The sequence below is a fragment of the Dyella amyloliquefaciens genome (assembly GCF_004296575.1).
GTDB classification, from domain to species: Bacteria; Pseudomonadota; Gammaproteobacteria; order Xanthomonadales; family Rhodanobacteraceae; genus Dyella; species Dyella amyloliquefaciens.
Map to the genome: position 1 here is coordinate 171,209 of NZ_SAYT01000003.1, position 56,909 is coordinate 228,117.

52 protein-coding genes and 1 tRNA gene (2 of these 53 running past the window's edge) are annotated in these 56,909 nt (G+C 65.2%); 30 read left to right on the forward strand and 23 right to left on the reverse strand.

The genetic code is table 11. The features are described from left to right. The 6 genes from lysS to EPB08_RS09300 form a co-directional block, all read left to right on the forward strand. Positions 1-564, forward strand: the 3' end of a protein-coding gene (gene lysS / locus EPB08_RS09275) for a lysine--tRNA ligase (RefSeq protein WP_130618805.1). It extends 957 nt beyond the left edge of the window; only the last 564 of its 1,521 coding nucleotides appear in the window; the start codon falls outside the window, past its left edge; the stop codon is at positions 562-564. 1 nt (position 565) lies between these two features. After that, positions 566-865 carry a YciI family protein gene (locus tag EPB08_RS09280; RefSeq protein ID WP_130618806.1) on the forward strand — a complete coding sequence of 100 codons (300 nt, stop codon included), beginning with the start codon at positions 566-568 and terminating at the stop codon, positions 863-865. A 2-nt stretch (positions 866-867) separates the two neighbouring features. After that, positions 868-1,131: a BolA family protein gene (locus tag EPB08_RS09285; protein ID WP_130618807.1), complete on the forward strand. Its 264-nt coding sequence runs from the start codon at positions 868-870 to the stop codon at positions 1,129-1,131. A gap of 267 nt (positions 1,132-1,398) precedes the next feature. Further along, positions 1,399-4,908: a chromosome segregation protein SMC gene (gene smc, locus EPB08_RS09290; RefSeq protein WP_130618808.1), complete on the forward strand. Its 3,510-nt coding sequence runs from the start codon at positions 1,399-1,401 to the stop codon at positions 4,906-4,908. Positions 4,909-4,919: 11 nt separating this feature from the next. Then, positions 4,920-5,954, forward strand: coding sequence for a cell division protein ZipA (zipA, locus tag EPB08_RS09295; RefSeq protein ID WP_130618809.1), 1,035 nt, complete (start codon positions 4,920-4,922; stop codon positions 5,952-5,954). Positions 5,955-6,180: 226 nt separating this feature from the next. After that, positions 6,181-7,752 (forward strand): phospholipase D family protein, encoded by a 1,572-nt coding sequence (locus EPB08_RS09300; RefSeq protein WP_130618810.1) that lies wholly within the window; start codon positions 6,181-6,183, stop codon positions 7,750-7,752. A 25-nt stretch (positions 7,753-7,777) separates the two neighbouring features. On the opposite strand, the gene EPB08_RS09305 is transcribed toward EPB08_RS09300, so the two are convergent. From EPB08_RS09305 to EPB08_RS09325, 5 genes are all read right to left on the reverse strand, one after another. After that, positions 7,778-9,847, reverse strand: a complete 2,070-nt coding sequence (locus EPB08_RS09305; protein WP_130618811.1) for an oxidoreductase — start codon at positions 9,845-9,847, stop codon at positions 7,778-7,780. 5 nt (positions 9,848-9,852) lie between these two features. Beyond that, positions 9,853-11,166, reverse strand: a complete 1,314-nt coding sequence (locus EPB08_RS09310) for an amino acid permease (protein ID WP_130618812.1) — start codon at positions 11,164-11,166, stop codon at positions 9,853-9,855. A 16-nt stretch (positions 11,167-11,182) separates the two neighbouring features. Continuing rightward, the gene (locus EPB08_RS09315; protein ID WP_130618813.1) at positions 11,183-12,265 is read right to left on the reverse strand and encodes an aromatic ring-hydroxylating oxygenase subunit alpha; all 1,083 of its coding nucleotides are present in this window, start codon (positions 12,263-12,265) and stop codon (positions 11,183-11,185) included. A 236-nt stretch (positions 12,266-12,501) separates the two neighbouring features. Then, positions 12,502-12,969 (reverse strand): cupin domain-containing protein, encoded by a 468-nt coding sequence (locus tag EPB08_RS09320; RefSeq protein ID WP_130618814.1) that lies wholly within the window; start codon positions 12,967-12,969, stop codon positions 12,502-12,504. 10 nt (positions 12,970-12,979) lie between these two features. Continuing rightward, on the reverse strand, positions 12,980-13,417 hold the full coding sequence (locus tag EPB08_RS09325) for a carboxymuconolactone decarboxylase family protein (protein WP_130618815.1): 438 nt from the start codon (positions 13,415-13,417) through the stop codon (positions 12,980-12,982). Positions 13,418-13,516: 99 nt separating this feature from the next. On the opposite strand from EPB08_RS09325, the gene pdxR reads away from it, so the two are divergent. The 3 genes from pdxR to EPB08_RS09340 all read left to right on the forward strand — a co-directional run bounded on the left by pdxR (position 13,517) and on the right by EPB08_RS09340 (position 16,348). Continuing rightward, entirely contained in the window at positions 13,517-14,944 is a 1,428-nt protein-coding gene (gene pdxR / locus EPB08_RS09330) for a MocR-like pyridoxine biosynthesis transcription factor PdxR (RefSeq protein ID WP_130618816.1), read from the forward strand. Between the two features lie 262 nt (positions 14,945-15,206). Continuing rightward, entirely contained in the window at positions 15,207-15,524 is a 318-nt protein-coding gene (locus tag EPB08_RS09335; RefSeq protein WP_229238279.1) for an antitoxin Xre/MbcA/ParS toxin-binding domain-containing protein, read from the forward strand. 161 nt (positions 15,525-15,685) lie between these two features. Next, positions 15,686-16,348 carry a hypothetical protein gene (locus EPB08_RS09340; protein WP_130618817.1) on the forward strand — a complete coding sequence of 221 codons (663 nt, stop codon included), beginning with the start codon at positions 15,686-15,688 and terminating at the stop codon, positions 16,346-16,348. A gap of 52 nt (positions 16,349-16,400) precedes the next feature. Here EPB08_RS09340 and EPB08_RS09345 read toward each other — a convergent pair whose 3' ends face one another. From EPB08_RS09345 to EPB08_RS09360, 4 genes are all read right to left on the reverse strand, one after another. After that, on the reverse strand, positions 16,401-17,972 hold the full coding sequence (locus EPB08_RS09345) for a PepSY-associated TM helix domain-containing protein (RefSeq protein ID WP_130618818.1): 1,572 nt from the start codon (positions 17,970-17,972) through the stop codon (positions 16,401-16,403). Between the two features lie 14 nt (positions 17,973-17,986). Continuing rightward, positions 17,987-18,241 (reverse strand): hypothetical protein, encoded by a 255-nt coding sequence (locus tag EPB08_RS09350; RefSeq protein WP_130618819.1) that lies wholly within the window; start codon positions 18,239-18,241, stop codon positions 17,987-17,989. Further along, the gene (locus EPB08_RS09355; RefSeq protein WP_130618820.1) at positions 18,241-18,513 is read right to left on the reverse strand and encodes a hypothetical protein; all 273 of its coding nucleotides are present in this window, start codon (positions 18,511-18,513) and stop codon (positions 18,241-18,243) included. Before EPB08_RS09355 ends, EPB08_RS09350 begins: the two co-directional genes overlap by 1 nt. Positions 18,514-18,621: 108 nt before the next feature. Next, positions 18,622-19,935, reverse strand: a complete 1,314-nt coding sequence (locus tag EPB08_RS09360; protein WP_130618821.1) for an OprO/OprP family phosphate-selective porin — start codon at positions 19,933-19,935, stop codon at positions 18,622-18,624. Positions 19,936-20,159: 224 nt separating this feature from the next. Between EPB08_RS09360 and fabV the strand changes: the two genes are divergently transcribed. Further along, entirely contained in the window at positions 20,160-21,365 is a 1,206-nt protein-coding gene (gene fabV / locus EPB08_RS09365; protein ID WP_130618822.1) for an enoyl-ACP reductase FabV, read from the forward strand. Between the two features lie 86 nt (positions 21,366-21,451). Next, positions 21,452-22,867: a cryptochrome/photolyase family protein gene (locus tag EPB08_RS09370; RefSeq protein ID WP_130618823.1), complete on the forward strand. Its 1,416-nt coding sequence runs from the start codon at positions 21,452-21,454 to the stop codon at positions 22,865-22,867. Positions 22,868-22,994: 127 nt separating this feature from the next. Here the strand turns inward: EPB08_RS09370 and EPB08_RS09375 are convergent, their stop codons facing one another. Both EPB08_RS09375 and EPB08_RS09380 read right to left on the reverse strand, forming a co-directional pair. Continuing rightward, positions 22,995-24,200 carry a cation:proton antiporter gene (locus EPB08_RS09375; protein WP_130618824.1) on the reverse strand — a complete coding sequence of 402 codons (1,206 nt, stop codon included), beginning with the start codon at positions 24,198-24,200 and terminating at the stop codon, positions 22,995-22,997. 63 nt (positions 24,201-24,263) lie between these two features. Next, entirely contained in the window at positions 24,264-25,739 is a 1,476-nt protein-coding gene (locus EPB08_RS09380) for an MFS transporter (RefSeq protein ID WP_130618825.1), read from the reverse strand. A gap of 521 nt (positions 25,740-26,260) precedes the next feature. Here EPB08_RS09380 and rnk point away from each other — a divergent pair. Then, the gene (rnk, locus tag EPB08_RS09385; RefSeq protein WP_130618826.1) at positions 26,261-26,671 is read left to right on the forward strand and encodes a nucleoside diphosphate kinase regulator; all 411 of its coding nucleotides are present in this window, start codon (positions 26,261-26,263) and stop codon (positions 26,669-26,671) included. A gap of 45 nt (positions 26,672-26,716) precedes the next feature. On the opposite strand, the gene EPB08_RS09390 is transcribed toward rnk, so the two are convergent. Then, complete coding sequence (locus tag EPB08_RS09390; RefSeq protein ID WP_229238280.1) at positions 26,717-27,337, reverse strand: phosphatase PAP2 family protein; 621 nt, start codon at positions 27,335-27,337, stop codon at positions 26,717-26,719. Between the two features lie 159 nt (positions 27,338-27,496). After that, complete coding sequence (locus EPB08_RS09395; protein WP_130618827.1) at positions 27,497-28,117, reverse strand: phosphatase PAP2 family protein; 621 nt, start codon at positions 28,115-28,117, stop codon at positions 27,497-27,499. A 131-nt stretch (positions 28,118-28,248) separates the two neighbouring features. Here EPB08_RS09395 and ligA point away from each other — a divergent pair, with 131 nt between their 5' ends. The 3 genes from ligA to gloA2 are packed head-to-tail and all read left to right on the forward strand — an operon-like array spanning position 28,249 to position 31,986. Continuing rightward, positions 28,249-30,639: an NAD-dependent DNA ligase LigA gene (ligA, locus tag EPB08_RS09400; protein WP_130618828.1), complete on the forward strand. Its 2,391-nt coding sequence runs from the start codon at positions 28,249-28,251 to the stop codon at positions 30,637-30,639. After that, positions 30,636-31,592, forward strand: coding sequence for an EF-P lysine aminoacylase EpmA (epmA, locus tag EPB08_RS09405; protein ID WP_130618829.1), 957 nt, complete (start codon positions 30,636-30,638; stop codon positions 31,590-31,592). Before ligA ends, epmA begins: the two co-directional genes overlap by 4 nt. A 4-nt stretch (positions 31,593-31,596) precedes the next feature. Beyond that, positions 31,597-31,986, forward strand: coding sequence for an SMU1112c/YaeR family gloxylase I-like metalloprotein (gene gloA2 / locus EPB08_RS09410; protein WP_205746322.1), 390 nt, complete (start codon positions 31,597-31,599; stop codon positions 31,984-31,986). Positions 31,987-32,102: 116 nt separating this feature from the next. Here gloA2 and aqpZ read toward each other — a convergent pair whose 3' ends face one another. Next, complete coding sequence (gene aqpZ, locus EPB08_RS09415) at positions 32,103-32,804, reverse strand: aquaporin Z (protein WP_205746323.1); 702 nt, start codon at positions 32,802-32,804, stop codon at positions 32,103-32,105. 217 nt (positions 32,805-33,021) lie between these two features. On the opposite strand from aqpZ, the gene EPB08_RS09420 reads away from it, so the two are divergent. Continuing rightward, positions 33,022-34,341: an MFS transporter gene (locus EPB08_RS09420; protein WP_130618830.1), complete on the forward strand. Its 1,320-nt coding sequence runs from the start codon at positions 33,022-33,024 to the stop codon at positions 34,339-34,341. Between the two features lie 52 nt (positions 34,342-34,393). On the opposite strand, the gene hflD is transcribed toward EPB08_RS09420, so the two are convergent. The 3 genes from hflD to EPB08_RS09435 all read right to left on the reverse strand — a co-directional run bounded on the left by hflD (position 34,394) and on the right by EPB08_RS09435 (position 36,927). Continuing rightward, positions 34,394-35,017, reverse strand: coding sequence for a high frequency lysogenization protein HflD (hflD, locus tag EPB08_RS09425; RefSeq protein WP_130618831.1), 624 nt, complete (start codon positions 35,015-35,017; stop codon positions 34,394-34,396). 10 nt (positions 35,018-35,027) lie between these two features. Next, complete coding sequence (mnmA, locus tag EPB08_RS09430) at positions 35,028-36,179, reverse strand: tRNA 2-thiouridine(34) synthase MnmA (RefSeq protein WP_130618832.1); 1,152 nt, start codon at positions 36,177-36,179, stop codon at positions 35,028-35,030. A 253-nt stretch (positions 36,180-36,432) separates the two neighbouring features. After that, positions 36,433-36,927 (reverse strand): NUDIX hydrolase, encoded by a 495-nt coding sequence (locus EPB08_RS09435; protein WP_130618833.1) that lies wholly within the window; start codon positions 36,925-36,927, stop codon positions 36,433-36,435. Positions 36,928-37,082: 155 nt separating this feature from the next. On the opposite strand from EPB08_RS09435, the gene clpS reads away from it, so the two are divergent. Both clpS and clpA read left to right on the forward strand, forming a co-directional pair. Continuing rightward, the gene (gene clpS / locus EPB08_RS09440) at positions 37,083-37,409 is read left to right on the forward strand and encodes an ATP-dependent Clp protease adapter ClpS (protein WP_019466735.1); all 327 of its coding nucleotides are present in this window, start codon (positions 37,083-37,085) and stop codon (positions 37,407-37,409) included. Positions 37,410-37,516: 107 nt separating this feature from the next. Beyond that, positions 37,517-39,784, forward strand: a complete 2,268-nt coding sequence (clpA, locus tag EPB08_RS09445) for an ATP-dependent Clp protease ATP-binding subunit ClpA (RefSeq protein WP_130618834.1) — start codon at positions 37,517-37,519, stop codon at positions 39,782-39,784. Positions 39,785-39,939: 155 nt separating this feature from the next. On the opposite strand, the gene infA is transcribed toward clpA, so the two are convergent. Beyond that, on the reverse strand, positions 39,940-40,158 hold the full coding sequence (gene infA / locus EPB08_RS09450) for a translation initiation factor IF-1 (protein ID WP_019466733.1): 219 nt from the start codon (positions 40,156-40,158) through the stop codon (positions 39,940-39,942). An 81-nt stretch (positions 40,159-40,239) separates the two neighbouring features. Further along, positions 40,240-40,515, reverse strand: coding sequence for a polyhydroxyalkanoic acid system family protein (locus EPB08_RS09455; RefSeq protein WP_130618835.1), 276 nt, complete (start codon positions 40,513-40,515; stop codon positions 40,240-40,242). Between the two features lie 102 nt (positions 40,516-40,617). Between EPB08_RS09455 and EPB08_RS09460 the strand changes: the two genes are divergently transcribed. The 5 genes from EPB08_RS09460 to kdsB all read left to right on the forward strand — a co-directional run bounded on the left by EPB08_RS09460 (position 40,618) and on the right by kdsB (position 45,990). Then, positions 40,618-41,385, forward strand: coding sequence for an FHA domain-containing protein (locus tag EPB08_RS09460; RefSeq protein ID WP_130618836.1), 768 nt, complete (start codon positions 40,618-40,620; stop codon positions 41,383-41,385). Between the two features lie 99 nt (positions 41,386-41,484). Continuing rightward, the gene (gene serC, locus EPB08_RS09465) at positions 41,485-42,570 is read left to right on the forward strand and encodes a 3-phosphoserine/phosphohydroxythreonine transaminase (RefSeq protein WP_130618837.1); all 1,086 of its coding nucleotides are present in this window, start codon (positions 41,485-41,487) and stop codon (positions 42,568-42,570) included. A gap of 77 nt (positions 42,571-42,647) precedes the next feature. After that, positions 42,648-43,736, forward strand: a complete 1,089-nt coding sequence (pheA, locus tag EPB08_RS09470; RefSeq protein ID WP_130618838.1) for a prephenate dehydratase — start codon at positions 42,648-42,650, stop codon at positions 43,734-43,736. Between the two features lie 37 nt (positions 43,737-43,773). Then, complete coding sequence (gene aroA / locus EPB08_RS09475) at positions 43,774-45,075, forward strand: 3-phosphoshikimate 1-carboxyvinyltransferase (protein WP_130618839.1); 1,302 nt, start codon at positions 43,774-43,776, stop codon at positions 45,073-45,075. A gap of 141 nt (positions 45,076-45,216) precedes the next feature. Further along, a complete protein-coding gene (gene kdsB / locus EPB08_RS09480; RefSeq protein WP_130618840.1) occupies positions 45,217-45,990 on the forward strand; it encodes a 3-deoxy-manno-octulosonate cytidylyltransferase in 774 nt (257 codons plus the stop codon). A gap of 5 nt (positions 45,991-45,995) precedes the next feature. Here the strand turns inward: kdsB and EPB08_RS21055 are convergent, their stop codons facing one another. Beyond that, positions 45,996-46,154 (reverse strand): hypothetical protein, encoded by a 159-nt coding sequence (locus EPB08_RS21055; RefSeq protein ID WP_165418461.1) that lies wholly within the window; start codon positions 46,152-46,154, stop codon positions 45,996-45,998. Positions 46,155-46,206: 52 nt separating this feature from the next. Further along, entirely contained in the window at positions 46,207-46,719 is a 513-nt protein-coding gene (locus EPB08_RS09485; RefSeq protein ID WP_130618841.1) for a pilin, read from the reverse strand. A 347-nt stretch (positions 46,720-47,066) separates the two neighbouring features. On the opposite strand from EPB08_RS09485, the gene EPB08_RS09490 reads away from it, so the two are divergent. The 4 genes from EPB08_RS09490 to EPB08_RS09505 all read left to right on the forward strand — a co-directional run bounded on the left by EPB08_RS09490 (position 47,067) and on the right by EPB08_RS09505 (position 50,213). Beyond that, on the forward strand, positions 47,067-47,540 hold the full coding sequence (locus EPB08_RS09490) for a low molecular weight protein-tyrosine-phosphatase (protein WP_130618842.1): 474 nt from the start codon (positions 47,067-47,069) through the stop codon (positions 47,538-47,540). A gap of 18 nt (positions 47,541-47,558) precedes the next feature. Further along, positions 47,559-49,385 carry an excinuclease ABC subunit UvrC gene (gene uvrC, locus EPB08_RS09495; RefSeq protein ID WP_130618843.1) on the forward strand — a complete coding sequence of 609 codons (1,827 nt, stop codon included), beginning with the start codon at positions 47,559-47,561 and terminating at the stop codon, positions 49,383-49,385. Between the two features lie 83 nt (positions 49,386-49,468). Beyond that, complete coding sequence (pgsA, locus tag EPB08_RS09500; RefSeq protein ID WP_130618844.1) at positions 49,469-50,077, forward strand: CDP-diacylglycerol--glycerol-3-phosphate 3-phosphatidyltransferase; 609 nt, start codon at positions 49,469-49,471, stop codon at positions 50,075-50,077. A gap of 60 nt (positions 50,078-50,137) precedes the next feature. Further along, positions 50,138-50,213: transfer RNA gene (locus EPB08_RS09505), tRNA-Gly, on the forward strand. 121 nt (positions 50,214-50,334) lie between these two features. Here the strand turns inward: EPB08_RS09505 and cycA are convergent. Beyond that, entirely contained in the window at positions 50,335-51,747 is a 1,413-nt protein-coding gene (gene cycA, locus EPB08_RS09510) for a D-serine/D-alanine/glycine transporter (protein WP_130618845.1), read from the reverse strand. 126 nt (positions 51,748-51,873) lie between these two features. Beyond that, positions 51,874-52,737, reverse strand: a complete 864-nt coding sequence (locus EPB08_RS09515) for a TIGR04325 family methyltransferase (protein ID WP_165418462.1) — start codon at positions 52,735-52,737, stop codon at positions 51,874-51,876. Between the two features lie 346 nt (positions 52,738-53,083). On the opposite strand from EPB08_RS09515, the gene EPB08_RS09520 reads away from it, so the two are divergent. The 3 genes from EPB08_RS09520 to EPB08_RS09530 form a co-directional block, all read left to right on the forward strand. After that, entirely contained in the window at positions 53,084-53,599 is a 516-nt protein-coding gene (locus EPB08_RS09520; protein ID WP_130618847.1) for an HXXEE domain-containing protein, read from the forward strand. 205 nt (positions 53,600-53,804) lie between these two features. Next, positions 53,805-56,099: a nitric-oxide reductase large subunit gene (locus EPB08_RS09525; RefSeq protein WP_130618848.1), complete on the forward strand. Its 2,295-nt coding sequence runs from the start codon at positions 53,805-53,807 to the stop codon at positions 56,097-56,099. Between the two features lie 550 nt (positions 56,100-56,649). Continuing rightward, positions 56,650-56,909 carry the beginning of a ShlB/FhaC/HecB family hemolysin secretion/activation protein gene (locus EPB08_RS09530; RefSeq protein ID WP_130618849.1) on the forward strand. 1,429 nt of this gene lie beyond the right edge of the window, so 260 of the gene's 1,689 nt are visible here — the first part of the coding sequence; its start codon is at positions 56,650-56,652; its stop codon lies off the right edge, out of view.

Sequence of the window (56,909 nt, forward strand, 5' to 3'; positions counted from 1 at the left end):
GACGTCGGCCCGGCGTTCCGCCGCTGGAGCATGGAAGACGCCGTGCTTGAGCTGAACCCGGACATCCGCCGCGAAGAGCTGCGCGATCGCGAGGCGATGGCCGCGCACGCCAAGCGCCTCGGTTGCCAGGTGAAGGAAGGTTTCGGCTGGGGCCGCCTGCTGCTGGAAATCTTCGAGAAGACGGTGGAGCACACCCTGATCCAGCCGACCTTCATCACCGATCATCCGGTCGAGGTGTCGCCGCTCGCACGCGAGAGCGATACCAACCCGGGCATCACCGACCGCTTCGAGTTGTTCATCAACGCCAAGGAACTGGCGAACGGTTTCTCCGAGTTGAACGACCCGGAAGACCAGGCCGCGCGCTTCATGGCGCAGGTGGAAGCCAAGGCGTCCGGTGACGACGAGGCCATGCACTTCGACGCGGACTACATCCGCGCACTGGAAGTGGGCCTGCCGCCGACGGGCGGCCTGGGCATCGGCATCGACCGCCTGGTGATGCTGCTGACCGGTTCGGTGTCGATTCGTGACGTGCTGTTGTTCCCCTATATGCGCCCGGAGGCCTGATATGTGGTTCGCCATCATTGGTACGGACGTGTCCGATTCGCTCGAAGCCCGTAAGGGTGCCCGCCCTGCGCATATCGCGCGCCTGCAGAAGCTGCTGGACGAGGGACGTCTGATGCTGGCCGGCCCGTTTCCGGCGATCGAGGCGGAAGATCCGGGCCCGGCCGGGTTCACCGGCAGCCTGATCGTGGCCGAGTTCCCGACGCAGGCCGATGCGGAAGCCTGGGCCCAGGCCGACCCGTACGTGGCTGCCGGCGTCTACGCCAGCGTCGCCATCCAGCCGTTCCGCAAGGCGCTGCCGTAAGCATGGGCACGCCCATGGTCGAGCAGATCCGCGAGCGCCTGCAGCAGGCGCTCGATCCCGTGGCCCTCGAAGTGCTGGACGAGGGCTACAAGCACGTGGGCCACGCCAACGACGGCAAGGGGCATTTCCACGTGCGCGTGGTCAGCGCGGCGTTCGCCGGCCAGCTGTCGATCAAGCGCCACCGTCAGGTGTACGCGGCCCTGCAGGGCCTCATGGACAACGGCATCCACGCGCTTTCCATCGACGCCAAGGCGCCGGGCGAATAAGCCCGGCAGTCCCTACGGCGGTGTCTCGGCGAGGGCTGGGATTTGCAGGCATGGCTTCCTTCAAAGAGCACTGAAGGCGCTGGATTCCCGCTTTCGCGGGAATGACGGATAAGGCCTCGCCGATAAATTCTTTTATAACATTGACTTGTGAGTCAGTGTTAAAGTGAAACATCGAGCCAGAACGCATTGCGGCTGGGGCCTGCGTTTGGCACAGTGACCCATCGCCCGACCGCGTCGGGCTTCACCTATTTGGCTGCTGACGCCCGCATGCGCCTGACCACGATCAAACTCGCCGGTTTCAAGTCCTTCGTGGACCCGACCACCCTGCACCTGCCGACCAATATGACCGGCGTGGTGGGGCCCAACGGCTGCGGCAAGTCCAACATCATCGATGCCATCCGCTGGGTGATGGGCGAGAGCGCGGCCAGCCGCCTGCGCGGTGATTCGCTCACCGACGTGATCTTCTCCGGCTCCAACGCGCGCAAGCCGGTAGGCCAGGCGACGGTCGAGCTGATCTTCGACAACTCTGACGGCACCATCCAGGGCGAGTACGGCCAGTACGCCGAGATCTCGGTGAAGCGCCAGGTGACCCGTGACGGGCAGTCGGCGTATTACCTCAATGGCGCGCGCTGTCGTCGCCGTGACATCACCGACCTGTTCCTGGGCACGGGCCTTGGTCCGCGCAGTTACTCGATCATCGAGCAGGGCATGATCAGCCAGATCGTCGAGGCTGCCCCCGACGAGCTGCGCACGCACCTGGAAGAAGCGGCCGGCATCTCCAAGTACAAGGAGCGGCGCAAGGAAACCGAGAGCCGCATCAAGTCCACCCGCGAGAACCTCGACCGCGTGCGCGACGTGCGCGACGAGGTAGACAAGCAGCTCGAGCACCTCAACCGCCAGGCCCGCGCCGCCGAGCGCTGGAAGGCGCTGAAAGAAGAGCAGGTGCGCAAGGAAGCCGAACTGCGCGCACTCGAATACCGCGGCCTCAAGGGCCAGCACGACAAGGAAGGCTCGGGCCTGAATGCGGCCGAGGTCGAGATCGAAAAGTTCGTCGCCATGCAGCGCCACCAGGAAGCGCAGATGGAGACGGTGCGCGAGCGCCACACCGAGGCCAGTGAGCATCTGAACACGGTGCAGGCCGAGGTGTACAAGGTCGGCGCCGAGATCGCGCGCGTCGAGCAGCAGGTGCGCTTCAACCGCGAAACCGCCGACCGGCTGCAGCGCTCGCAGGGCGAGGCCGAACGCGAACACGCCGAGCTGGCCGAACACATCACCAACGACCGCACGCAGGTGGAAACGCTGCGCATGGCGCTGGCGGAAGGCGAGCCGAAGCTGGAGTCCCTGCAGCAGATGCAGGATGACACCGGTGAATCGCTGCGCGACACCGAAACCAAGCTGGCCGACTGGCAGCAGCGCTGGGATTCGCACACGCGCACCGCGGGCGAGTCCAGTCGCGCCGCCGAAGTGGAGCGCACCAAGCTCAACTACCTCGATCGCCAAGGCATCGATCTTTCGCGTCGCAAGGAGACGCTGGAAGCGGAGCAGAAGGCGACCGACGTGGCTGCGCTGGACGCTGCCGCGGAACAGTTGGATATCGAACACGACACGCAGCGTGAGCGCGTGGAATCGTTGGGCCAGTTGCTCGACCAGCACAAGTCGGCTCACGAGAAGGTGCTCGACGAAGAGCGCCAGGTGCAGTCCTCGCTCAACGAGGCGCGCCAGCAATTGCAGACCGCACGCGGTCGCCAGGCTTCACTGGAAGCCCTGCAGCACGCCGCGCTGGGTCAGGAAGAAAGCGCCGCCAGCGGCTGGCTGAGCCGCCTGGGCCTGGACAAGTCGCGTCGCCTGGGCGAATCGCTGCAGGTGGAAGCTGGCTGGGAAACGGCCGTGGAAACCGTGCTGGCCGGCTATCTCGATGCCGTGCTGGTGGACGATGCGCACGGACTGGCCGCCGAGTTCGCTTCGCTTGAGAACGCCGACGTGGCCCTGGTCGATGGCGCCGAAGGTGGCGCTCATACGGCGGGTACGCTGGCTGCGCACGTGCGTGGACCGGCCGCGGCGATCTCCATCCTCAGCCATGTGCTCACGGCTGATTCGATCGAACACGCGCATCAGGTCGTGGGTGGCCTGTCGGCGCTGGCGCCTTACCAGTCGGTGATGACGCGCGGCGGCGAATGGATCGGTCCGGGCTGGGCCCGCGTGCGTCGCGCGCAGGGCAACCAGGTCGGCGTGCTGGCACGCGAGCGCGAGATGCGCACGCTGGCAGAACAGATCCTGGCGCTGGAAGAGCGCATCGAGGAGGCCACCAATACGCTGGACGACCTGCGCACGAGCAAGTTCGAAGCCGAGCGCGCGCGCGATGACGCGCAGCGCGAGCTGTACAACGCGCATCGCCGCCAGTCCGAACTGGCCGGCCAGCTGCAGAGTCACCGCGGCAAGATGGAAACTGCCCGCGCCCGCGCCGAAAAGGTGGCCGGCGAGCTCGGCGACCTGATCAGCCAGCTGGACGAACTGCAGACGCAGACGCGCGATGCGCGCGCGCGCCTGGATGAATCGGTCGGCCACATGGGCGACCTGGAAGACCAGCGCCGCGAACTGGAAAACGAACGCCGCGCCCTGCTGGAAGCACGCGAAGAAGCGCGCATGAATGCACGCGAGGCGGCGGACCAGGCGCATGCCCTGGCGCTGTCGATGGAATCCAAGCGTTCCTCGCTCAGCTCGCTGGAGCAGGCGCTGGCGCGCATGGAAACGCAGCTGCGCCAGATCGAAGCGCGCCGCAGCGAAATTGCCGAGCAGCTTGCCGCCGGTTCCGATCCCATTGCGGAGCTGGAAGCCGAGCGCCAGACCTATCTCGACCAGCGCCTGCTGGTGGACAAGCAGCTGGTGGAAGCACGCCGCGCCCTGGAAGACTGCGACGGCGAGTTCCGCCGCCTGGAGCAGGAGCGCCAGCGCATCGAGCAGGTGCTCAACGGCCTGCGCGAAAACCTCTCGCAGAAGCGCCTCGCCGCGCAGGCACTGCAGTTGCGCGCCGAGCAGCTGGCCGAAGCCATCACTGCATCCGGCCTCGAGCTCGAACCGCTGCTGGCGGAGCTGGCGGAAGACGCCGACGCCAGCCAGTGGCGTTCGGCGCTCACCGACATCGGCCAGAAAATCGTGCGCCTGGAGCCGGTGAATCTTGCGGCGATCCAGGAACACGCCGAGCAGAGCGAGCGCAAGACCTATCTCGACAACCAGCTCGCCGACCTTGCCAGCGCCATGGAGACGCTGGAAGCGGCGATCAAGAAGATCGACCGCGAGACGCGCCAGCGTTTCAAGGAAACCTTCGACCGCGTGAACTCCGGCGTGCAGGAGCTGTTCCCGCGCCTGTTCGGCGGTGGCCATGCGTATCTCGAACTCACCGGCGACGACCTGCTCGACACCGGTGTGGCGATCATGGCGCGGCCGCCGGGCAAGCGCGTGTCCAATATCACCCTGCTTTCCGGCGGTGAAAAGGCGCTCACCGCCGTGTCGCTGGTGTTCGCCATCTTCGGCCTCAATCCCGCGCCGTTCTGCCTGCTGGACGAGGTGGACGCGCCGCTCGACGAGGCCAACGTGGGCCGCTTCTCCAACATGGTGAAGGAGATGAGCGAGAAGGTGCAGTTCATCTTCGTCAGCCACAACAAGGCAACGATGGAAGCCGCGACGCAGCTGTGCGGCGTGACCATGCGCGAAGCCGGCGTATCGCGATTGGTGCAGGTGGATCTGGCAGAAGCCGCTAAACTTGCGGGCGCAGCCTGAGGATTTTCGACATGACCCCACAACCCGTGCTCGCCTTCGCCTGGAATCCCGCCGTCGGGGTTCCGATGTTGATCGTCGGCCTGATCGTGCTCGCCCTGATCTGGTTGTTCGGCCAGCCGAAGAAAGAGCAGGGCAGGCGTCGCTTCGTGCCCAACGTGTCCGGCGAACGCCGCGAGCCGACCTTTGGCGGCGGTGATGGCGAGGTGGGCGACGAACCCTCGTTCAATGCACGCGATGACTTCCAGTTGGATGCCGGCGACCACCTGCCGATGCAGGGCGAGCTGGACATGGGCCTGCGGGAAGAGCTGGAGCGCCTCGGCGCCACGCTCGCCGGCGGCAAGGACAAATTGGAGCCGGCACCGCTCGGCAGGCCGCAGGGCATTGCTGCTTCGATCGTCGATGCGCTGCGCGCACCGCCGGAACAGTTCGAACAGAGCCTTGCGCACGGCCACGCCGAGCCTGCGCCGCTGCCGCGCGCTGCTGCACCGGAGCCGGTGATCGCACAGGCACCCGTTGCTCCCGTGGCGGCTCCCGCCCCGGCCCCGGCTGGGCCGTACATACCGCCGCGTTCCGACCTGGGTCGTCGTCCGGAACGCATGCCCGTCGAACGCATCGTCACCCTGTTCGTGGTGGCGCGCGAAGGTAGCGTGTTCCATGGCGCCGACCTGATCGTCGCGGCCGAGAAGGCCGGACTGGAATTCGGCGACATGGGCATCTACCACCGCCTGGTCGACGGCAAGCGCGAGCAGGGCCCGATCTTCAGCGTGGCCAACATGCTCAAGCCGGGCAATTTCGACCTGACCCGCCTGGACGCGCTGCGCACTCCGGGCCTCAGCTTCTTCATGACGTTGCCTGCGCCCATCCCGGCGCTGGATGCCTGGGACACCATGCTGCCTACCGCGCAGCGACTGGCCGAACTGCTGGATGGCCAGGTGCTGGACGAGGAGCGCAATGCGCTCGGTCGCCAGCGCATCGCGCATATCCGCGACGAGCTGCGCGGCTGGGATCGCGACCACGAAGGCAAGGAAATCACCTTCGGCCGGTAAGCCGGCAAGCGGACCTCTGTGGGAGCGCACCCTGTGCGCGACAACCCCACGGCGAAGCTAGGCCCTGATCGCGCACTGGGTGCGCTCCTACAGGGAGGCGCCTCGCTCTTGTAGGAGCGCACCCAGTGCGCGATCCCGGGCCGCCATACCTGCCCGGCCCGTCCCGCGAAAGGGATGCCCCCAAGACCGGCCCCCTCAGGTTAGAGTGCTACCCAAGGAGGGGAGCATGGCCTGGACATCGCTGCGTCACCTTGCCTGGCTGGGACTGGTGGCGCTGGCCGCCTGTACCCACTCGGACCTTCGTCCCGACTACCCGCGCGTCGCCAGCACCGTCTTGCCGGTGCAGGCCGACGCTCCGCTGGTGGCCTATGCCGCCCGCATGACGGCGCAACATGGCACCGACTCGGGTGTCCGGCTGATCAGCGATTCCGGCGATGCGCTGCTTGCCCGCATTGCGCTGGCCGACCGCGCCAAGCACTCGCTGGATATCCAGTACTACATGTTCCACAGCGACGCGACCGGCGAACTGCTGGCGCAGCGCCTACTGGCCGCCGCCGACCGCGGTGTGCGCGTGCGCCTGCTGCTGGACGACCTGCACGTGGCGGGCAACGACAAGGTGCTGCGGGTGCTCGATGGGCATCCCAACATCGAGATCCGCCTGTTCAATCCTTTTCTCGAGCGCAACTCCTCGCTATGGGGCATGGGCAAGCAGTTCGCGGGGGACTTCTCGCGGCTCAACCGTCGCATGCACAACAAGGCGTTCGACGCCGACGGCGCGATGGCGATCGTGGGCGGGCGCAATATCGGTGACGAGTATTTCGATGCCGACAACAGCGTGAACTTCCGCGACCTGGACGTGCTCGCGGTGGGACCCGTAGTGGCCGAGGTCGGTCAGGCTTTCGACCGCTACTGGAACAGTCCACAGTCGTATCCCATCGGTGCCTTCCACAAGCACGAACCGCGCCCCGAAGAACTGGAGGATCTGCGCAAGTCCATGGCTTCCCATGCGCGCACGTTCAGCCAGAGCAGTTATGCGCAGAGCCTGGTGGCTCGCGTCGGCGATCTCTCGCGCGAAACGCCGTCCGAGCAATGGGCCTGGGGGCAGGCCGAATACCTCGCGGACGACCCGGAGAAGGGCGACCCCGATGCCAACAACCGCGACCTGCACATGGCGCCCGCGATCCGCGCATGGCTCGACGAAGCGAAGACACAGGTGACCCTGATTTCGCCGTACTTCGTGCCCGGCAAAAAAGGCGTGGCCTACCTGCAGGGGATGCGCGAGCGTGGCGTGGACGTCGACGTGCTCACCAACTCCCTGGCCTCCACCGACGCGGGCAACGTGTATGTAGCCTATGCGTCCTATCGGCCGCCCTTGTTGAAGGCGGGGGTGAAGATCTACGAACTGAAGCCCGACGCACGCAGGAGCGGTGGCGGCAGCCATTTCTTCGGTTCGTCCAGCGGCGCCAACAGCCTGCACGCGAAGGCGTTCGTGGTGGATGCGCAACATGCCTTCGTGGGGTCGATGAACCTCGATCCGCGTTCCATCGACATCAACACCGAAGACGGCGTGATCATCCATTCGCCGGCGCTGGCCAAGGCCTTGCTCGCGATCTTTGCCGATGCCACCAAGCCCGAGCACGCCTACCAGGTGCTGCTCGATGCGAACGGCAAGGAGTACTGGGAGGGCAGGCAGGCGGATGGCGAGATGATCCGCTACGACCACTCGCCGGAAACCAGCTGGTGGCGGCGTTTCAAGGTCAACGTGGGCGGACTGCTTCCGATCGAAGGGCTGCTCTGACGAGGCAGGCAGCCCGGGCCTTCGCTCAGACGTCCTGCGGATGTGCCGCGTGGAAGTGGCGCTTGAATGCCACCTCGTCAGTGGAAGGTTCTTCCAGCTCGCGCGCATAGCGATGGCCGGCATAGATCGCGTGGGCGATCAGGCCGGGTGCCTCGGCGTCGCCGATACAGCGCAGTGAGCGGATACCTGTGTCGGTCCACTCGGCTTCGCGCTCAAGCAGCGACTGATACAACGCGTCGTCGGGCAGGCGGGCCGTCACCGTGACGATGGCATCGCAGGCTTGCTCGATGCGCGAGCCGTCCCAGGTGTTTTCCAGCATCAACACTCCGCCGTCGAATCCTGCGACGGAGTGGGATACCTGCACATCGATGCCCTGCTTGGCCATCCGTTTGCGGATGTGGCGATAGTCCAGCGTATTCACGCTCCACGGCGCCACGCTGTCTTCGGGCGTTACATAGGTGACCTTACAGCCGTGCTGGTGCAAAAGATCCGCGGCGATGCTTGCGTAATAGAAGCCGTCATCGTCGAAGACGGCCACGTTGCCCGAGGGAAGGCGACCATCCATCAGGTCATCGAGCGTGAAAACAGAAGGGTGAGCGGCGAGACAGTCGATGCCCATTCCATTGCTGCGTCCGAAACCGTCGCGGCGCCAGTGGCAACCCGTGGCAAGCACAACGTGTTCCGCACCGAAGTCGAGCACGTCCTGGGCGGATAGCACCGAGTCGAGATAGACCGAGACGTTCGTGAGTTTGCCGATCTGGCCAACTCGCCAGTCGCGCACGCGCGCCCATTCGGCCAGGCCAGGCAGGCGCACTTCACGGGTGACGCGTCCGCCCAGTTCGCGGCGTGCTTCGGCCAGGCTCACGTCATAGCCACGTTGTCCGAGCGCACGGGCGGCTTCCAACCCCGCGGGGCCGCCGCCAACCACGAGTACGCGGCTGGCGTGGCGCCTGGGTGGCAGGCGTTCGGGATGCCAGCCCTTGCGCCATTCCTCGCCCATGGTCGGGTTCTGCGTGCAGCGGATGGGAGAGATGGTCATGTCACCCGAGACGCAGATATTGCAGCCGATGCATTCGCGGATATCGTCGACGCGACCTTCCTCGATCTTGCGGGGGAGGAACGGATCGGCGATGGAGGGACGGGCGGCGCCGATCAGGTCGATCACGCCGCGACGGATCTGCGACACCATCGTGTCGGGCGAGGTGAAGCGGCCCACGCCGACCACCGGCTTGGTGGTGAGTTTCTTGACGAAGGAAACGAACGACTCCTGCGCGCCCTCGGGAGCGAAGCGCGAGGGCACCGAGTCGTTGTACCAGGCGGCGAGGTTGACGTCCCACAGGTCGGGCAGCTCAGCGAGCAGGCCGACGATGTCGTGCGCCTCGGACAGTTCGACGCCTTCGGGACCAAGCAGTTCGTCCGTCGCGAAGCGCAACGCCACCGCGCACTTGTCGCCCACGGCTTCGCGGGTGTCCTGCAGTACTTCGCGCAAGAGGCGCACGCGGTTTTCCAGCGTGCCGCCGTATTCGTCGCTGCGGTGATTGCGCCGACGCTGCAGGAAGTGCATCGGCAGCGAGAGATCGTGTGCCGCGTAGACATAGATGATGTCCATGCCCGCACGCTTCGCACGTAGCGCCGCCTCCTTGTGCCAGCGGCGGTACTCGCGGATGTCCTTCAGCGTCATCGCGCGCGCCTGCGACGGGTAGCCGTATTTGGACGGCTGGTGCGACGGACCGATCAGCACTTCGCGCGAGTAGAGGTTCGACGCCGTCGGACCGTTGTGGGTCAGCTCCACGGCAGCGAGCGCGCCGTGCGCGTGCACCTTGTCGCACATCAGCGCGAGGGCAGGGATGTCACGGTCGTCCCACAGCCGCGCCTCCACGTAGGGCGTGAGGTCGCCGGTCGGATGGATCTCGCATTCTTCGGTGGACACCACGGCCCAGCCGCCTTCGGCTTTCACTTCACGCATGGCCGCGTGCGCCAGTGGCATGGCGTGGCCCATGCCGTTGCAATGCGGCACCTGGAAGAAGCGGTTCTTGGTCCTGACGGGGCCGATCTGCACCGGGGTAAAGAGGATGTCGTAGCGTGGATCGCGCATGGCTGTCACACCTTCAGCGGCGACGTCGCGGGATGGCGCAGGCGCATGAAGCCATATAGCGGCAGGCCCGCTGCCATGAGACCCAGCGCGAGCAGGAACGGTTCGCGCCCGCTGCCGATGAAGGCAAAGACCACGTAGCACGCACCGGCCAATCCGAAGACCACGGCCTGCCGGCCGGCATTCGGTGCGTCGCCCCTGCGCCACAGCACCAGCAGCGCCAGCGAGCAGCACAGGTAGAGCGGAAGGTTGGCGGCAGTCACCACGCGGGTGATGAAGGTGAAGGCTGCCACCAGCGATTTGCTGTAACTCATCCACACCATCGCCGATGCCAGTACGCCGGTGACCAACAACGCGACGGCAGGCGCACCGCGTCGATTGTCGCGACCCAGTACGGCCGGCAGTACGCCGTTGTTGGCCATGGTGCGGGTGAGTTCGCCCATCAGCAGGGTCCAGCCATTGAGGCAGCCGAGCCCGCTCACCACCACGAACAGGGCCAGCCAGCGGCCGACGCCGGCGCCCATGTAGCGTTCCATCAGCAAGGCGAAGGGAGCATTCGCGTTGGCAAGTTCCCCTTGCGGGATGAGCAGCATGGGCACGCTGGAGACGATGACGTAGACGACTGCGGCGAGCAGCGTTCCCGTCATGGTTGCGCGTGGAATCGTGCGTCCGGGATTGACCACGCGAGAGGCGGGGATGCTGGCCGATTCGATGCCGAGCATCGCGAAAAGCGCGATGGTGGATGCTGCCGTCACGTTGCCCAGCGTCAGCGGCGTGACCGGCGGATGTGCGGTGTAGGAGGCCGGCGTCGTGAACAACACCCAGGCCCCTAGCAGTGCAATGCCTGCCATCGGAACCAGCTTGAGCGCGCTGGTCACCACCTGCACGCCGCCGCCCATGCGCACGCCCAGCAGATTGACGGCCACGAACGACCACAACAGCACCAGCGCGAACAGCGTCGGCTGGATGCGGCCCAGTTCCGGCATCACCACCGTGAGGTAGCCGACGACACCGGTCGCCAGGGCGGCATTGGTGAGCCATACCGATACCCAGTAGGCCCACAGCGCCATGTAGGCCGGCAGTTCGCCCAGCGTGCTGCGCACATAGCCGTAAGGTCCATCGGCGTCGGGCAGGGCGTGCGAGAGGTGGGCGAACACACGGGCCAGCGCCAGACACCCGGCGAGCGTCACCAGCCAGCCGATCATGGCGTTGAAACCATAAGGCGCCAGCGAGGCTGGCAGGATGAAGATCCCCAGGCCGATGACGTTGCCTACGACCAGCGCGGTACAGGTCCAGAAACCGATCTTGTTGCCTTGGCTCATGCGCGGCTTGATCCGTTCAGTCGTGGGATGTCGTTGGGCGGGCCTGGTCGGCCGCGTAGGCATGGCGCAGCACGTTGTGGAAATGCCAGACGCCGCTCTCGCGCCGTGGGCAAAGGCGGCCCGGTTCGTAGTGGCCCGAGGCGAGTCCCTTCTGGACGGCCACGCAGATGGTGATGTCCTCGTGCTGCACTTCGTCGCTGAAGGACTGGTCCGCCTCGATGCGGGCCTGCGCCGCGTCGTCCTGCGCGTAGTAGTAGTCGAACTCCACGCGGCAGCGGCCCGGCCCCAGCGGGAGGATGCGGTTGGTCTGCATACGGCCCGGCATGATGTTGAGCATCACGTTGGGATAGACGAAGTAATAGAAGGCCTGGCCGTCCCCGTAGATGTCCGAGCTGTTGCGCAAGGGCGAAGACTGCAGGGAATACCAGGGAAACAGCTCCGTGTCGTACGCACGATAGTCCAGCACCTTGGACAGCCCCGGGTGCACGTGGGGCAGGTGATAGCCTTCCAGGAAGTTGTCGATGTAGACCTTCCAGTTGCAGTCGATGTCGTAACTGTCGCGGCGCAGGTAGCGCATGGCGGACAGGTCGATGGGCGCGATGCGTTCCACGATGCCGCCGTACACCTCTTCGAACGGAGGCGTCTCTTCGTCCAGCGCGACGAAAACCAGGCCCTGCCACTCATGCACTCGCAACGGTGGCAGCCGGATATCTTCCACGCGGAAGTCCGCGGCGTCCTGCATTTCCGGCGCGCTGCGCAGCTGGCCTTCCAGCGTGTAGGTCCAGCCGTGGTATTTGCAGTGCAGGGAACGGATGCCCTTGCCGTTGCACAGGGCCAGCGGACCTGCGCGATGCCGGCAGACGTTGGGAAAAGCGCGAAGTACGCCGTCGTGCCCGCGTACCAGCAGCACCGGCACGTCACCGATGTGTTCGACCACGTGGTCGCCCGGCTCGGCCAACTGTCCCTGGTGCGCGACCAGCTGCCAGCTGCGCGCGAACACCGCGCGCAACTCCATGGCAAGTATGTCGTCCCCGAAGTAGTAGCGCGGCGACAAGGCCCGCGCGTGTTCGAGTGCCAGGACGGTGGTATCAGCCTGCATGCGTGACTCCGGTTCCGGGATGGTCCGGCACGATGAGGCGTGATGGCGAGGCCTGCCCGGCTTCCGTCTCACACCGGCGTCATGCCCGTGACGCAGTATGGCCTTGCCGACGGAGTCGAGCGCAAGGGGGGCGATTTTTCCCAGTCCGAGATACCCGACGCGATCAGCGAGAAGACTGATGCGACCGTGAGCCGGTGGAGCGAGTCCTCTGGCTCACGAGTGCGGTCGCGGACTATTCAATGTGCAGGCAGATCGTGTGGTGCCGCATAGGATGCGGACTGTTGGGGCAGAGGCAGTTTGATCGGTTCCTTGTCACCGACGATCGCCCAGACCAGCAAGCGGGCAGGTTGCGTGGTGCTTGCGTTGCGGGTCACCAGATGATGCACGCGTGGTGCTTCGTACCAGGTGTCACCTTGCCTGTAGGTTCGGGGCGACTCACCTTCCAGTTGCGATACCACGCTGCCTTCCAGCACGTAGGCGAAGATGGAGCCAGGATGCAGGTGAGGCGCTGCACTTTGACCGGGTGCGAGGGTGACGGTAGCGATCATGACGTTCTTGCCAGGAGCCTCGCTCATCGCCTGTTTCATCAACGGCTGCACCTTTTCCTCGCCCGTGTCGTGAGCGAAGGCGGCATGGGCAAAGCCCAGGCCCGAAGCGCCAGCCAGCAAGATCGCGGCAAGACGTGAAGTGGTCGGAGTCCTCATGGCGGTGATCTCACGCGGGCAGCTTGCGGAAAGCGATCGCGAACCGGTTCCAGCCGTTGATCGCGACGATCAGCAGGGTGAGATCGGTCAGGTCCTCCTGGGAAAAGTGCGGCTGCACGGACTCCCACACGCTGTCCGGCACATGGTTGTCGGCGATCAGGGTGAGCGACTCGGTCCACTCCAGCGCGGCGCGCTCGCGATCCGTGAAGAACGGTGTTTCGCGCCACACGCTGAGCGTGGCGAGGCGACGCTCGTTCTCGCCACCCTTGCGCGCATCGGATGCATGCGTGTCCACGCAGTAGGCACAGCCATTGATCTGGGAAGCGCGCAGTCGCACCAGTTCGACCAGGGACTTTTCCAGGCCGCTTTTGCCGATGCGCTGCTCCAGGCCGACCATGGCCTTGATGGCTTCGGGGCTGGATTTGTAGAAGTCGAGACGCTGGCTCATGAGGTGATCTCCGGAGGGGTGTTGGGAAAGTGGGATCAGGTTAGACTTCCTATTGGCCTGCTTGAATGTCCATTTTCGCGAGATTTGAGGTAGCCATTGATGGACATCCAGCTGACCCTCGCCGGACGTCGTGACCTTTCTGGTCAGGTCTACCAGCAATTGAGGATGGCCATCGTGGAGGGGCGTCTGGCCCCCGGATCGCGCCTGCCATCCACGCGCGATCTGGCGCAGCAACTTGGCGTATCGCGCAAGACCACGCTCGAGGTTTACGAGCGCCTGGTGGCGGAAGGCTTCCTGGAAGGCCGCACCGGGGATGGCACGTTCGTGGCGGAAGGGCTGGCCAGTGCGCCACCACGAAAGCGTGCCCGGGGACAGGCGGAACCACGCCCGGCCCGGATCTGGAAGCGTGTGCCCGAGGTGCTGTCCATGCCGAAGCCGGGCGAACGGCCGCCGTACGACTATCTGGGTGGCGTCACCGACAAGGCCTTGTTCCTGCCGGCGCCCTGGCGTCGATGCGTGGCGCATGCATTGCGCACGCAGTTGCGGGGCAGGGGCATCTATCGCGATCCGGCCGGCGAGCAGGAACTTCGCCTGGGCATCGCCCGCTACGTTGGCTTCAGCCGTGGCGTCGCGTGCAACTGGCAGGAGGTGATCGCCACGCAGGGTGCGCAGCAGGCGATTGACCTGGCAGCGCGGGTGATGGTCAATCCCGGCGACACGGTGGCGGTCGAGGAGCCTGGCTATCCGCCGGTGCGCGCGAGCTTGTTGGCGCTGGGCGCGCGTGTCGTGCCGGTTCGCGTGGATGCGGAAGGGTTGCGGGTAGACCTGCTGCCGGAGCAGGCCCGCCTGGTCTATGTGACGCCGTCGCATCAGTTCCCGCTGGGTATGCCGATGAGCCTGGAGCGGCGATTGGCCTTGCTCGAGTGGGCACGACGGCGGGGCGCGCTGATCGTCGAGGACGATTATGACGGCGAGTTCCGCTTCGAGGGTCGGCCGGTCGAGTCGCTCAAGAGCCTGGACCGCGAAGGCGTGGTGGCCTACGTGGGCACGTTTTCCAAGACGCTCTTTCCGGAATTGCGCGTCGGCTACGTGGTACCGCCGGCCTCCCTGGCCGAGGCCTTCCTCAAGGCCAAGCAGATCAACGACTGGCATGGCTGCAGTCTCACCCAGGCTGCGCTGGGGCGTTACCTGCTGGATGGCGAGTTCGGGCGGCACGTCCGGCGCGTGCAGAAGCACTACGCGCTGCGTCGCGAGGCCTTGCTGAAGCATCTGCAGGGCCCACTCGCACCGTGGCTTGAGCCGATTGCCCCGGTGGCGGGAATCCACCTGGCGGCCTTCCTCCGCAGCGGCTTCATGGAGGCCGATGTGATCGAGTGTGCGCGCGGCGCTTCCATCGGCCTGTACGGCATTGCCGGGTTTTATGCGGGCCGGCAGGCGAAACAGGGGCTGTTGTTCGGCTACGGCGATATGCCGGAGAAAGCCATCGACACATCCCTTGCGATGCTGCGCGCGTTGCTTGAGAAGTAGCGCGCCACCGCTGTTTTGCACGCGGGCGGGCGTCTTCCGAATGGCCTAGCCAAAGACCTTCCGGAATTCACGCGGCATCAGCATTTGCTTTCGCATGATCGGGCTGCGCGGATTCGCTGTTGCTGCGTGGCGTTTCCGCCTTGACAAGTGATCCACGGGCCCACGGATGGGTACTCGCAGCCCTCGCTCGTCTCCGGTTCGAAGGAGAGCGCAGCGGGGAGACGACGTGAGCTGACGGCGTGGGGGAAAAGGGAGCGAACGTATGCGCAAGATGACCATCAAGTTTCAGGACGTCGGCACCGAGCTTGCCCAGATCAATGCCCTGCGGGATGACGTCATGGAGCGGGCCTTCATCTCACTGGAGCAGCGTCACGGCACGTTGGCCGCGATGCTGGTGCAGAGCCTGGGCGATCGCCAGCGCGCCGTGCGCTGGATGTGCCGGCACCAGAATGCCTTCGGCGGACGCACAGCCTACGAGCTGATCTCGGACGGCGAGGAGGACACCGTGTGGGACGAGATCGCGCTGGTGGGGGATGCCCCCGTCGCGGCGCGGCTCAATTCGGTGCGGATGGCCTATTGAGTCGTTTTCCGGGACTTTGCTGATCCCGTCCGGGCGACCGTGGCGCGTTGCCCGGTCGCATGGCACGATGCGGAAATGACGCCGGCCACGGCGCGCCACCCTGGCGCTCCGCGTATGCGCATGGATGGCATGGGCTATTGGCCCGACGCACGGAGACAGGGATGTCCGGTCGCTTATGGTTTGCCTGCTTACGCCTGCTGGTTCCGGTGGTGGCGATCGCCATCGGCGGCATCCTTGCCGCTGACTATTTCACCGAACGCTTCGGTATCGAAGAGCCGGCCTACTTCCAGCTGATGGCGTGTGCGGTCGTACTCTGGGTCACGTGCTTCGCCCCCTCCGCGGTTTTCGAGCTGGCAGCGAGCCAGGGAGGGCGCTTGCCCGTGCACAGCCGGCCGTTCCCGCCGACACTGCGCCCTGTCGTCTTCCAGGTCAGGACGGCCTATGTGGCACTCGGCGGCTTGTTGGGCATGGCCATTCTGGCCGCGCCGGTGATCGCGCAGGCGATGGGGCAAACGTTGCGTCCCGTGGATCGCATCACCTGTCTCGTGATGGCCGCGGTCTTACTGCTGGAGGCGGTTCGCGCGTTCCGCATCTCCGTGACGGTGAAGCGCGACCGTATCGCGGTGACCGGGCGGGAACGGCGCGAGGTGATGTTCCGTGAGATCTGCAATGTCGAGATCACCCGAAGCGGCCCCCGAGCGCCCAATACCGGCGTGGTTACCCTCCGTGACGGCAGGCGCGTTGAAATCAACGGACGCCTCAAGAACTTCGATCTCGCGATGGGGATGATTTACGGCGCGGTGTTTCCGGAAGAGACGCCTTAAGCCTTGCGGGCAACGGTTTCCGGCCGGTACAGCGATCCGGCCGGACGAGTCTTCAGGGCGACGGCCGCGCCGCCGTCTCCATGGCCCACACGCTGTTGGTGTCACCACGGCGAGCGCGTCGCGCGGCTGCTCGTGCGAAGCTGACGAAGACCAGGCCAAGCGCGATGCCGGCAAGGTCCACGCCAAGCACGCTCCAGCCCAGCGGCGCCCATGCCCTGGCGATGTCGCCAACGTTGAACGCGAGGTCCACCAGCGGCACAACGATGGTGAGTGCCGCGGTAGCCCATAGCAGCTCCACCGTGGCGCGCGCGATCGGGCGCACGCAGGCGTACCCGCAGGCGACGAGGAACAGGCCGTAGCAGGCGATACGCTGCGGCAATCCGGCTTCCACGCCCAGCCGCACCGCGATCCACGTTGCCGCGAAGGCGCCGGAAATCGCCAGGCAGCTGCCGATGCATACGCCGATGGTGGCGCGTGCCATCACCTGCGTGCGTCGTGGCTGATCGAGGTGCCGGCGCTTGCGGCGCGACTCGATCCACAGCAGGTTGCCCGAATAGAACAGGAAGGCGCCGGCCAGCCCCAGGATGAAATACAGCCACTGCACGGTGCGCCCGCCGAAGCTGCCGAAGTGCAGGCCGAACAGCGCGGCATAGCTGATGCCGTTGAGGCTGTAGCGCTTGCCCACGTGCGTCTCCAGCACGCTGCCGTCGTGCGCCGCCATGGCCACGGTGCCGAAGGTGCCGAGTGTGTGCTGCGAAAGGCCGCGTACCTCGGCTACTGCGTTGCGGTCGCCGTATTGAGCGAAGTGCAGGTAGTCAGGTTCGAAGCTGGTGACGCCGCTGGTCAGTGCCTGGGCGCGGGCGCGTTCCATCAACACATTGGCGGAAAGCATGCTGGCCGGCGTGCCGCTGGCGACCACCGCGGGCGTGGTCTGGGTGGCCTTGGCGAAGGCATCGAACAGCTTGCCGTCGAAGGCGACGGTATTGAGCGCGGCAAGCGTGATGGTGAACAGGCAGAACAGCGCGCCGGTCACCGCGAAGATCACGTGGAACGGTAGGCTCAGCACGCCGATCGCGTTGTGCGCGTCCTGCCAGAGGCGCTTGAGGTTGCGGCCCACGCGCATGGCGAAGAAATCGCTGACCAGCTGTGGCAGGTGAATGAGAATGCCCGACACCAGCGCGAGCCCGTACAGCACGCTGACGATGCCCATCAGGTACAGGCCGACCACCGGAAGGCCGAGCGAGTCGTGCAGGGCGTAGACGAAATCGGCCAGCTCGTTCCCGGCCGCTTCCGTGGTCGGCGCGTCCATCTGGCTGGCGGTGGCGAAGCGGGTCTCGCCTTTCTCCACCCAGTACGCGTAGGCCGCATGCGAGCTGTCGGTGGGCAGCACGATGCCGAAATCCTCGCGCGCGGCAGGGTGCTTTTCGAGCAGTTTGTCGACCAGCACATCCACCGGCACGCCCGCATCGGTGGCGCTGCGCCAGGGCGGGTTCTGCCAGGCGGCGATATCGTCGCGGAAGACCGTCAGCGCACCGGCGTAGAACGCGATGAACAGTGCGAATCCGGCGAGCAGTCCCGTCCAGGTATGGACGGTCTGGTAAGTGCGGAGGGTGGAGGATTTCATCGGGCTTCCCTGCTTCACGATCCCACGTGGCGCCCGGCCCACAAGGCCAGGAATGCCAGTGTATTGGCGGCGCCGAGCACCAGCCATGCGCGCGGTCCGCTACGGAACATGTAGGCACCCGCCATCACGCCGGTCCACAACGGGAAGAGCAGGATCAGCGCGGGAATGAGAAACGCGGCGCCACGGTCCGGCAGCAGCTGCAGCGCGAGTGCCAGCAGCGCGGCGGCCAGCGGAAAGCCGAGCAGGGTGCCGGCAAGGCAGCGTGCCATCATGGTTTGCCGGCCGATGCGTTGGCGACGCGCCACCAGGCGAGATACGGCAGCGACACCCAGGCCAGCATCAGCGTGGTGAGCGCGCCGGCGACGCCGGCACCCAGGCCAGCGGCGAACAACCAGACGGTCGTGCCGGCCAGCACCAGCAGCCAGCCCGCCATGCGGGCCGACAAGGGCAGGCTTGCGCTGCGCAGGCGCTGTCGGGCGCTTGCGAGGTAAATCAGCACCGCGCCTGCCAGGGTCAGCAGCAGCGCACACGGGACGGTCACGGAGAGTCTTCCTTGCCGGGCTCGGGGGATCCGAATTGATGAGAACAATTCTTATTTCCAGAATCGTGCCTGTCAACCCGGCTGCGGCAAGCCGGCCGCTCTCACGCGTCAGAACTGGTACTGCAGGCGACCCACCAGGGCGGAAGGATGCTTCCCGTCGTAGGTGCCGCCGGGCTTGTCGAGCTCCAGGGCGTGGACGAGGTTGGCGGACAGGCGCACGGACTTGTCCAGGTACCAGTTGACGCCCAGGGTGAGGTTGGTCTCCGTGCCGCCCATGACGTCCCGATCATTGAGGTCGGTCCGGCTCAGACGCACGGCCACTTCCAGCGCGCCGCCGCCGCGGCCGTTCCAGGACACACGCGGCACCACCTGGCCGAAGGTCGCGTTGCTTTCGCGGTACTCGCGGCTTTCGCCCGTGAGCATCCAGCTGGCGTAGGCATACCAGCCGCGGAAATCCAGCGACGGCAAGCCACTGTCGCGCTGCAGGTGCGCGGTCATGAATTCCGCCTGCCACGAGAACGGTCCGTTGACGTGGGCGGCTTCCAGTCCATAGCGGCGTACGCCGTCGGAGTGGGAAATGCTCTGGGTGTCGAGGAAATAGGCACCTGAAGACAGCGCGACTTCGGGAGCGGAGTTGAAGCGCTGGTTGTTGTCGGCACCGAGTCGGCGCGTGGAGTAGTCGACCGCGAGGTGATAGGGCCCATGGTCGGTCGGCAGCATGTAGGCAAGCCGACCGGTCAGCGCGAGGCCGCGCTGCTGGCGACCTTCGTCCTTGGTGCCTGCGGTGAAGAAGCCGTAGCTCCAGATCCACGGGCCGCGGACATCGCTGGACGTCACGCCCACGCTGCGGCTGGGGGCGAGTGCGCTGCTGGTGGCGCGCTCGAGGAAGGTGGTGTTGCGGAAGCTGCCGTATTGCTCCAGTCCGAACGGCTCCTGCTGGTTGCCGATGGTGACGACGCCAAAGTGCTGCGTCTGCTTGCGTACGTAGATGTCCTTGAATTCCAGGTGCCAGTTGACCAGTTCGCTGTCTGCGTAGAACAGCCAGTCGTGCCACAGCATGTGTTGGAAATTGAGGTCCGCGCGGCGCACGCTGAACTGGGTGTCGCCCAGGCCTTTGTCGGAATAAGCGGCCGCATCGACCATCAGGTAGCCGTGGATCTGGTAATGCACCAGCGGCGTGTCGATACCGCCCTCCAGCGGACGCATGAGCGACAGGCGGCGCAGGGCATCGAGGCCGGGTTTGTCGGTCGGCTCCGCGGCGGCCGTGGTGGGCGTGGCTGGCGTCGATTCGTCGGTGGATGCGGCCGGCCTGGCCGGCTGGCTGACGCAGCCGGACGCGGCGGCACAGGCCGCCATGACCGCGATCAGCAAGGGCGTGCGCCTCGATGTTGTGCGTTCGACCTCGCCCATCTTCGCGATCATCCTCGATCGTTGCGCGCAAGCGGCCATGCCGTCCGGCCATGGGCGCCGCGATGTGCGAGGCGCCATCCGCCCCATAGTGCTAGTGGGCCGGTCGTGAAGCTTCCGTCACAGGCGGTCGGGGGACGCGCTACGGGCGCGGCGATCAGGCACGCACCCTACGGAAGCGCATGGCCGGGCACGCGGGTTAATATGGTGGTTTGCACTGTCTTGCCAGGAGCGCTCGCGTGATCATCAACCCCAAGGTGCGTGGTTTTATCTGTGTGACGGCCCATCCGGTCGGTTGCGAGCGCAACGTGCTCGAGCAGATCGAGATCACCAAGGCGCAGGGCGACCTGGGTGAAGGTCCCAAGCGCGTGCTGGTGATCGGCGCTTCCACCGGCTACGGCCTGGCGTCGCGCATCACCGCCGCCTTCGGTTATGGCGCGGCCACGCTGGGCGTGTTCTTCGAGAAGCCCAGCAGCGATACCAAGACCGGCACGGCCGGCTGGTACAACTCCGCCGCGTTCGACAAGTTCGCCAAGCAGGCGGGCCTCTATAGCCGTTCGATCAATGGCGACGCGTTCGCCAATGAAACGCGTGAGCGCGCCATCGAAATCATCAAGAACGAGATGGGCGGCAAGATCGACCTGGTCGTCTATTCGCTGGCCTCGCCGGTGCGCAAGCTGCCAGACACCGGCGAAGTGGTGCGTTCCTCGCTCAAGACCATTGGCGAGACCTTCACCGCCAACTCGATCGACACCAACAAGGACACCGTGGTGCAGGCCTCGGTTGAGCCGGCGACCGAGCAGGAGATCAAGGACACCGTCACCGTCATGGGTGGCGAGGACTGGAAGCTCTGGATCGACGCGCTGAGCAAGGCCGGCGTGCTGGCCGACCACGCCAAGACCATCGCCTACAGCTACATCGGCACGGAAATCACCTGGCCGATGTACTGGCACGGCACGCTGGGCCAGGCCAAGCAGCACCTGGACAACGCGGCCAGGCAGCTGGTGGCCGAGCACAAGGCCGAACATCTGGACGCCTACGTGGGCGTGATGAAGTCGGTGGTGACGCAGGCGAGCGCGGCGATCCCCGTGCTGCCGCTCTACATCGCCATCTCCTTCCGCGTGATGAAGGAAAAGGGCATCCACGAAGGCACCATCGAGCAGATCAACCGCCTGTACCGCGATCGCCTGTATCGCAAGGACCACCAGCCGATCGAGCTCGACGCCGAAGGCCTCGTGCGCCTGGACGACTGGGAGCTGCGCGAGGACGTGCAGACCGAGTGCAAGGCACTGTGGTCCACCATCACCACGGAAAACCTCAACAAGCTCACCGACTACGCAGGTTACAAGCACGACTTCCTGCGCCTGTTCGGCTTCGGCCGTGAGGACGTGAACTACGAAGCGGACGTGGACTCCGACCGTCGCTTCGACGTGGTCGAACTCTGATCGATCGCATGGCACTCCGCGGCGATGCCGCGGAGTGCACGCCGCAGGGGCGGACACGGCCGCCCCTCGTTGGCTAAGCTGGCGCGATGAGCACCGCCATCGTCTGGTTCCGCCGTGACCTCCGTCTTGCTGATCATCCCGCGCTGAGCGCTGCCTGCGCGGCGCACGAGCGCGTGTTGCCGGTCTATATCGATGCGCCGCATGAAGAAGGCGACTGGGCGCCCGGCGGCGCGAGCCGCTGGTGGTTGCATCACTCGCTGAGTGCTCTGCAGTCGCAGCTGGGCGAGCAGGGCGCATCGCTACATGTGCGGCATGGCGACAGCCTGGCGGTGTTGCGCGAGCTCATCGAGGCGACCGGCGCATCGGCCGTCTACTGGAACCGTGTCTACGAACCCGCCGGGATCGCACGCGACAGCGCCGTCAAGGCCGCGTTGCGCGAACAAGGCGTGGACGCCCATAGCTTCAACGGCTCGCTCTGGTTCGAACCATGGCAGCTGGAAACCAAGCAGCAGACGCCGTACCGGGTATTCACGCCGTTCTGGCGCAACCTTCGACCGCAGCTTTCCGTGACTTCGCCGCTGCCCGTGCCGGCGATACGGGGCATCGAGGCTGAAGGCCGGCTCGCCATCGAGTCACTCGAGTTGCGCCCGACCATCCGCTGGGGCGCCGGCCTTCATGACACCTGGCGGCCTGGCGAGCATGGCGCGTGGGAATGGCTGGAGGTCTTTGCGGACGACGCCGTGGCCGATTACGCGATTGCCCGGGATTTGCCGGCCCGACACGGCACGTCGTATCTCTCGCCGCATCTTCACTTCGGCGAGATATCGCCGCGCCAGATCCATCACGCGTTGGCGGCGCGTGTTGCTGCAGTCGATGCGCGGCGGCGCCCCGATATCGAACCGTTCCTGCGCGAACTGGGCTGGCGCGAGTTCTCGCATCACCTGCTCTATCACTTTCCCACCACGCCGACCGCCAATTTCGACGCGCGTTTCGACCGCTTTCCGTGGGCGGCCGATAGCCAGGCATGGCTGGAACGCTGGCAGCGCGGCCGCACGGGTATCCCGCTGGTCGATGCGGGTATGCGCGAGCTGTGGCACACGGGGTGGATGCATAACCGCGTGCGCATGGTGGTGGCGAGTTTTCTCTGCAAGAACCTCAGGCAGCACTGGCACCACGGCGCGCGCTGGTTCTGGGACACGTTGGTCGATGCCGACCTCGCCAACAACTCGCTGGGCTGGCAATGGGTGGCCGGCAGCGGTGCGGATGCCGCGCCTTATTTCCGTGTGTTCAATCCGGTATCGCAGGCGCAGAAGTTCGACAAGCAAGGCGAGTACCTGCGGCGCTGGCTGCCCGAGCTTGCCGATGCACCGCTACCGTTGCTGCATGAGCCCTGGAAGGATCCTGTGCTGCTGAAGCGTTCGGGTTATCCCGCGCCCATGGTTGATCTGGGCGAAAGCCGCGCGGCGGCGCTCGGTGCGTATCAGGCCATGCGCGGCGCATAACCCCCGCTTGTTGTAGGAGCGCACCCAGTGCGCGATCGCAGCGCCGCGTATCACCTCATTCGACGGTTTGCGCAGTCCGATCGCGCACTGGGTGCGCTCCTACAAACAAGGCGGAGTGGGCGGAACCTCAACGCAACTCCGGTGCCTGCACCTTCCCGCCAGACGCACCGGCACGCCGCAGCATCCACGCCAGCACGGGCGGCGTCACCATCGCCGTGAGCAGCGACATCGCCACGATGACGGCATAGATCTGTGCCGTGAACACCCCGGCGGACAGGCCGAGGCTGGCGATCACCACACCCACCTCGCCACGCGGCACCATGCCGAAGCCAACCATCGTGGCGCTACGCGGACCCAGCGAAAGTGCGCCGAGGAATCCGCCGATCAGCTTGGACGCAATGGCGATAAGCGTGACCACCAGCAACATGAGGCAGGCTTCCTTGCTGGCCAGCTGCGTCAGGTCGATCTTGCTGCCGGTCACCACGAAGAAGAACGGCGTGAGCAGGGCCAGCAGCGGCTGCGTCTGTTTCTCGAGCGCGTGCTGCTGCCGCGTCTCGGAGGCAATCATGCCGGCGAGGAACGCGCCGATGATGGCGGCGAGTCCGAACAGGGTGGATACGTAGGCCAGTCCGAGGCACAGCGCGAGCACGATGGCCAGGGCCGAGTGCGGGCTGCGTGGCGTATCCAGCCAGCTGGAGTTCCAGCGCATCATGCGCGCACCGCCCACGCCGATCACCGCAATGAAGCCGACGGCGCCGGCCAGCACGGCCAGCAAGTGGAACAGGTCGACGCCTCCACCGCCCTGGATCGATACCACGACACCCAGCAGCAACATGGCGAGGATGTCGTCGATCACGGCGGCCCCGAGGATGACCTTGCTCTCGGTGCGCTGCAGTGCACCCAGCTCCTGCAGTACGCGCGCTGTGATGCCTGCCGACGTGGCGACGAAGGCCGCCGCGATGAACAGCGAACGGCTCCAGTCGAAGCCATTGCCATGGGCCCACACGCCACCCATGCCGAACGGCAGCAGCACGCCGAGCACGCCGACGAGGAAGGCCACCTTGCCGACCTTCTTCAGATCTTCGAGGCGGGTCTCCAGGCCAACGGAAAACAGCAGGAGCACCACGCCGATTTCCGCCAGCACGTCCAGCGGCGTGCCCGAGGCGATCTGCTCGGGTGTGATCCAGCCAAGCACCGACGGACCGACCACGCAGCCTGCGGCGATTTCGCCGACCACGCCCGGCAGCTTCAGGCGTTGCGCGATCTCCCCGCCGATCTGCGCGGCGACGAAGACAATGAAAAGCGTGAGCAGGATGTCACTGGCGTGATGCATGCGGCGCTGGCTCGCAATGGAACAATGTCCTGCATGCTACCCGTTCACGCCAGGCAGCGCGCCTCAATCGGATGAGCGTGAAGGGCGCTTGCCGGCGTCGGGCTGCAGGCGGCTGAACACCCAGCTGGCCGTCGCCGTCACCACGCCAAGCAACAGCACGGTCCAGCGGAACGCGGGGATGTAGTCCTCGTGCGCGTGTCCCTGCAGCAAGGCCTCCATCAGCAGGGAGGCCAGCGCAATGCCGAAACTCATCGACAGGTACTGGGCCGTGGATGCCATGGAAGAGGCCTGCGACGCGTACTTCACGTCGAGGTCGTTGTAGATCAACGTGTTCATGGCGGTGTACTGCATGCCCATGAAGCCGCCGTAGATGAACACCATCAGGGCGATCAGCCACATCGGCGAACCCTTGCCGAGCAGCGCGAACGACGCGAGCAGCGCCGCGACAATCAATGTATTGGTGAACAGCAGTCGCCGATAACCGAACAGGTTGAGCAGGCGGTTGATGCCCCATTTGGCGGTAATCGAGCCGAGAGCCTGCGGTACCATCATCAGGCCGGCCATCAAGGGCGACCAGCCGCAGCCAACCTGCAGGAACAACACCAGCAACAGGAACATGCCCGACACGCCAAGGCGCGTGAACAGGTTGCCCGCCAGTGACACCCACACGCTGCGCACGCGCAGCAGGCTGAGGTCGGCCACCGGGTGATCGGTACGGCGGCTGTGCCACACGTAGATGCAACCGAACACGATGGCCAGCACACCGTATGCGCCGATGCGCGGCCACTGCACACCGCCACCGCTCGCCACTTCGGACGCGGTCAGCAGCATCGCCGAGGCCGCGGCGAACAACAGGAAACCCAGGATGTCGAAGCGGTGCGGATCGTCGAGCCGGTAGTCGGGCATGTCGCGGCGGTTCATCCACATGCCGACGATGCCGACCGGTACGTTGATGAGAAAGATCAGTCGCCACGACGTGTACTGCGCCAACGCACCACCGAGCAGCGGGCCGAGCACGGAGCCAAGCAGGCCTACCGTTGCCACGGTGCTCATCGATCTCACGAAATCGCGCTTCTCGATGCTGCGCACGAGCACGTAGCGACCCACCGGCATCAACGCAGCGCCACCAAGGCCCTGCAACACGCGCGCCGCGACGAGCTGGGGCAGGGTCTGCGCGATGCCGCACAGCAGGGAGCCCACGGTGAAGGTGCCGATGGCGGCGGCAAAGATCGGTCGCGTGCCGAAGCGGTCGCACAACCACGGGCTGGCGGGGATGAAGATCGCGAGTGTCAGCACGTAGCTGGTCAACGCCGTGCGCATGCCCAGCGGGGTGACGTTGAGCGCCTCCGCCATGGCTGGCACCGCCGTGTTGACGATGGTGGAATCCAGCGCCTGCATGAAGAACGCCGCGGCGACCAGCCAGATCAGGCCGCGATAGCGCTCATGCGACGACTCCGGAGGGTCGGCGGGTAGCGACGCCTCTTCGCCAGGGGGCGGAACGGGGAGGTTGGCCTCCGTGGCGGGGATGTGCTCGGGCATGTCCCTCAGAGCCTGTTCAGTGTCTCCACGTGGCTCGCGCAGGGAGCTGTTTGCGCGCCAGCCAAGGAAGAACGATGGAGTGTATGTCGATACACGACGGAGTGATGACGCGGGATGGCGGGCAAACAGACCCTGCCCAAAGGGTTGATTACCGATGGCTGCCAGCGAGCGGCCCGCGGCTTGACCTGACGGCCAGTCAGGCGCGGCGCCACGGTCCGCTCGCTGGCAGCCATCGGTAGTCAACGCGAGCTACGTGGAGACATTGAACAGGCTCTATGATACCTGCTATGACAGCTTGCTTTCGTCGGCTGTCGCGTCCAAAGTCAGTGCCGTTTCATCTTAGGGTTTGCATGTGCGCGCGACGTCAAACACGTCGACGTGAATGCTGCGGGCCCTGGCAGGTTTCGACCATGACAGGTAGAGCAACGCCCACACGCGCCGGGACGGTTTCGTCCCGGCGCGTCGCTTTTTCAAGGTCATCAGCAGGTGGATGCCATGGGCATCCGCGGACAGGAGTCATCATGAGCATCAAGCCACCCATCGTCATTTCCCGCCTGGATCTGGAGCGTATCGACGCACTCCTCGAACGCATGCCGCACTCGCAGCTGGCGCAGTACGACGCGCTGCGCGCAGAGCTGGATCGCGCCGAGGTGGTGGAGCCCGCGCAGGTGCCGGCCGATGTGGTGACGATGAACTCCGTCGTCACCTTCGAGGACGAGAACAGCAGCGACGAGCTGACCGTGAGCCTGGTGTATCCCTCGGGCGCCGGTGTGCCGGGCGCAGTGTCGATCTTCGCGCCCGTCGGCAGTGCGCTGCTTGGGCTGGCGGTCGGCCAATACATCGAATGGCCCATGCCGGACGGACGTTCGCGTCGCTTGCGCGTGCTCGAGATCGAATACCAGCCGGAGTCTGCCGGCGACCTGCATCGCTGAGCGATGCGAGCCCCGGGCCGGTATGTCTGCCCGGGGCCATTCACATCAGTCGAAATGGTGCGAATAGCCGATACGGAAGCCGTCCGGCAGCACGCTCAACGTCCAGGGCGATTCGCGATGCATGGCCCAAAGGCCCATGCCGGTACCGATGGCGGCACCTACCAGCACGTCGCTTTGCCAATGGCCGAGGGTCTTCACGCGCGCGACGGCCGCATAGGCGGGTAGCAGCGTGAGCAGGTAGGTGGAGGGATGCTCGCTGCCGTAGGTGGCAATGAAGGGCGTCACGGCCGCCGAGATGGCGCCCACCTCGTTGCTGGGGAAGCTGTGTGCTCCCCAACCCTGGAAGAACTTGTTGGGATCGTTGGTCTGCGAGGGGCGCTCGCGCTGGAAGATCCACTTCATGGTCTGCGTGGTGATGGCGGTGGTCACCATGGCATCGGCCGATCGCCAGAAGGTGTCGCCGAGGCGGTCCTGGTCGCCCAGCCAGAGTGCGCCACCACCGACGGTGAGCACGGTGCCGTAGAACAGGATGTTCTGGTTGCTGCGCTTCCAGATGCCGCTGTTGTCGTAGTGGACGGTGTGGTCGATGCCGAAAGGACCACCTCCGGCCTGGGCCGCGCCACTCGCGACCGCCATGGCCAGAATGGCCAGTTTGAAGATACGCACTTGCTGATTTTCCCCTGTCCGCGGGCCAGACGCCGCGGTCGCAAGAAATTGTAGGGGAGGCAGCTTTCCCGCGCCTTATGGCGAGGTCAGGGCAGGCCGACGGCGTCAGTCGGCCTCATGGTCGTCTTGTGGCCGTGCCAAGCAAAGCAGTGCGTCTGGTCAGTCGAACTTGTGCGAATAGCCGATCTGAAAGCCCCCGGGCAGCAGCGAGATGATCCAGGGCGACTCGCGATGGGTGGCCCAGAAGCCGACACCGACACCGATCCCGGCGCCGACCAGCACGTCGCTTTGCCAGTGACCATGGGTCTTCACGCGCGCTACGGCATCGTAGGCGGGCAGCAAGGCCAGGAGGTAGACCGAAGGATGATCGTTGCCGTACGTGATCATGAAAGGCGTGACCGCCGCAGTGATGCTCGCCACTTCGCCGCTGGGGAAGCTCTGCGCGTGCCAACCCTGGAACCACTGGTTGGGAGAGTCCGTCTGCGAAGGACGTTCGCGCTGGAACGTCCACTTCAGCACCTGGGTACTGGCGGCCGTGACGACCATGGAGTCGACCGAGCGCCAGAAGGTATCGCCGAGTTTGTCCTGATCGCCCAGCCAGATTGCGCCGCCGGCGATGGTGAGGATGCTGCCGTAGACCAGGATCTCCTGGTTGCTGCGCTTCCAGATGCCGCTGTCGTCGTAGGCCACCGTGTGGTCCAGCCCGAGGAGACCGCTGCCGGCCCAGGCAGGGCTCGTGGCGAGCGCAATCACGTATATCACCCATCGAAAGCTGCGCATGGTCTGCCTCCCAGCCGGAGTGCCAGCGTCAACAACGCGTTCCGGACGCTACTCCGCCGGACTGACATTCGGCTTAGCAAACGCGAAAAAGGCGCCCGTGCCGGTAAACTTCGGCTCATGAGGACACCTGAATGAGCAAGAGCCCCGCCCATGAATGGCGCGAGCGTGCGGCGGAGCTGCGCGAAAAGATCGAGCGTGCCAATTATCAGTATCACGTGCTCGACGATCCCGAGATCACCGACGCCGAATACGACCAGGCCATGCGCGAGCTGGAGGCGCTGGAGCAGGCGCATGCCGAGCTGGCCACGCCCGATTCGCCCACGCGCCGCGTTGGCGCCAGGGCACAGGGAGGCTTTGCCGAGGTTCGCCACGCGATCCCGATGCTTTCGCTCAGCAACGCGTTCGAGCAGGAGGGCAACACCGAGCGCGAGCGTTTCCGCGATGTCGCCGAGTTCGAGCGGCGCATCGAGCACGCGCTGGATCGGCGCACCCCGGTGTTCTCGGTGGAACCCAAGCTCGATGGCCTCGCCATCAGCCTGCGTTACGAAGACGGCGTGTTCGTACAGGGCGCCACGCGCGGCGATGGCGAAACCGGCGAGGATGTGACGGCCAACCTGCGCACCGTGCGTGCCATCCCGCTGCGCCTGCGCGGCAAGGACTGGCCGCGCGTGCTGGAAGTGCGCGGCGAAGTAATCATGCTGCGCAAGGATTTCGAGGCGTTCAACGAATACGCCCGCACCCACGGCGAAAAGCCGCTGGCGAACCCGCGCAACGGCGCGGCGGGCTCGCTGCGGCAGCTCGATCCCGCCATCACGGCCAGGCGCAAGCTCAGCTTTTTCGCCTACGCGGTCGGCGACGTGCAGGACGGCGAACTGCCGCCGACGCATTCCAGGACGCTGGCGAAGCTGCGCGACTGGGGTTTTCCGGTGTCGCCGGAAGTGGATACCGCGAAAGGCTTCGACGGTTTGCTGGCGTATTTCCATCGCATCGGTGAGAAACGCGACCGGTTGCCGTATGACATCGACGGCGTGGTCTACAAGCTGGACGATTACGAAGGCCAGCGCGCGATGGGCTTCGTTTCGCGCGCACCGCGTTGGGCCATCGCCCACAAATTCCCTGCACAGGAACAGACCACCACCGTCGAGGCGATCGAGATCCAGATCGGCCGCACCGGCGCCGCTACGCCGGTGGCGCGCCTGAAGCCGGTGCAGGTGGCGGGCGTCACGGTCACCAATGCCACGCTGCACAACGCCGACCAGGTTGCACGGTTGGACGTGCGCGTGGGCGATACCGTGATCGTGCGGCGCGCCGGCGACGTGATTCCCGAAGTGGTGCGCGTGATACCCGAGTCACGGCCGCCGCATACCCACGTGTGGCACATGCCTTCGCATTGCCCGGTGTGCGGCTCGGCGCTGCTGCGCGAAGAGGGCGAGGCGGCGTGGCGTTGCTCGGGCGGTCTCGTATGCGCTGCGCAACGCAAGGAGGCGCTGATCCATTTCGCGGCGCGCCGTGCCATGGACATTGAAGGCATTGGCGAGCGCTTCGTCGATGCGCTGGTGGATTTCGGTTACGTGCACACGCCGGCCGATCTCTACAAGCTCACGCTCGAGGACTTCCTCGAGATGAAGCGTCGTGCGGATGAGCGCGAAGGCACCACGCCCGAAACGGTGAAGCAGGGCAAGGTGGCAACGAAATGGGCGGAGAACCTTATCGAGGCGATCGAAGCCAGCAAGCACACGACCCTGCCGCGTTTCCTGTTCGGGCTCGGCATCATGCATATCGGCGAGAGCACGGCCAAGACGCTGGCGGCGTGGCTGGGCAGCCTCGCCATGATCCGCCGCATGCCTGCCGCCTTGTTGCGCGTGCTGCCCGACGTGGGCCATGAAGTGGCGGCGTCCATCGCCGGCTTCTTCGCGCAGAAGGGCAACCAGAAGGTGGTCGACGAGTTGCTGGCCGCCGGCATCGTGTTTGCCGACGAGACGCATCCCTCGCCCAAGATGCGCCAGCGCCTGAACCTGGCTGTATTGCTCGACAACGCGGGCATCAACAAGCTGGGTCCCAAGAGCACGCATTTGCTGGCGGAACGCTTCCCCACGCTGGAGAAGTTGATGGCCGCCGGATCGGCGCACTGGGTCACTGCAGGCCTGCCATCGGCGGCCTCCACCAACCTCGCGGCCTTCCTGGCTCACGAAAAGCAGGCGCAGCCGTTGCGCGAAGCAGATGCCGCGATGCACGAGCTGCTGGCGGCGATCCCTGCCGCGACCAAGGCCTCGTCGGCGCCGCTGGAAGGGCAGACGGCGGTGCTGACCGGCACGCTTACCTCGCTCAGTCGCGACGAAGCGAAGGAGCGGCTGGAGGCGCTGGGTGCGAAGGTGGCCGGCTCCGTGTCCAAGAAGACCAGTTTCGTGGTGGCCGGTGAAGCGGCAGGCTCCAAGCTCGACAAGGCGCAGGAGCTGGGTGTCGAGGTGTGGGACGAGGCGCAGCTGCTGGCCCTGTTGGCCAGGTACGAGGGCGGGGCATGACACTGCATCTGGCCGGCCGTTTGCATCTGCGGGCGCGACTGTATGCGCTTATCCGCGCGTTTTTCGCCGAGCGCGATGTGCTCGAAGTGGAGACGCCGATCCTTTCCGCGGCGGGCAACACCGACCCGAACATCGAAAGCTTCAGCACCGCATTTCATGGTCACGTCGATGCCGGCTCGCGCGAGCGGTGGATGCGTACGTCGCCCGAATATCCGCTCAAGCGCCTGCTGGCCAGTGGCGTGGGCGATTGCTATGAGTTGGGTCGCGTGTTCCGCAATGGCGAGGCGGGCGGGCGCCACAATCCCGAGTTCAGCATGCTCGAGTGGTACCGCATCGGCTGGGATCACCACCGCCTGATGGAAGAATCCATCGCGCTGGTGGAGGCGGCCCTGGCGCTGGTGGGACGTCGCGTCGAAGTGTGCGTGGAGGGCTATCGCCAGCTTTTCATCGACGAACTGGGCATCGATCCGATCCACGCATCCATTGAAACGCTGCGCGAGCCGCTCGCCGAATACGGCATCGACCCGGCCGGGCTTACCCGCGACGACTGGCTGGACCTGCTCATCACGCACCGGTTGCAGCCGGCATTTCCGAACAATCGCATCACCGTGATCCATGACTACCCGGCGTCGCAGTGCGCGCTGGCCAAGGTGCGGCCCGGCGATCCACCGCTGGCGGAGCGTTTCGAGCTGTACCTGGGGCGTTACGAACTGGCCAACGGCTATCACGAACTCAATGACGCCACGGAGCAGCGCCTGCGCTTCGATCGCGACAACGCGGTGCGGCGCGAACGCGGGCAGCGGGAGATTCCCGTGGATGAGCGGTTGCTCGGCGTACTCGACGCGATGCCCGATTGTGCCGGCGTGGCGATGGGCATCGAGCGCCTGCTGATGTGCCTGGTGGGCACCGACGCCATCGCCGATGTGCTGACCTTTCCCTTCCCGGAGGCCTGACACGGTGTCCTTGTTGCCGGCCATCCATCATGTGGCGTTGATCTGTTCGGACTACGCGCGTTCCAAGGCGTTCTACAGCGAGACGCTGGGCTTTCGCATCATTCGCGAGGTGTACCGGAAGGAACGCGACTCGTGGAAGCTTGATCTGGAAGTGAGCCCGGGCGTGAGCCTGGAGCTGTTTTCCTTTCCTTCGCCACCGTCGCGTCCGTCGCGGCCCGAAGCGCAGGGTTTGCGGCACCTGGCGTTCGCCGTGCCGGATATCGATGCGGTGATCGCCACGCTGCAGGAGCGTGGCGTCACATGCGAACCCGTGCGCATCGATGAATACACGGGGCGACGTTTCACCTTCTTCGCCGATCCGGACGATTTGCCGATCGAATTGTACGAACAGTAAGCATCAGCCGTGTCGGCGCCGTAAACGTGTTTAGACTCTTACCGTCATCCCGGCTTTCGCCGGAATGACGGCAGAGAAGGGTGACGATCTGGAAGAAGCGATCATCCGCGTGGCGATCAGTCCCTCGCATCCAGCAGATGTTTGTAGATCAACCCGCCCACGACGCCGCCGATCAACGGAACCAGCCAGAACATCCACAGCTGTCCCATGGCCCAGCTTCCCTGGAACACGGCAACCGCCGTGCTGCGTGCCGGATTGACCGAGGTGTTGGTGATCGGAATGGAGATCAGGTGGATCAGGGTAAGCGCGAGGCCGATCGCCAGTGGCGCAAAGCCGGTCGGTGCCAGCTTGTGCGTGCTGCCGTTGATCACGATCAGGAAGAAAGCGGTCAGCACGAACTCGGCGATCATGCAGGCGTGCAGCGAATACTTCCCTGGCGAGTGCTCGCCGTAACCGTTGGAAGCGAAACCGCCCGCAACAGGATCAAACACGGGCCGGCCGCTGGCGATCAGGTAAATGGTGCCACCGGCAATGATGCCGCCCACCACCTGGGCGATCCAGTAGGGAACCACGTCCTTGGCCGGGAAACGGCCGCTTGCCCACATGCCGGCGGTCACGGCTGGGTTGAAATGGGCACCGGATATATGGCCCACCGCATAGGCCATGGTGACCACGGTAAGACCGAAGGCGAGCGCGACACCGGCGAAACCGATGCCCAGCTCGGGAAAGGTCGCAGCGAAAACCGCGCTGCCGCAACCGCCAAAGACCAGCCAGAACGTACCGAAGAACTCAGCTCCCAAACGCTTGCCCATACTCATGGGGACTCTCCTTGCAGGTTTCAGGGGAAAGCTCTCGCGCATCCGTGCGTCACTTCCACAAAGCTCCTGATCCGGTGCTGCCTCCTGGGGCGGGCCCGGGAAGCGGGCATAGGCTAGCAAAACCCTAGATCGCGATTGGATGAAGACCGACAGGGTTTCTCGCCTTCACCTTTGTGTATGCTGCCGCGTCGCTTACACCAAGAGTGCGAGATCGCTGATGGCGCAAGTCGCTTCGTCCACTTCACCGATGGCGCCGGCCAGCCGCGCGCTGTCCGGCCGGGATATCCAGACCCTGCTGCTCGCCTCGCTGGGCGGTGCAATGGAGTTCTACGATTTCGTGGTCTTCGTGTTCTTCGCGCTGCCGCTGAGCCACCTGTTCTTCCCGCCGAATACCGCGCCCTGGCTGGCCCAGCTGCAGGTCTACGGCATCTTCGCGGCGGGCTACCTCGCGCGGCCCCTGGGCGGCATCGTGATGGCTCACTTCGGCGACCGGCAGGGTCGCAAGCGCATGTTCACGCTCAGCGTGTTCCTGATGGCGCTGCCCACGCTGGCGATCGGCCTGCTGCCGGTCTATGCCCAGGTGGGCGTGCTGGCGCCCCTGCTGTTGCTGGTGATGCGCGTGGTGCAGGGCGTGGCCATCGGCGGCGAGGTGCCCGGCGCCTGGGTGTTCGTGGCCGAACATGCGCCCCCGGGCCGGGTCGGTTTCGCCTGCGCCTGCCTGACCTCCGGTCTCACGGCCGGCATTCTGATCGGCTCGCTGACGGCGGCATGGATCAACCATCATCTCGCGCCGGAGCAGGTGCTGGGCTGGGGCTGGCGCCTGCCATTCCTGCTGGGCGGTGTATTTGGCTTCATCGCGGTATGGCTGCGCCGCTGGCTCAGCGAGACGCCGGTGTTTGCGCAGCTGCGCGAACGCAAAGCCTTGAGCAGCGAGCTGCCCCTGCGTACGGTTCTGGCCGGCCATGGCGGCAGCGTGCTGCTGTCGATGGCGGTGACCTGGACGCTCACGGCAGCGATCCTGGTGCTGATCCTGATGCTGCCGAACCTGGCGCAGAAGCCGTTCGGCATCGCACCGGACGTAGCCTTTCTCGGCAACAGCGTGGCGGCCTTCTGCCTGGGGCTGGGTTGCCTGGCCTATGGCTGGCTGACCGATCGCATCGGTGCGGCCCGGGCCCTGCTGGTCGGCTCGCTGGCACTGATCGCCGCCACCTACGCCCTGTTTGCCGACCTGGGCGCGGGCGGCGCGCATTTCCTGCCCTTGTATGCACTTACCGGTTTCATGGTGGGCAGCGTGGGCGTGGTCCCGACGGTGATGGTGATGGCGTTTCCCGCACCCATCCGCTATTCGGGCATTTCGTTTGCGTACAACGTGGCCTATGCCGCGTTTGGCGCGACCACCGCGACGCTGATCGGCTACCTCGGCGAACGCGTCGGACACATGGCGCCGGCGCATTACGTCGCCATGACTGCCGTGGTCAGCATCGTGGCGGCGCTGTGGCTGATGGTGTCCAGGCGCGGGGAAGCGCTGGAGGGATAAAGCGGCGACCGGGCGGAGGCACTGCTCCGCCGGTACGATCGATGCCGCCGGATCAGGTGTTGCTGATGGTCGAGCCGGTGAGCAGTCCACGGGCCAGCATGCCGCACTGCTTGCGATACAGCAGCATCTGCCATTGGCGGCCGCCCAGCTGGCGCCACAGCACGGCTGAGCGCACGGCCGCCAACAGGCTGGCGCGTACTTTTTCCACCACCGCCGGTTGCTGCAGCTGCTGCGGATTGCCGGTCACCATTACGCGCGGCTTGAGCGTGGACAGCGTGGTGGCGTAGAGCTCGGCGAGACGCTTCACCACCTGCGGGGAATCCTGGCCGAAGTGCTCGACCTGGCGCTGCGCCGACACGATGCCTTGTTGCAGCTGATCGAGCAGATCGCTGCGACGTGCCAGGCTGCGCTCCAGGCGCATCACGGTGAACGCCATGCGGGTGATCGCCACGTCGCGGTTGCTTTCGTCCAGCAGGGTGATCAGCTGGCGCAGGCCAAGGCGCACCGCCGAGACGTCGCCGTACACGCCCACCACGGAAGGCGCATCGATGCGAAACACGCTGGCCACGCTGCCGGCCATGGCGACTTCGTCACAGCGGCCGTCGTTGGCGAGCTGCTGGGCGAGCGTGACGGCCTGGAACAGACCGGCCAGGGCGAGCACGCGCTCTTCATTCATGGCAAAGGTTTCAAGCACCGGACACCGTCGCGACAGGGGAAGGGGAGGGTTGGACATCTTTCCAGCCACCGAACGGCGCGTCGGTGCGGTCGATCACGGCGCCGCCCAGGCAGGCTTCACCGTCATAGAACACCACCGACTGCCCCGGGGTCACCGCACGCTGCGGTTCGTCGAACACTACCTCCAGGCCGTCATCGTGCACGAATACCTCGCAGGCCTGGTCGGCCTGGCGATAGCGCGTCTTGGCGGTGCAGCGGAAGCGAAGTGCCGGCGGTTCGCCGGCGACCCAGGTGGGTGGCTCGGCATGCAGTCGGCGTGAATACAGCCAATGGTTTTCGCCACCCTGGGCGACGTAAAGCACGTTGCCAGGCACGTCCTTGCCGACCACGTACCAGGCCTCGCCACTGGCGCCGTGGCGGCCGCCTATCCCTAAGCCGTTGCGCTGGCCCAGCGTGTAATACATGACGCCCTGGTGCTTGCCGACGGTCTCGCCTTCCGGCGTGCGCATCGGACCGGGCTGTGCAGGGATGTACTGCGCGAGGAAGCTGCGGAAATCGCGCTCGCCGATGAAGCAGATGCCGGTGGAATCTTTCTTGGCGTGCGTGGGCAGCGCGGCGTCCTGGGCCATCCGGCGTACGTGCGACTTCTCGATCTCGCCCACCGGGAACAACGTGGCCGCCAGCTGCTCCTGGCCCAGCGCGTGCAGGAAGTAGGTCTGGTCCTTGGACGCATCGACAGCGCGCAGCAGGCGGTACTTGCCCTGGTGGAAATCGACGCGGGCGTAGTGGCCCGTGGCGATCTTGTCGGCGCCCAGCGCGCGGGCCTCGTCGAGAAAAGTCTTGAACTTGATCTCGCGGTTGCACAGCACGTCGGGATTCGGCGTGCGGCCGGCGCGGTATTCGGCGAGGAAGTGCTCGAACACGCCGTCCCAGTACGCCGCCGCGAAATTGCGGGCGTGAAACGGGATCCCAAGGCGCCCGCACACGGCCACGGCATCCTTGCGGTCGGCATCGGTGGTGCAGGGGCCGTCGCGGTCGTCTTCTTCCCAGTTCTGCATGAACAGGCCTTCGACCGTATGGCCGGCCTGCTGCAGGAGCAGCGCCGCTACGGACGAGTCCACGCCGCCCGAGATGCCGAGCATCACCTTAAGAGCCCGCTTCATGTCTTCACCTGGCTCGCGCCGGGAGCTGTTTGCTCGCCAGACCAGGAAGAACGAGGGCGTGTATGTCGATACACAACCGAGTGATGACGCAGGATGGGGAGCAAACAGACCCGGCCCACAGGGTTGGGCATCAGCGCCTGCCAGGAAGCGGCGCGCGGCTTGACCTGACCACCAGTCAGGCGCTGCGCCACGCTCCACTCCCTGGCAGGCGCTGATGCCCAACGCGAGCTAGGTGAAGACATGAAGCGGGCTCTCATGGGTAACGATCCTCGGTCAGCAGGCTATGTAACAAACCCAGCGGATAGCGCTGGCCGGCCAGCCAGGCATCGATGCTCATCAGCACCAACGGACTGCGCAGTCGCTCACCCAGTGCCGCGATCTCGTCACGGGTCATCCACAAGGCACGGCGGATGCCGTCATCCAGCGGACGCTGCGGATCGTGGCTGATTGCACGGGCGGCAAAGGTGAAACGCACCACGCCGTCGCCATGTTCGGTGCTGCGCCACTGGTTGACGGAAACCAGGTGCTCCAGCGCCACCGTCCAGCCGGTCTCCTCCAGCGTCTCGCGGACCGCGGCGGTGATCAGGCTCTCCCTGTCATCGAGGTGGCCGGCCGGCTGGTTATAGGCAACGCGGCCGTTCACCTCCTCTTCGACCATGAGGAAGCGGTCGCCATCGGCAACAACGCACGCTACGGTGACGTGCGGACACCAGACGGGACGGGCGATGGGAGGGGCGGAATCAGCCATAGAAGCCATATGGCGGCGATGACGGCACTGGAAAAGCCGTCATTGTGCCATTACCTGAAGGCATTCATGCCTTCATGGGGCTCTGCGTCCACCGGCACGGGCCGGATCAGGACGGCGGCGCTATACTTTTTCCCAGGAAATCTCACGTAGAACCCATGGCTCACGAACCCGAACACGAACAAGGCAGTGGTCACGGCCTGGCGCTGGAAACCTCGCGACCCGAGGTGGCTCGCCCCCCTCTCTTCCAGGTGGTACTGCTGAATGATGATTTCACCCCGATGGATTTCGTGGTCGAGGTGTTACGCAGCTTCTTCAACCTCGACCAGGAGCGCGCCGTGCAGGTGATGCTCCACGTCCATACGCGCGGGAAGGGCGTATGCGGGGTCTTCACGCGGGAGGTGGCCGAAACCAAGGTCACCCAGGTAAACGAATATTCACGTGCTCATCAGCATCCTTTGTTGTGCACTATGGAAAAGCTTTAGCGCCTGTCAGAACGGGGTTGTTCGGAGATATTGAACAAGTAGCCACCACCCCCCATTTTGTAGCCATCGCGGTTTAGCCGCCCTGCCACACAGCGGAGAAGGTCCGGATGTTCAGCAAGGATCTCGAAGTCACCATCGGCCAGTGCTACAAACAGGCCCGTGAGCAGCGTCATGAATTCATGACGGTGGAACACCTGCTGCTCGCGCTTACCGAAAACCAATCGGCCCTTGGCGCGCTGCGCGCCTGTGGCGTCGACCTGCCGCGCCTCACGCGCGAGCTGGAAAAAATCATTGCCGAGACCGTTCCCGTGCTGCCGCACGGCGACGAGCGCGACACGCAACCCACGCTGGGCTTCCAGCGCGTGCTGCAGCGCGCGGTCTATCACGTGCAATCCTCGGGTCGCAAGGAAGTCACCGGCGCCAACGTGCTGGTGGCCATCTTCGGCGAAAAGGATTCGCACGCCGTGTATTTCCTGCACCAGCAGGAGATCACTCGTCTCGACGTGGTCAACTACATTTCGCATGGCATCGCCAAGATCGGCGACGAGCCGTCGAGCAGCATGCCCGGCGCTGAGCGCGAGAGCGAAGACGGCGAGCCCAAGGGCAACCCGCTGAGCGAGTACGCCAGCAACCTCAACGAGCTGGCGCTGGAAGGCAAGATCGATCCGTTGATCGGCCGCCAGGACGAAATCGAGCGCACCATCCAGGTGTTGTGCCGCCGCCGCAAGAACAACCCGCTGTACGTGGGTGAGGCTGGCGTGGGCAAGACCGCGCTCGCCGAAGGGCTGGCCAAGCGCATCGTCGACGGTGAAGTGCCCGAAGTGCTGGAGAACGCCACCATCTGGTCGCTGGACCTCGGCGCGCTGGTGGCCGGCACCAAGTATCGCGGCGATTTCGAGAAGCGCCTGAAGGCGGTGATCGGCCAGCTGAAGAAGCAGCCGGGCGCGATCCTCTTCATCGACGAAATCCACACCATCATCGGCGCCGGTTCCGCCTCGGGCGGCACCATGGACGCGAGCAACCTGATCAAGCCCATGCTGGCATCGGGCGAGTTGCGTTGCATCGGTTCCACCACGTTCCAGGAATTTCGCGGCATCTTCGAGAAGGACCGTGCGCTGGCTCGTCGCTTCCAGAAGATCGACGTGGTCGAGCCGACCGTGGCCGACAGCTTCGAGATCCTGAAGGGCCTGCGTTCCCGCTTCGAGGAACACCACAACGTCGCCTATACCAACGAGGCGCTGAAGGCCGCGGTGGACCTGTCGGTGAAGCACATTCCCGACCGCCTGCTGCCGGACAAGGCCATCGACGTGATCGATGAGGCCGGTGCCCGCCAGCGCCTGCTGCCGCTCGACCAGCGTTCGGGCAAGGTGGACGTGCCGGAGGTCGAGTACATCGTCGCCAAGATGGCGCGCATCCCTGCCAAGCAGGTGTCCGCCTCCGACCGTGACGTGCTGAAGAACCTCGAGCGCAACCTGAAGATGGTGGTGTTCGGCCAGGATCCGGCCATCGAGGCGCTGGCCGCCTCGATCAAGATGGCGCGTTCGGGTCTCGCCGATCCGTCCAAGCCGATCGGTTGCTTCCTGCTGGCCGGTCCCACCGGCGTGGGCAAGACCGAGGTGACCAAGCAGCTGGCGATGCAGCTGGGCATCGAGATGATCCGCTTCGACATGTCCGAATACATGGAAGCGCATTCCGTCTCGCGCCTGGTCGGCGCGCCTCCGGGCTACGTCGGTTTCGACCAGGGCGGCCTGCTTACCGAGGCGGTGACCAAGCATCCGCATGCGGTGCTGCTGCTCGACGAGATCGAGAAGGCGCATCCGGACGTCTACAACATCCTGCTGCAGGTGATGGACCGCGGCGTGCTGACGGACACCAATGGTCGCGAGGCCAACTTCAAGAACGTGATCGTGGTGATGACGACGAACGCAGGTGCCCAGCAGGCCTCGCGCCGTGGCATCGGCTTCGTGAAGCAGAACCATTCGATGGACGCGATGGAAGTGATCCGCCGCACCTTCACGCCGGAGTTCCGCAACCGTCTCGATGCGGTCATCCAGTTCACCCCGCTGGACTTCGACCACATCCTGCGCGTGGTGGACAAGTTCGTGATCGAGCTGGAAGCCCAGTTGACCGAAAAGCACGTGTCGCTGGACGTGGATTCGGACGCCCGCCGCTGGCTGGCCGAGCACGGCTTCGACCCACAGATGGGCGCGCGCCCGATGGCTCGCGTGATCCAGGAAAAGGTGAAGCGCCCGCTGGCCGACGAACTGCTGTTCGGCAAGCTGGCCGACGGCGGCAAGGTCAGCCTGAGCGTCAAGGATGGCGAGCTGGTAGTCAGCACCGAGGCGGCGGAAAAGCTGCCGGCCACGGTGATCTGATCCGGGTTCGCAGTGAACGAAAAAGGCCGCGCACTGCGCGGCCTTTTTTTATGCCCTTCCTGTAGGAGCGCACCCAGTGCGCGAAAAACCTACGGAGCAGCAATGCCAGACTCTGCGGTCGCGCACTGGGTGCGCTCCTACAGATCGGGCCGGGTTTACTTCATGCGGTAGGTGATACGACCCTTGGTGAGGTCGTACGGGGTCATCTCGACCTTCACCTTGTCGCCGGTGAGGATGCGGATGTAATGCTTGCGCATGCGGCCGGAAATATGGGCCGTGATGACGTGGCCGTTTTCCAGCTGCACGCGGAACATGGTGTTGGGCAGGGTCTCCTGGACCGTACCTTCCATTTCGATGACGTCGTCTTTGGCCATGCGTTCCGGTGGGGGCTAGGGCAGCCGTCATGGCCGCGTAAGCGGTCGATTATGCCACAAGTTGCCCTGGTTAAAGAAATATCAGCCGAAATGCTCATCCAGCTTGCGACGGATTTCCTGTTCCACCATGCCCTTGAGGGGCGCCAGCATCATGCCCAGCTCGGCCGTGACCTGGATGGCGTCGGCGCCCACGGCAATGCTGCCGGTCACGCCGGGGCGGGAAAACCGGAGGGTATCGCCTTGCCACTGGCCCTCCATGCCGAACTTTTCGTGCATGCGCGCGGCGACCTGGTCGACCACGGCGCGGGCCTCCGCAACAGACAGCTGATGGGGCCGATGGATGTCGATCTTGGGCATGGGGCATTCCTTCAAAACGTAAACCCGCATCGTATGCCAGATGTGCTCGGAGAGTGCGTAAGCATCTGCTAGAGTCCCCGCCGACTAGTCAGCGGTTCACCGATGCGCATCGAGTTTCCCAATTCGGCCCGAGAGGATTTTCACTGGGACGCCCCTACCTTGCGGATCGGCAGCGCACCGGACAACGACCTCATCCTGGCGGCCCATCAGGCCGGCACGCATCATCTCAAGATCCTGCTCGATCGCCGTGGCTGGGTGCTGCAGATGCAGCCGCAGGGCAACCGTGTCTATGTAAACGCCCGCCCGGTGCGCGAAAAAGCGCTCCTGCGTGCAGGCGACATCCTCAGCGTGGGCGACTGTCGCATGTTGCTGCGCTCCGACGAAGAGCCCGCCCATAGTTCGCCGGTCACGGTACCCGCGGAAGGCCGCTGCACGGTGGCTCTGCGTGCGGTGGCCGGACCGCTTTCCGGTCGCGTGCTGTCGCTGCAGGACAAGCTCGAGCTTGGTCCGCTGGGCCGCATTCCATTGGAGCTTCCGCAGGGCGAAGCGGCCTCGATGTCGGTGCTCTGGCGCGAAGGCCAGCTGTGGCTCGAGGCCGGCCAGCAATCCGCACGTTACCCGCTGCGCGTGAACGGCTCGCCGGTCGTGCAGGCCACGCTGCGCCCCGGTGACCAGATCGGCCTCGGCATGCACCGCTTCGTGGTCGACGCGCCGGGGCTGGAGCCCGAACCCGAAATCGTCATGCCGGAGCCGGCGCCTGAGCACCTGCCCGAGGAAGATGCCGGCCCGCGCGGCGAGGTGTGGTGGCTGATCGCCACGGCGGCTGTCCTGGCCCTGGGCATTGCGGTGGCGCTGCTGGTGCGTTTCTGAGGCGCCCGGCGGGCGAATCATCGACCCTTGCCTGCCCGTTGACGACCCGTTGCTGCGACGCGGCATAATGCGGAGACAATTTCCGCCAAGGCGTCTTTCGTGAGCAGACTCTGGAACTTCAGCGCGGGTCCCGCCGCGCTGCCGCAGCCCGTACTTGAACGCGCCCAGCGCGAACTGCTGGATTGGCAGGGCTGCGGTGCCTCCGTGATGGAGCTTTCCCACCGCGGCAAGCTGTTCATGGGGCTGGCCCAGCAGGCCGAAGCCGATCTGCGCGAGTTGCTCGCGATTCCCGAGAATTACGCCGTGCTGTTCCTGCAGGGTGGCGCGACCCAGCATTTCGCCCAGATCCCGATGAATCTCGCGGATGAGGGCGCCAGCGCCGACTACGTGGTGACCGGGCACTGGGGCGAGAAGGCGGCCAGCGAAGCGGCGCCGTACGTGAAGGTGAACCTCGCCGCCAGCAGCAAGGGCGAGCGCTACCTGGGCCTGCCGCCACGCGAAACCTGGCAGCTGGATCCGCGCGCGGCCTATGTGCACTACACGCCGAACGAAACCATCCACGGCGTGGAATTCCACGATATCCCGGACGTGGGCGACGTGCCGCTGGTGGCCGACATGTCGTCGGACATCCTGTCCGGCCCGATCGACGTGACCAAATTCGGCCTGATCTACGCCGGTGCGCAGAAGAACATCGGTCCCTCGGGCCTGGTGGTGATGATCATCCGCCGCGACCTGCTCGAGCGCGCCACGCGCCCGATGGCGCGGATCTTCCGCTACGCCGATCACGCCGCGAATGACTCCATGCTCAACACGCCCAATACCTGGGGCTGGTATCTCGCCGGCCTCACGTTCCAGTGGCTGAAAGAGCAGGGCGGCCTGGCGGCGATGGGCGAGCGCAACACCGCCAAGGCCACGTTGCTGTACGACGCGATCGATCATTCCGATGGCTACTACCGCAGTCCGGTGGAGCCGTCGGCGCGTTCGCGCATGAACCTGCCGTTCACCTTGCACGACAGCGCGCTCGACGCGGATTTCCTCAAGGAATCGGAAGCGGCAGGGCTGCTGGCGCTGAAGGGACACAAGGCTGTGGGTGGCATGCGCGCATCGCTGTACAACGCCGTGCCGATGGAAGCCGTGCAGGCCCTGGTGGCCTTCATGAGGGACTTCGCCAAACGTCACGGATGAAACCGTTGCACGGGTGTCCGTAGATCGGGGACTATCCCCGGTCCCCTGTTTGGACTGCTTTACCTCCAGATCACGACATGACCGACAAGAAAACCTCGCTCTCCGGTGTGCGCGAACGCATCGACAGCATCGATCAGCAGATCCAGCAGCTGATCTCCGAGCGCGCCGGTTGGGCGCAGGAAGTGGCGCGGGTGAAAGGCGAGGGGCTTTCAGCCATCGACTATTACCGCCCCGAGCGCGAGGCCCACGTGCTGCGCATGGTGGTGGACCGCAACAACGGCCCACTGACCGATACCGAGATGGTGCGGCTGTTCCGCGAGATCATGTCGTCCTGCCTGGCGCAGGAAGATCCCCTGAAGGTGGGCTTCCTTGGTCCCGAGGGCACGTTCAGCGAACAGGCCGTGCGCAAGCACTTTGGCCACGCCGCCTATGGGTTGCCGCTGGGCAGCATCGAAGAGGTGTTCCAGGAGGTCGCCGCGGGCCATGCCGATTTCGGCGTGGTGCCGGTGGAGAACTCGGGGCAGGGCATGATCCAGGTAACGCTGGACATGTTCCTCACCTCCGATGCCACCATCTGCGGCGAGGTCGAGCTGCGCGTGCACCAGTGCCTGCATTCGCTCAACGGTCGCCTCGAAGACATCAAGCGCGTCTACGCTCATGCGCAGTCGCTGCAGCAGTGCAAGACCTGGCTGCGCATCAATCTGCCCAACGTGGAATGCATCGCCGTCGGCAGCAATGCCGAGGCCGCGCGACTGGCGCGCCATGCGGATGACGCGGGCGCCATTGCGGGCGAGACGGCGGGCCGCGTTTACGGGCTCAAGACGGTGGCCCAGGCCATCGAGGACCGCGCGGACAACACCACGCGCTTCCTGGTGATCGGCCGCTCGCTGTTTCCGCCGTCGGGCAACGATCGCACCTCGCTGCTGATCACGGTGAACGACAAGCCGGGTGCGCTCTATCACGTGCTCAAGCCGTTCGCCGAGCACGGCATCAGCCTCAACCGCATCGAGTCGCGCCCGGCGCATTCGGGCAAGTGGCAGTACGCGTTCTTCATCGACGTATCCGGCCACATCAACGACGAACCGATGCAGGCCGCCATGAAGGAAATGGGCGAAGCCGCCGCGCAGGTGCGCGTGCTCGGTTCGTACCCCGTCGCCTTGCCCTGATTAGTGCGCGGTTGCCACGGCGACCGCCGGAGATTTCATCGTGACCCGACTCGACTGGACCAGCCAATCCGGCGGCGCGCTGCATGGCAGCGTGCGCGTGCCTGGCGACAAATCCGTTTCGCACCGCGCGCTGATGCTGGGCGCACTGGCGGACGGCACCTCGCATATCCGTGGGTTTCTGGAAGGTGAGGACACGCGCGCCACTGCCGCCGTGCTGCAGCAGCTCGGCGTGCGCATCGACACGCCCACCGATGGCGAGCGAGTGGTGCACGGCGTGGGCCTGCATGGCTTGCGCGGTACCACGGAGCAGCTCGATTGCGGCAACGCCGGCACCGGCATGCGCCTGCTGACCGGCCTGCTGGCCGGTCAGTCGTTCGACAGCACCTTGGTGGGTGACGAATCGCTTTCCAAGCGTCCCATGCGACGTGTCACCGACCCGCTGGCCCTGATGGGCGCACGCATCGACACACAGGATGGCCTGCCACCGCTGCTGGTGCGCGGCGGGCAGCCGTTGCACGGCATCTCGTACACGCTGCCGGTCGCCAGCGCGCAGGTGAAATCCGCCTTGCTGCTGGCGGGCCTGTACGCGCAAGGCGAAACCGAGGTCATCGAGCCGCATCCCACGCGCGATTACACCGAGCGCATGCTGGCGGCTTTTGGCTGGCCGATCGATTTCTCGCCCGGTCGTGCGCGCATCGGCGGCGGACATGCGTTGCGTGCCACGGATGTCGACGTGCCGGCGGATTTTTCCTCCGCGGCGTTCTTCCTGGTGGCCGCGAGCATCGTGCCCGGTTCCGAGCTGCGCCTGCCGGCCGTGGGCCTCAATCCGCGGCGCACGGGCCTGTTGCAGGCCTTGCGCCTGATGGGCGCGGACATCCGCGTCGAGAACGAGCGCGAAAGCGGTGGCGAGCCGGTGGGCGACCTGGTGGTGCGCCATGCACCGCTGCACGGCATCGAACTGCCTGAAGCGCTGGTGCCGGACATGATCGATGAATTCCCGGTGCTGTTCGTCGCGGCTGCGGCGGCGACAGGGACTACCGTGGTGCGCGGCGCGGCCGAACTGCGCGTGAAGGAGTCCGATCGCATCGCCAGCATGGCGCGTGGCCTGCGGGCGCTGGGCGTGGCCATCGAGGAAGCACCGGATGGCGCGACCATCGAGGGCGGCGTCATTGGCGGTGGCGCCATCGACAGTCATGGCGATCACCGCATTGCGATGAGTTTTGCCGTGGCGGGACTGGTGGCAAACGGCACCGTACAGATCGGCGACTGCGCGAATGTCGCCACCTCGTTTCCGGGGTTCATGGAACTGGCCAACGGTTGCGGTTTCCGCCTGGCCTGACACACACGCTCTCTCTGTAGGAGCGCACCCAGTGCGCGACCGCAGGGACACGGGTGTTACCGCTCCGTAGGTTTTTCGCGCACTGGGTGCGCTCCTGCAAAAGAAATGCGGGTAGGCTTGGCGCCTCACGTCGAGGTCGCCATGTCCACCGCCATTCCGCCTTTCATCGTCGTCATTCCCGCCCGTTACGGCTCCACGCGCCTGCCGGCGAAACCGCTGCGTGAGATCGCGGGCGTGCCGATGGTGGTGCGCGTGGCGCAACGTGCGCTGCAGGCGGGCGCTACCCAGGTGGTGGTGGCGGTGGACGATCAACGCATCGCCGATGCACTGGCCGGGCAGGGCGTGGAGGTCTGCATGACGCGCAGCGACCATGCCTCCGGCAGCGATCGTCTTGCCGAGTGCGCCTTGCACTATGGCTGGCCTGACGACGCCATCGTGGTGAATCTGCAGGGCGATGAGCCGTTTGCGCCTGCGGCAGGCATTCGCGAAGTGGCGCGTGCACTGGCGGAAGACGACGCGCCCATGGCCACCCTGGCGACGCCGATCACCGAGGCGCACGAGCTGTTCGATCCCAACGTCGTGAAGCTCGTTCGCACGGAGGCGGGACGCGCGCTCTATTTCAGCCGCGCGCCGCTGCCCTGGGCGCGCGATGCGTTTGCCTTGCATCGCAACGTGCTGCCGGCGGAGGTGCCGTTCCTGCGCCATATCGGTATCTATGCCTATCGCGCAGGGTTCCTCAAGCGCTACACCACGCTCTCGCGGACGCCGTTGGAGCAGGCGGAATCGCTTGAGCAGTTGCGTGTGATGGAGCACGGTCATCCGATTGCCGTGCGGCTGACGCCGGAGCCATTCCCGCCCGGCATCGATACCGAGGCCGATCTCGAGCGCGCCGAGCGTTGGTTGGCGGAAGGCTGAGCCCGCTAGCGCCGTCGCCGCACCAGGATCACGAACAGCCCGCCGAGCACCAACCCCAGCGCGATGCCGATACCGGCACCCCACAGGGCGCCGTTGGTGCCGCCGATGGCGCGACCGATAAACAGGCCGAGCAGAAACAGGATGGGGAGCGGCAGGCAACCCATGCTGGCTCAGCGCATGGATGAGGCGTGAAGGGGCATCGCGAAGATTGGGCGATCAGGACTTGACCGGTTGCACCGGTGCAGGCGTGGGCGCCGGTTCGGTGGATGCCGATGCCGCGGGCACGTAGCCGTGGCCCTGGCAGTTGGATGGCGCGAGCGAGGAGTCACCAAGCACTACCTGGCAGGTCCACGTGATGTCGGCACCGGCCGAGCCAGCGCCCTCCGTTGGAATGAACATGATCACCGGATCGGGGCTGGCCCCTGTGTCGCGGGTCGTGAGGGTGATCAGTCCGCCATCGGCGACTTCGACATTGGCCACATGTTCGCCGCTCGATGCCTTGGCGTTGTACTGCAGGTCGCTGGCGCGGACCTGGGCCAGTCCGCCATGAACGGTGGCAGCTTCCATCACCACCAGCTTCACGGCATCCGCGCCTTTCAGTGCATCGGCGATGTGCTGCTTGATCCCGTGGCTGCGCCATACGGGGACGATCAACGCAACGAGCACCGCGATGACGGCCACGATCACCAGTGTGTTGATCATGCGGCGCGAACGATGATGCTTCCTCATGGCTCGTATTCCCCTTCGGTTCCCTGGGGCGTCTCGTCGGGAGACGCGCGTGCGGCGGAGGTACCGTCTACCGCTCGATCTTGCGCAGCGGCGGTGTACGTACCGTTAATGGCGGCGGCCGCCTGGCCTCATGGGTTGCCCTACCCATCGGGCAGCCTGCGGATGGAAGGTCCCTTCATGCCTTCAGGGCAGGGTCGGCACACCTTGACGGGGGTCTTCCTCGCAGCCATATCCGAGGTGGATGCCGATGGCTGGCTGCCCGAGGGTTCACGCGGGAGACGGGCCACGTCCGCCGCCCCTTTTCCGCCCGAAACCTCGCCTGCCGCCCTCTGGGCGAAATTAAGCGCATGAAAAGAAAAGACAATCCTTCGATCCTGTTCGTATGCCTTGGCAACATCTGCCGCTCGCCGCTGGTGGAGGCAGTCGCGCGCCGGCGTTGCGCGGAGGCCGGGCTGGAGGTCGCGCTGGCGTCCTGTGGTACCGGCAACTGGCACGTGGGCAAGGGCGCTGACCCGCGCATGCGGCGCGCCGCCGAGGCTGTGGGCTACGACCTGGCATCGCACCGGGCCCGGCAGGTGCGCGCCGATGACTTCTCGGCCTATGACTGGGTGCTGGCCATGGACAGCGACAACCTCGAGGCGCTCCTGTCCTTGCGTGGCCATCGCGGCACCGAGCCCGAATTGTTTCTGCGATGGGCGGGCGTGGCGTCGCCGCAGGAATTTCCCGATCCCTACTTCGGTGACGCCGAGGGTTTCGAGGAGGCCGTGGCGCTGGCCGAGCGTGGCGTGGACGGTTTGATTGCCCGCCTTCGCAAGGGCTGAACCGGCTAGAATTCCACGATGCAGCCCACTTCGCCGCAGGCCTTCGACGGCAAGGCTTTCGTTAAGACCCTCACGACTTCACCCGGCGTCTATCGTTATTTCGACGAGGACGGCGACCTGCTGTACGTGGGCAAGGCCGGCAGCCTCAAGAAGCGCGTCGGCAGCTATTTCCTGAAGCCCCGGATGGAGCCGCGCATAGCCGCGATGGTCTCCCAGATCGCGCACGTCGAGATTACCGTGACGCGTACCGAAGGCGAGGCGTTGCTGCTGGAATCGCAGCTGATCAAGTCGCTCAAGCCGCGCTACAACATCCTGCTGCGTGACGACAAAAGCTATCCGTACATCTACCTGTCGGGCGGCGAGGACTATCCGCGACTCGCGTTCCATCGTGGCGCGCGCAACATGCCGGGGCGCTACTTCGGTCCGTATCCCAGCACCTTCGCGGTGCGCGAAAGCCTCAACCTGATGCAGAAGCTGTTCAAGGTGCGCCAGTGCGAGGACAGCTATTTCAAGAACCGATCACGCCCGTGCCTGCAGCACCAGATCGGCCGTTGCACGGCACCGTGCGTCAAGCTGATCACGGTGGATGACTACCGCAACGACGTACGCCATGCCGAGATGTTCCTCGAGGGCCGCAGCAGTGCGGTGATCGACGAGCTGGCCGGACAGATGGACCTGGCAAGCAAGGCGCTCCAGTTCGAGCGCGCCGCTGCGCTGCGCGACCAGGTGGCCGCGCTGCGCAAGCTGCAGGCGGAACACCACGTGCAGGGCGCCAGCGCGGACATGGACGTGCTGGCCTGCCGTATCGAATCGGGCATGGCCTGCGTCAGCGTGCTGTTCTTCCGCAACGGCATCAGTCTCGGTACGCGGGATTTCTTCCCGCGCCTGCCGCTCGACGCCGAGCCGGCCGACGTGCTGGAACAGTTCATTGCGCAGTACTACCTGGATCGCCCGGTGCCGCGCGAACTGATCCTCGGCGAGAGCCTGCCCAGCCAGCAGATCCTCGGCGAGATGCTGGCGCAGCAGTCGGGGCATGCGGTGGAGCTGAAATCCAGCGTGCGCGGCGAGCGTGCGCGCTTCCTGCAGATGGCCGAGCGCAATGCGCAGGCGTCGCTGACGGCCAGGCTGGCCAGCCGGCAGACCCTGGGGGCGCGTTTCGACGACCTGCAGAAGCTGCTGGAACTGACCGAATCGCCGCGCCGGCTGGAGTGCTTCGACATCAGCCATACGCAGGGCGAACTCACGGTCGCCTCGTGCGTGGTGTTCGGCCCGGAAGGTCCGGAGAAATCGCACTATCGCCGTTTCAACATCAGCGGCATCACGCCCGGCGACGACTACGCCGCCATGCATCAGGCACTGGTGCGACGCTTCCGCAAGGTGGCGGAGGGCGAGGGCGCACGTCCTGACGTTCTGCTGATCGACGGTGGCAGCGGGCAGGTGGCGCAAGCGCTGGATGTATTGAAGGAACTGGGCGTCACCGGCATCAACGTGGTGGGCGTGGCCAAGGGGCCGGGACGTCGCGCCGGCGAGGAAACGCTGATCCTGGCCGATTCCGGTCGCAACCTGCATCCGGGGCCGTCCTCGCCTGCGCTGCACCTGGTGGCGGCCGTGCGTGACGAAGCGCATCGTTTCGCCATCAGCGGCCATCGCAAGCGCCGCGAGAAAGCCCGTGAGCGCAGTGTGCTGGAGGACGTGCAGGGTATTGGTGCGCGCCGCCGTACGGCGTTGCTCAAGGCCTTCGGCGGCCTGGCCGGCGTGGAGGCGGCCGGCGTGGAAGAGTTGACGCAGGTGAAAGGGATTGATCGCGGCCTGGCGGAACGCATTTATGCTGTGCTGCATGGCTAAGCGTGGCGCAGCGCGCTGCCCGCCCAGCCGTATCGTCGGTACGCTTGGTTTGTCTTGCTGAAGAATTGCCCCGGAAAGGATTTATGCATATCAACCTGCCCACCTGGCTCACCCTGTTCCGCGTGCTGCTGCTGCCGGTCATGGTGCTGGTGTTCTACTGGCAGTTCCCGGGACACAACATCACCGCCGCGGTCGTGTTTGTGCTGGCCGCGATTACCGACTGGCTCGACGGCTATCTCGCGCGTCGCATGAATCTCACCTCGGCCTTCGGTGCCTTCCTCGATCCTGTGGCCGACAAGCTGATGGTCGCGGTCACGCTGTTCCTGCTGGTCGAATCGCATCGCGGCGGCTGGCCGGGCATCGTGATGGCGATTACGGCGGCGATCATCGTGGGGCGCGAAATCAGCGTCTCGGCCCTGCGCGAGTGGATGGCAGAGATCGGCATGCGCGCCACGATCAAGGTGGCGTTCATCGGCAAACTCAAGACCGTCATGCAGATGGTGGCGCTGGTGGTGCTGATCGTGCAGCACGAAAAAAGCGCCGAGGCGCTGCGCCTGTACCACATCGGCGAAGTGCTGCTGGTCATCGCCGGCATCCTTACCATCTGGTCGGGTGTCTACTACCTGCGCGCGGCCTGGCCGAGCCTGAAGGGCGATGCGACCGGGCACGTGCTGCCCAGGGACGACGGCTGAATTAATTTGTGACAGGTGCTTGACGAGCCGCGATTACCCATTACAATGCGCAACTCCGATGCGGGAATAGCTCAGTTGGTAGAGCACGACCTTGCCAAGGTCGGGGTCGCGAGTTCGAGTCTCGTTTCCCGCTCCAGATTCCGTTGATCGATGCATCGCGATCAACAAAAAAAGCGACCTCCGGGTCGCTTTTTTATTGCCTGCATGCAGGCTCTTGTTGCATGGACCGGCGACGCGTGGTCGCCGGCCCACCAGCATCAATGCGTGAGCTTGCGGTGCTCGATCGCCTGCCTGCGATAGAACGGATAGCAGATCGCCAGCGCCACGAACCAGAGCGGCGTATAGATCAGGCCCTGCAGGGTGTCTTCCTTCTGTGCAAACACCCACAGCACGAAGGCGAAGAACGCGAGCACCAGCCAGCACATCGCGACACCGCCGGGCATCTTGAAGATCGATGTCGCATGGCGCTCGGGATGCATTTTCCGGTAGCGCATGTACGCAATCATGATCAGCGACCACACGAAGATGAAGCAGATGCTCGAAATCGTGGTCACGATGGTGAAGACCTTCATGACGTCGCCTTCCTGGTAGAGCAGGAACACGCCGATGAAGAGCAACAGGCAGGAATATGCCAGGCCGTTGGCCGGCACGTTGTTGCGGCTCAGGCGGGCGAACGGCTTGGGACCAAGCTTGCCTGCGGAAAGGCCGTACAGCATGCGGCCCGTGGAATAGATGCCGCTGTTGGCCGACGAGGTGGCCGACGTCAGCACCACGAAATTGATCAGGCTGGCGGCGATCGGGATGCCGATCAGCATGAAGAGATTCACGAACGGGCTGCGATCGGGCGCCACCTGGTTCCACGGCGTCACCGTCATGATCACCAGCAGGGCGAGCACGTAGAACACGATCACACGGATGGGAATGGAATTGATCGCCTTGGGCAGGGTCTTTTCCGGATCGCGCGCTTCGGCCGACGCGGTGCCGACCAGTTCGATGCCGACGAAGGCGAACACCGCGATCTGGAATGCCGCCAGGAATCCCACGCCGCCATGCGGGAACCAGCCGCCGTTGGTCCACAGGTTCGATATCGCGGCCTTGGCGCCGGAAGGCGAGGTGAAGCCGGTGGCGATCAGCACGATGCCGATGGCGATCAGCGACACGATGGCCACGATCTTCACCAGGGCAAACCAGAATTCGAGTTCGCCGAACAGCTTCACCGTCAGCAGGTTGAGTCCGAGCAAGAGCAGGATGCACACCATGCCGGGCAGCCACAACGGCACGCCGGGCGCCCAGAACTGGATATAGCCGGTGATCGCGGCAATGTCGGCAATGCCGGTGACTACCCAGCAGAACCAATAGGTCCAGCCGGTGAAGAAGCCGGCGCAGGGACCGAGCAGGTCGTAGTTGAAGTCGACGAAGGACTTGTAGTGCAAATTGGAGAGCAGCAGCTCGCCCATCGCACGCATCATGAAGAACAACACGCTGCCGATGATGGCGTAGGCGAAGATCACCGAGGGGCCGGCGAGGCTGATGGTCTTGCCCGAGCCCATGAACAGGCCGGTGCCGATGGCGCCGCCGATCGCGATCAATTGCAGGTGGCGGTTGCGCAGGTTTCGTTGCAGGTGGTGTTCCTGCGCGGCAGGCACAGCGTCTGTGTCGTGGGTCTTCATCGTCGGCACGGTCCTCTCGGCGGCGGGGCGGAAGCAGCCATCCTAAAGGATTGCCACGCGACCGTGCCGGCCAGCCGATCCGGGGATCGTTCCGTGCGCAGGGCGATGATGGCGCGGATCGGCCGGCTAGGCCGAACTGACCGCAACAGCCGCCGTCTCCTGGGGGGCCTTACCTTGCGCGAAGGACGTCGAGCGTTCGAAATAGCAGCCGTGGTAACTGCGCACTTCGTATCCAGGCTCGAAAGGTATGCGCAGCTGGCGCTCGTCGAGGCGCCAGTGATCGCGCAGGCTGTAACCGCGTGCCTTCATGTCGTCGATCAACCGGGCCAATGACTCCACTCGATACGGACAGATGGCGATGCCGAGGTTCTGGAGCGTGAAAAACGACTTGTCCGGATGCAGTGGCGTGAGATTGAACAGTACGTGGCGCGGCGGCCGGTCGAGCCGGTCGATCAGATCCGGTAGGCGATATTCCAGGTATTGCAGCGCTCCCGAACTGATCAGCAGATCGAAGCCATCACCGCCCGTGGGCGTCTCGCTGAACTGCAGCGAGCCTGCCTGATCGAGCTCTCCCGCCAGGGTCTTTCCCGCCGCCATCACGCGGGGCAAGTCGTGCACGCGCCAGACGAGGTCAGCGGGGTAGGTGATATAGCGGTGGTAGCTGTAGTAGGCCAGGCCCAGGTGGCCACCGAGATCGAAAACCTTCCGTCCGCCGTCACGCAGGATGCGATCGACCCAGAACATCGCGGGATAGTCGCACGGTCGCAAGGACTCGATCTGATCCATGTACTTGGTCGTCGCGCCCTCGACGTCGTAGGTCGAGGGCAGCTGCGCCGAGGACAGCTCGCGCGCCTGTTCGAGCGCATCCTCGTAGGTGTTGTAGACACCGAAGTAGAGATTTCCCCGGCGGCATGGCTTCTTGAAGTAGTTGCGGTAGAGCGGGGCGCTGACTCGCCGCACGACCGGTAGCTCCGCGGCGCCGCGGGCCATGAGTGCCAGAATCCTGCGCAGATGGAGGCGCCTGCCTCCCCCCAGATTTTCGTCGGTGACCATGATCCGTATCCTGCGGTGGCCCTTCTGAAAGTAGCTAAAACTTGCACTTTCGCCGTCGACTACGAGTACCACAGCCCAGGACACCGTCAAACATGGCTTTCGGCTATGGCTTTCGTCGTGATCGACGGCAGTGCCCTGGAGCGATGCGAGCCACGTACATGGCAACTAGCTGGAAAGTGGATGTAACACGAACGCTACACATGCCCGGGAGGGCAGGCGACAGGGTATGGCCCTCCTTGCATCGCCCTGCCGGTAAGGAGTTTGATGCGCTGGGCCAGCTCTCATGCGGGCGACCGTCGCTTCGGCCATCATGGTGATCTCGATGCATAGCCGCTTTGAACGCCTGCTCTGGTTGATGCCGGTGGCATATGCCATCCATATCGGCGACGAGTGGTTCAGCGGCTTCCCTCGGTACGTGGTGGATCACATGGGCGGGCATCCCATGCCGCCCGCGTTGTTTTTCGCCAACAATGCATGTTTCATGCTGGTGCTTCTGGCGTTGTGCACCTGGGCGAGTCGGAGCACGTCGCGGTTGTCCGCATTCCTGTTGATGTCCTGGGCCAGTGGCAACCTGTTCTGGAACTTCGTCGCGCATCTCTTCTACACGGTGCACACCGGTGCGTATTCGCCCGGGCTGGTGACGTCTTCGCTGTTCTACTATCCGGTGTCGTTGCTCGTCGTCGCGGCATCCGTTCGCGACAAGCGCATGAGTGTGACTGGTGCGCTTGGCGCGTTTGCGATCGGCGGCGCCCTGCTGGTTCTTGTCATCTGGGGCGGGGTCTATCACTTCGCCACATGAGCCGCCTGGGCCACCCGCCAGCGGGCATCGCTACGGCCCCCGGGTTTCCTTTTTCGCGGTCCGCGCGCAGGGAGCAGTGCGGACCGCAGAGAGGATTCATCGCGCGGTGTTCACGCAGCTTGCGGCATAGACTCGCGGTCGCCGGGCGCGTTGGCACGTCCCGAGCGTGGGGTTTGTAGCATCCATATCGAAGGAGCCCGTGATCATGAGCGAGGCTGTCGTAGGAATGCGTGTGGATGAAGATCGCCTTTCGCCGTGGTGGCTGCGATCCGTACTGGTGGTGATGGTGATTGGATTCGCGATGCTGCTCAGTATCACGGGGCTCGCGTATCGCAACGCGCCACCGATACCCGCACAGGTGGTGGGTCCCGATGGTGCCGTGCTCTACACCAGCGATGAGGTCGGCGCCGGGCAGGCCGTGTTCCTGAAATACGGCCTGATGGACAACGGCAGCATCTGGGGACATGGCGCTTACCTGGGACCGGACTTCAGTGCCGAAGCACTGCACCGATTCGGAACGGTCACCGAGCAACACCTGGCCGAACGCCAATACCAGAAACCCTGGGAGGCACTGGACCCGATGCAGCAGGCATCGGTCCGCGCGCAGGCCGCGGTGATCCTGAAGACCAATCGCTATGACGCGAGTACCAATCGCCTGTCGCTCACCGAGCCCGAAGCCGAGGCGTTCAAGCAGGAAGCCCCCTACTGGGCGCAGTACTTCCAGGACCCCACGCGCAATGCAGGGCTCAAGCGTGGACTGATCACCGACCCGAAGGAGCTGCACGAGTTCAGCGCCTTCGTCAGCTGGGCCGCCTGGGTTTCGGTGACCAAGCGACCCGGCCATGAATATTCCTACACCAACAACTTCCCGTTCGATCCGGCGGTGGGCAATGTCGCCCCCAGCGGCGCACTGCTGTGGAGTGCGTTGAGCCTGGTGATGCTGCTGGGCGGCATCGCTGCGGTGCTGCTCGCCTTCGGCAAGTTCGACTACCTCGGCTGGATCACCCGCGGACATCGCGCCACGCCGCAGGTGATTCCCGGGCAGTCGAGCCGGGGTCAGCGCGCACTGGTGAAGTTCTTCGTGGTGGTGGCGGTGCTCTTCCTCGGGCAGACCCTCATCGGCGGTGGCGTGGCGCACTTCCGCGCCGACCCCGGCACGTTCTACGGCTTCGAGCTGGAAAGCATCTTCCCCAGCAATCTGCTGCGCACCTGGCATCTGCAGACGGCGATCTTCTGGATCGCCACCTCCTACGTCGCGGCGGCCTTGTATCTCGCGCGCTCGTTGCGCGGGGACGAACCGCGATGGCTGTCGGTCGTCATCAATCTCCTGTTCGTGGCCTTCGCCATCGTCATCTTCGGCAGCCTCTTCGGGGAATGGGCGGGGATCTCGCAGGTCCTGGGCGACCTGTGGTTCTGGCTGGGCAACCAGGGCTGGGAATACCTGGAGTTGGGGCGCATCTGGCAGCTGCTGCTGGTGGTAGGACTGCTCGGCTGGTTCGGGTTGCTATGGTTTCTTGCCCGGCCACGCGATGTGGTCCAGCCCGAGGCGCGCCCGCTCGCACGGGTCTTCCTGCTCGCGGCGCTGTCGATCCCGGTGTTCTATATCCCGGCCATGTTCATCGGCACCAAGACCAACTACACCGTGGTGGATACCTGGCGTTTCTGGATCATCCACTTGTGGGTCGAGGGCTTCTTCGAGTTCTTCGCCACCACGGTGGTCGCGGTGGTCCTCTATCAACTCGGGCTGACTCGTCTCACGACGGCGATGAGGGTGATCTACCTCGATGCGATCCTCTATTTCCTCGGTGGCCTGATCGGCACCGGGCATCACTGGTACTTCACCGGGCAGACCCAGTTCAACATGGCCTTGTCCGCCTTGTTCTCCGCCCTTGAGGTGGTGCCGCTGACGCTGCTGACGCTGGATGCGTGGGACTTCGTGCGCACCACGCAGGGCGATCGTGACGATCGCGGCGGCGTCATCCACGTACCGCACAAGTGGGCGTTCTACTTCCTGATGGGCGTTGGTTTCTGGAACTTCATCGGTGCCGGCGTGTTCGGCTTCCTGATCAACCTGCCGATCGTGAGCTACTACGAGGTAGGTACCCAGCTCACGCCGAACCATGGCCATGCGGCGATGTTCGGCGTGTTCGGCATGCTGGCGCTCGCGCTGATGGTGTTTGTGCTGCGGCAGACCACCGATGACGCGCACTGGCCGGGCGTGGAGAAGTACATCAAGGTCGGCTTCTGGGGCGTCAACATCGGTCTCGCCATGATGCTGGTGATGAGCCTCTTCCCCAGCGGCGTGCTGCAGGTATGGGATGTGATGTCGAACGGCTACTGGCACGCGCGCGGCTTCGACTACGTCAATGCCTCGCGTTCCCGGCTCATCGAGTGGCTGCGCATGCCCGGTGACCTGGTGATGATCGTGTTCGGCGCGATTCCCTTGTGCATCGCGGCGATCAAGGGCTGGTGGTTTTCGCGCGGGGTAGTGCAGCCCTGAGGCGAGGCAGGTGGCGGCGGCTTGCCGGCTCCCGGCAAGCCGCACGCATTCCGGACAAGGCGCTACACGACATGGGCGCCATCGGCTGTTGTGGACCATGGCGGACAACCGCAACGCGATGAGCGGACGGCAGTGAGGTCGACCTGCCGGCTTTCCCCTGGAAGATACGAAACATTTTCGTCGTGTTCTTTCCTCCATCCATTCAATGGCATGGGGTGTACCTGGCACCGCCATACCCTGATTTCGGGGATACCCAACCACACGGTCGCGGTTTAGCTTCGGGAGCGCAGATACCGGGGCACAGGGCGGACGTCGTCGTCATTGAGCGCCGATGGGCGCTGTTCCACCCTGCGGGTCGGGCGGAGGCGTTGCCATGCGGTGGCATGGGCGATGCGACGAGCGGCCAGCTCACGCCTGGGCCGCCGGCGACTCGGCCAGGGTTGGCGATTGAACCCTCGGGTACTCCGCCACCGGAAGGACTGAAAGAACGGCCGCGTGGTGATGTCCACGACGGGCGAGATGATTTCTACAGGGGGAATCCACAGTGCGAATGGCAGGCCTCGCCGCTGCCCTGGCTTTGGCCATGGGTAGCGGTCAACTTTGGGCGAAGGGCACGGAAGCTGCGGCGGCATCGCCGATGCCTGCCAACGCCGATGACAACCTGGGTCGTGAAGCAGCCATGCCGGCCAAGGTGGCCGTGCGTGGCTTCCGCGTGCAGGGTGTCGGTGAACATGCCGCGGCGCATATCACGCCACAGGCCATTCAGGCACTGGCCGACGAGCAGTATCGCCAGCTGGCAGGTGGGGACGG

Coding starts and splice junctions, on each gene's coding strand:
- mnmA (WP_130618832.1), bottom strand. CDS start 36,179: ATGAAGCGGGCTCTTAAGGTGATGCTCGGCATCTCGGGCGGCGTGGAC.
- cycA (WP_130618845.1), bottom strand. CDS start 51,747: ATGAAGACCCACGACACAGACGCTGTGCCTGCCGCGCAGGAACACCAC.
- EPB08_RS09325 (WP_130618815.1), bottom strand. CDS start 13,417: ATGAGCCAGCGTCTCGACTTCTACAAATCCAGCCCCGAAGCCATCAAG.
- EPB08_RS09380 (WP_130618825.1), bottom strand. CDS start 25,739: ATGCCCGAGCACATCCCCGCCACGGAGGCCAACCTCCCCGTTCCGCCC.
- EPB08_RS09305 (WP_130618811.1), bottom strand. CDS start 9,847: ATGCGCGATCCACGCTACGACATCCTCTTTACCCCGGTGCAGATCGGC.
- EPB08_RS09375 (WP_130618824.1), bottom strand. CDS start 24,200: ATGCATCACGCCAGTGACATCCTGCTCACGCTTTTCATTGTCTTCGTC.
- EPB08_RS09335 (WP_229238279.1), top strand. CDS start 15,207: ATGCGCAAGATGACCATCAAGTTTCAGGACGTCGGCACCGAGCTTGCC.
- pdxR (WP_130618816.1), top strand. CDS start 13,517: ATGGACATCCAGCTGACCCTCGCCGGACGTCGTGACCTTTCTGGTCAG.
- EPB08_RS09360 (WP_130618821.1), bottom strand. CDS start 19,935: ATGATCGCGAAGATGGGCGAGGTCGAACGCACAACATCGAGGCGCACG.
- smc (WP_130618808.1), top strand. CDS start 1,399: ATGCGCCTGACCACGATCAAACTCGCCGGTTTCAAGTCCTTCGTGGAC.
- EPB08_RS09315 (WP_130618813.1), bottom strand. CDS start 12,265: ATGCAGGCTGATACCACCGTCCTGGCACTCGAACACGCGCGGGCCTTG.
- EPB08_RS09350 (WP_130618819.1), bottom strand. CDS start 18,241: ATGGCACGCTGCCTTGCCGGCACCCTGCTCGGCTTTCCGCTGGCCGCC.
- uvrC (WP_130618843.1), top strand. CDS start 47,559: ATGCAGCCCACTTCGCCGCAGGCCTTCGACGGCAAGGCTTTCGTTAAG.
- EPB08_RS09490 (WP_130618842.1), top strand. CDS start 47,067: ATGAAAAGAAAAGACAATCCTTCGATCCTGTTCGTATGCCTTGGCAAC.
- infA (WP_019466733.1), bottom strand. CDS start 40,158: ATGGCCAAAGACGACGTCATCGAAATGGAAGGTACGGTCCAGGAGACC.
- EPB08_RS09395 (WP_130618827.1), bottom strand. CDS start 28,117: ATGCGCAGCTTTCGATGGGTGATATACGTGATTGCGCTCGCCACGAGC.
- EPB08_RS09285 (WP_130618807.1), top strand. CDS start 868: ATGGGCACGCCCATGGTCGAGCAGATCCGCGAGCGCCTGCAGCAGGCG.
- clpS (WP_019466735.1), top strand. CDS start 37,083: ATGGCTCACGAACCCGAACACGAACAAGGCAGTGGTCACGGCCTGGCG.
- kdsB (WP_130618840.1), top strand. CDS start 45,217: ATGTCCACCGCCATTCCGCCTTTCATCGTCGTCATTCCCGCCCGTTAC.
- hflD (WP_130618831.1), bottom strand. CDS start 35,017: ATGAATGAAGAGCGCGTGCTCGCCCTGGCCGGTCTGTTCCAGGCCGTC.
- EPB08_RS09370 (WP_130618823.1), top strand. CDS start 21,452: ATGAGCACCGCCATCGTCTGGTTCCGCCGTGACCTCCGTCTTGCTGAT.
- EPB08_RS09420 (WP_130618830.1), top strand. CDS start 33,022: ATGGCGCAAGTCGCTTCGTCCACTTCACCGATGGCGCCGGCCAGCCGC.
- EPB08_RS09520 (WP_130618847.1), top strand. CDS start 53,084: ATGCGGGCGACCGTCGCTTCGGCCATCATGGTGATCTCGATGCATAGC.
- EPB08_RS21055 (WP_165418461.1), bottom strand. CDS start 46,154: ATGGGTTGCCTGCCGCTCCCCATCCTGTTTCTGCTCGGCCTGTTTATC.
- epmA (WP_130618829.1), top strand. CDS start 30,636: ATGACACTGCATCTGGCCGGCCGTTTGCATCTGCGGGCGCGACTGTAT.
- EPB08_RS09515 (WP_165418462.1), bottom strand. CDS start 52,737: ATGGCCCGCGGCGCCGCGGAGCTACCGGTCGTGCGGCGAGTCAGCGCC.
- EPB08_RS09455 (WP_130618835.1), bottom strand. CDS start 40,515: ATGCCCAAGATCGACATCCATCGGCCCCATCAGCTGTCTGTTGCGGAG.
- EPB08_RS09300 (WP_130618810.1), top strand. CDS start 6,181: ATGGCCTGGACATCGCTGCGTCACCTTGCCTGGCTGGGACTGGTGGCG.
- pgsA (WP_130618844.1), top strand. CDS start 49,469: ATGCATATCAACCTGCCCACCTGGCTCACCCTGTTCCGCGTGCTGCTG.
- EPB08_RS09280 (WP_130618806.1), top strand. CDS start 566: ATGTGGTTCGCCATCATTGGTACGGACGTGTCCGATTCGCTCGAAGCC.
- EPB08_RS09525 (WP_130618848.1), top strand. CDS start 53,805: ATGAGCGAGGCTGTCGTAGGAATGCGTGTGGATGAAGATCGCCTTTCG.
- EPB08_RS09345 (WP_130618818.1), bottom strand. CDS start 17,972: ATGAAATCCTCCACCCTCCGCACTTACCAGACCGTCCATACCTGGACG.
- EPB08_RS09320 (WP_130618814.1), bottom strand. CDS start 12,969: ATGAGGACTCCGACCACTTCACGTCTTGCCGCGATCTTGCTGGCTGGC.
- EPB08_RS09310 (WP_130618812.1), bottom strand. CDS start 11,166: ATGAGCCAAGGCAACAAGATCGGTTTCTGGACCTGTACCGCGCTGGTC.
- EPB08_RS09435 (WP_130618833.1), bottom strand. CDS start 36,927: ATGGCTGATTCCGCCCCTCCCATCGCCCGTCCCGTCTGGTGTCCGCAC.
- pheA (WP_130618838.1), top strand. CDS start 42,648: ATGACCGACAAGAAAACCTCGCTCTCCGGTGTGCGCGAACGCATCGAC.
- EPB08_RS09460 (WP_130618836.1), top strand. CDS start 40,618: ATGCGCATCGAGTTTCCCAATTCGGCCCGAGAGGATTTTCACTGGGAC.
- clpA (WP_130618834.1), top strand. CDS start 37,517: ATGTTCAGCAAGGATCTCGAAGTCACCATCGGCCAGTGCTACAAACAG.
- ligA (WP_130618828.1), top strand. CDS start 28,249: ATGAGCAAGAGCCCCGCCCATGAATGGCGCGAGCGTGCGGCGGAGCTG.
- zipA (WP_130618809.1), top strand. CDS start 4,920: ATGACCCCACAACCCGTGCTCGCCTTCGCCTGGAATCCCGCCGTCGGG.
- rnk (WP_130618826.1), top strand. CDS start 26,261: ATGAGCATCAAGCCACCCATCGTCATTTCCCGCCTGGATCTGGAGCGT.
- EPB08_RS09485 (WP_130618841.1), bottom strand. CDS start 46,719: ATGAGGAAGCATCATCGTTCGCGCCGCATGATCAACACACTGGTGATC.
- aqpZ (WP_205746323.1), bottom strand. CDS start 32,804: ATGAGTATGGGCAAGCGTTTGGGAGCTGAGTTCTTCGGTACGTTCTGG.
- EPB08_RS09340 (WP_130618817.1), top strand. CDS start 15,686: ATGTCCGGTCGCTTATGGTTTGCCTGCTTACGCCTGCTGGTTCCGGTG.